Annotated in this window: 43 protein-coding genes and 3 pseudogenes; 21 read left to right on the top strand and 25 right to left on the bottom strand. The window is 65.5% G+C overall.

Features of this window, described 5'->3' with window-relative positions:
- Window positions 1-263: 263 nt before the first annotated feature.
- From AC0IYU_RS32920 to AC0IYU_RS32905, 4 genes are all read left to right on the top strand, one after another.
- Window positions 264-512, top strand: coding sequence for a hypothetical protein (locus tag AC0IYU_RS32920; RefSeq protein WP_472126035.1), 249 nt, complete (start codon window positions 264-266; stop codon window positions 510-512).
- A gap of 109 nt (window positions 513-621) precedes the next feature.
- A complete protein-coding gene (locus AC0IYU_RS32915; protein WP_472126032.1) occupies window positions 622-1041 on the top strand; it encodes an SMI1/KNR4 family protein in 420 nt (139 codons plus the stop codon).
- 858 nt (window positions 1042-1899) lie between these two features.
- Entirely contained in the window at window positions 1900-2163 is a 264-nt protein-coding gene (locus tag AC0IYU_RS32910; RefSeq protein WP_472126029.1) for a hypothetical protein, read from the top strand.
- A gap of 91 nt (window positions 2164-2254) precedes the next feature.
- On the top strand, window positions 2255-2626 hold the full coding sequence (locus AC0IYU_RS32905) for a hypothetical protein (RefSeq protein ID WP_472126027.1): 372 nt from the start codon (window positions 2255-2257) through the stop codon (window positions 2624-2626).
- Between the two features lie 481 nt (window positions 2627-3107).
- Here the strand turns inward: AC0IYU_RS32905 and AC0IYU_RS32900 are convergent, their stop codons facing one another.
- Window positions 3108-3548, bottom strand: a complete 441-nt coding sequence (locus tag AC0IYU_RS32900; RefSeq protein WP_472126024.1) for a VOC family protein — start codon at window positions 3546-3548, stop codon at window positions 3108-3110.
- Window positions 3549-5047: 1499 nt separating this feature from the next.
- Complete coding sequence (locus tag AC0IYU_RS32895) at window positions 5048-5365, bottom strand: ArsR/SmtB family transcription factor (protein WP_472126021.1); 318 nt, start codon at window positions 5363-5365, stop codon at window positions 5048-5050.
- 557 nt (window positions 5366-5922) lie between these two features.
- Here AC0IYU_RS32895 and AC0IYU_RS32890 point away from each other — a divergent pair.
- Complete coding sequence (locus AC0IYU_RS32890; protein ID WP_472126019.1) at window positions 5923-6894, top strand: zinc-dependent alcohol dehydrogenase family protein; 972 nt, start codon at window positions 5923-5925, stop codon at window positions 6892-6894.
- Window positions 6895-6957: 63 nt separating this feature from the next.
- Window positions 6958-7305: a nuclear transport factor 2 family protein gene (locus AC0IYU_RS32885; RefSeq protein WP_472126016.1), complete on the top strand. Its 348-nt coding sequence runs from the start codon at window positions 6958-6960 to the stop codon at window positions 7303-7305.
- Window positions 7306-7644: 339 nt separating this feature from the next.
- Here AC0IYU_RS32885 and AC0IYU_RS32880 read toward each other — a convergent pair whose 3' ends face one another.
- The gene (locus tag AC0IYU_RS32880) at window positions 7645-7971 is read right to left on the bottom strand and encodes a hypothetical protein (protein WP_472126013.1); all 327 of its coding nucleotides are present in this window, start codon (window positions 7969-7971) and stop codon (window positions 7645-7647) included.
- A 275-nt stretch (window positions 7972-8246) separates the two neighbouring features.
- Here AC0IYU_RS32880 and AC0IYU_RS32875 point away from each other — a divergent pair, with 275 nt between their 5' ends.
- From AC0IYU_RS32875 to AC0IYU_RS32855, 5 genes are all read left to right on the top strand, one after another.
- Window positions 8247-8921, top strand: a complete 675-nt coding sequence (locus tag AC0IYU_RS32875) for a response regulator (RefSeq protein ID WP_472126010.1) — start codon at window positions 8247-8249, stop codon at window positions 8919-8921.
- A complete protein-coding gene (locus tag AC0IYU_RS32870) occupies window positions 8918-10237 on the top strand; it encodes a sensor histidine kinase (protein WP_472126007.1) in 1320 nt (439 codons plus the stop codon). The genes AC0IYU_RS32875 and AC0IYU_RS32870 overlap by 4 nt, the downstream gene beginning before the upstream one ends.
- Window positions 10238-10353: 116 nt before the next feature.
- Complete coding sequence (locus AC0IYU_RS32865; protein ID WP_472126005.1) at window positions 10354-12186, top strand: alpha/beta fold hydrolase; 1833 nt, start codon at window positions 10354-10356, stop codon at window positions 12184-12186.
- On the top strand, window positions 12183-14231 hold the full coding sequence (locus AC0IYU_RS32860; protein ID WP_472126002.1) for a prolyl oligopeptidase family serine peptidase: 2049 nt from the start codon (window positions 12183-12185) through the stop codon (window positions 14229-14231). Before AC0IYU_RS32865 ends, AC0IYU_RS32860 begins: the two co-directional genes overlap by 4 nt.
- A gap of 23 nt (window positions 14232-14254) precedes the next feature.
- On the top strand, window positions 14255-15064 hold the full coding sequence (locus AC0IYU_RS32855; RefSeq protein WP_472125999.1) for an esterase/lipase family protein: 810 nt from the start codon (window positions 14255-14257) through the stop codon (window positions 15062-15064).
- A gap of 13 nt (window positions 15065-15077) precedes the next feature.
- Here AC0IYU_RS32855 and AC0IYU_RS32850 read toward each other — a convergent pair whose 3' ends face one another.
- The 12 genes and pseudogenes from AC0IYU_RS32850 to AC0IYU_RS32795 form a co-directional block, all read right to left on the bottom strand.
- Window positions 15078-15311, bottom strand: coding sequence for a hypothetical protein (locus tag AC0IYU_RS32850; RefSeq protein WP_472125996.1), 234 nt, complete (start codon window positions 15309-15311; stop codon window positions 15078-15080).
- A gap of 213 nt (window positions 15312-15524) precedes the next feature.
- On the bottom strand, window positions 15525-16553 hold the full coding sequence (locus tag AC0IYU_RS32845) for a zinc-dependent alcohol dehydrogenase family protein (protein WP_472125993.1): 1029 nt from the start codon (window positions 16551-16553) through the stop codon (window positions 15525-15527).
- Window positions 16543-16959: a tautomerase family protein gene (locus AC0IYU_RS32840; RefSeq protein ID WP_472125990.1), complete on the bottom strand. Its 417-nt coding sequence runs from the start codon at window positions 16957-16959 to the stop codon at window positions 16543-16545. The genes AC0IYU_RS32845 and AC0IYU_RS32840 overlap by 11 nt, the downstream gene beginning before the upstream one ends.
- 8 nt (window positions 16960-16967) lie before the next feature.
- On the bottom strand, window positions 16968-17834 hold the full coding sequence (locus tag AC0IYU_RS32835) for an oxidoreductase (RefSeq protein ID WP_472126041.1): 867 nt from the start codon (window positions 17832-17834) through the stop codon (window positions 16968-16970).
- A gap of 81 nt (window positions 17835-17915) precedes the next feature.
- Window positions 17916-18722: pseudogene (locus AC0IYU_RS32830) on the bottom strand (alpha/beta fold hydrolase); the annotation flags it as partial.
- A 43-nt stretch (window positions 18723-18765) separates the two neighbouring features.
- Window positions 18766-19767 (bottom strand): SLAC1 anion channel family protein, encoded by a 1002-nt coding sequence (locus AC0IYU_RS32825; protein WP_472125987.1) that lies wholly within the window; start codon window positions 19765-19767, stop codon window positions 18766-18768.
- Window positions 19768-19789: 22 nt separating this feature from the next.
- Window positions 19790-20230, bottom strand: a complete 441-nt coding sequence (locus AC0IYU_RS32820) for a tautomerase family protein (protein WP_472125984.1) — start codon at window positions 20228-20230, stop codon at window positions 19790-19792.
- 24 nt (window positions 20231-20254) lie between these two features.
- A complete protein-coding gene (locus AC0IYU_RS32815; RefSeq protein ID WP_472125981.1) occupies window positions 20255-21349 on the bottom strand; it encodes a threonine aldolase family protein in 1095 nt (364 codons plus the stop codon).
- 67 nt (window positions 21350-21416) lie between these two features.
- Window positions 21417-22229, bottom strand: a complete 813-nt coding sequence (locus tag AC0IYU_RS32810) for an AraC family ligand binding domain-containing protein (protein WP_472125978.1) — start codon at window positions 22227-22229, stop codon at window positions 21417-21419.
- A gap of 135 nt (window positions 22230-22364) precedes the next feature.
- Window positions 22365-22652 carry a hypothetical protein gene (locus AC0IYU_RS32805; RefSeq protein WP_472125975.1) on the bottom strand — a complete coding sequence of 96 codons (288 nt, stop codon included), beginning with the start codon at window positions 22650-22652 and terminating at the stop codon, window positions 22365-22367.
- Between the two features lie 114 nt (window positions 22653-22766).
- Window positions 22767-23180, bottom strand: coding sequence for a hypothetical protein (locus tag AC0IYU_RS32800; RefSeq protein ID WP_472125972.1), 414 nt, complete (start codon window positions 23178-23180; stop codon window positions 22767-22769).
- Between the two features lie 241 nt (window positions 23181-23421).
- Complete coding sequence (locus tag AC0IYU_RS32795) at window positions 23422-23601, bottom strand: hypothetical protein (protein WP_472125969.1); 180 nt, start codon at window positions 23599-23601, stop codon at window positions 23422-23424.
- 626 nt (window positions 23602-24227) lie between these two features.
- On the opposite strand from AC0IYU_RS32795, the pseudogene AC0IYU_RS32790 reads away from it, so the two are divergent.
- Window positions 24228-24526, top strand: a pseudogene (locus tag AC0IYU_RS32790) (transglutaminase-like domain-containing protein); the annotation flags it as partial.
- A 156-nt stretch (window positions 24527-24682) separates the two neighbouring features.
- On the opposite strand, the gene AC0IYU_RS32785 reads toward AC0IYU_RS32790, so the two are convergent.
- From AC0IYU_RS32785 to AC0IYU_RS32775, 3 genes are all read right to left on the bottom strand, one after another.
- Complete coding sequence (locus AC0IYU_RS32785) at window positions 24683-25081, bottom strand: hypothetical protein (protein ID WP_472125966.1); 399 nt, start codon at window positions 25079-25081, stop codon at window positions 24683-24685.
- Window positions 25082-25479: 398 nt separating this feature from the next.
- Window positions 25480-27060: a linalool dehydratase/isomerase domain-containing protein gene (locus AC0IYU_RS32780; protein ID WP_472125963.1), complete on the bottom strand. Its 1581-nt coding sequence runs from the start codon at window positions 27058-27060 to the stop codon at window positions 25480-25482.
- Window positions 27047-27568 (bottom strand): SCO family protein, encoded by a 522-nt coding sequence (locus tag AC0IYU_RS32775; protein WP_472125960.1) that lies wholly within the window; start codon window positions 27566-27568, stop codon window positions 27047-27049. The genes AC0IYU_RS32780 and AC0IYU_RS32775 overlap by 14 nt, the downstream gene beginning before the upstream one ends.
- 13 nt (window positions 27569-27581) lie before the next feature.
- Between AC0IYU_RS32775 and AC0IYU_RS32770 the strand changes: the two genes are divergently transcribed.
- Window positions 27582-28490, top strand: a complete 909-nt coding sequence (locus tag AC0IYU_RS32770; RefSeq protein ID WP_472125958.1) for a TetR/AcrR family transcriptional regulator — start codon at window positions 27582-27584, stop codon at window positions 28488-28490.
- Here AC0IYU_RS32770 and AC0IYU_RS32765 read toward each other — a convergent pair.
- From AC0IYU_RS32765 to AC0IYU_RS32750, 4 genes are read right to left on the bottom strand one after another with little or no spacing between them, the layout of a single operon-like run.
- Entirely contained in the window at window positions 28479-29453 is a 975-nt protein-coding gene (locus AC0IYU_RS32765; protein ID WP_472125955.1) for a PDR/VanB family oxidoreductase, read from the bottom strand. The two genes, AC0IYU_RS32770 and AC0IYU_RS32765, sit on opposite strands and share 12 nt — an antisense overlap.
- Window positions 29450-30985: an NAD-dependent succinate-semialdehyde dehydrogenase gene (locus tag AC0IYU_RS32760; protein WP_472125952.1), complete on the bottom strand. Its 1536-nt coding sequence runs from the start codon at window positions 30983-30985 to the stop codon at window positions 29450-29452. Before AC0IYU_RS32760 ends, AC0IYU_RS32765 begins: the two co-directional genes overlap by 4 nt.
- Before the next feature lie 7 nt (window positions 30986-30992).
- Window positions 30993-31985, bottom strand: coding sequence for a Bug family tripartite tricarboxylate transporter substrate binding protein (locus AC0IYU_RS32755; RefSeq protein WP_472125949.1), 993 nt, complete (start codon window positions 31983-31985; stop codon window positions 30993-30995).
- Between the two features lie 55 nt (window positions 31986-32040).
- Window positions 32041-33072 (bottom strand): Rieske 2Fe-2S domain-containing protein, encoded by a 1032-nt coding sequence (locus tag AC0IYU_RS32750; RefSeq protein WP_472125946.1) that lies wholly within the window; start codon window positions 33070-33072, stop codon window positions 32041-32043.
- A gap of 155 nt (window positions 33073-33227) precedes the next feature.
- On the opposite strand from AC0IYU_RS32750, the gene AC0IYU_RS32745 reads away from it, so the two are divergent.
- Window positions 33228-34031, top strand: a complete 804-nt coding sequence (locus AC0IYU_RS32745; RefSeq protein ID WP_472125943.1) for an IclR family transcriptional regulator — start codon at window positions 33228-33230, stop codon at window positions 34029-34031.
- A gap of 60 nt (window positions 34032-34091) precedes the next feature.
- On the opposite strand, the pseudogene AC0IYU_RS32740 reads toward AC0IYU_RS32745, so the two are convergent.
- Window positions 34092-35343, bottom strand: a pseudogene (locus AC0IYU_RS32740) (MFS transporter).
- Window positions 35344-35435: 92 nt separating this feature from the next.
- Here AC0IYU_RS32740 and AC0IYU_RS32735 point away from each other — a divergent pair.
- The gene (locus AC0IYU_RS32735) at window positions 35436-36428 is read left to right on the top strand and encodes a GlxA family transcriptional regulator (RefSeq protein WP_472125940.1); all 993 of its coding nucleotides are present in this window, start codon (window positions 35436-35438) and stop codon (window positions 36426-36428) included.
- Here the strand turns inward: AC0IYU_RS32735 and AC0IYU_RS32730 are convergent.
- Complete coding sequence (locus AC0IYU_RS32730; RefSeq protein ID WP_472125937.1) at window positions 36405-37307, bottom strand: LysR substrate-binding domain-containing protein; 903 nt, start codon at window positions 37305-37307, stop codon at window positions 36405-36407. The two genes, AC0IYU_RS32735 and AC0IYU_RS32730, sit on opposite strands and share 24 nt — an antisense overlap.
- Before the next feature lie 108 nt (window positions 37308-37415).
- Between AC0IYU_RS32730 and AC0IYU_RS32725 the strand changes: the two genes are divergently transcribed.
- Genes AC0IYU_RS32725 through AC0IYU_RS32705 form a run of 5 tightly spaced genes read left to right on the top strand, consistent with a single transcriptional unit; the run spans window position 37416 to window position 43602 of the window.
- A complete protein-coding gene (locus tag AC0IYU_RS32725) occupies window positions 37416-38387 on the top strand; it encodes a tripartite tricarboxylate transporter substrate binding protein (protein ID WP_472126038.1) in 972 nt (323 codons plus the stop codon).
- 14 nt (window positions 38388-38401) lie between these two features.
- Window positions 38402-40546, top strand: a complete 2145-nt coding sequence (locus AC0IYU_RS32720) for an acetate--CoA ligase family protein (RefSeq protein WP_472125933.1) — start codon at window positions 38402-38404, stop codon at window positions 40544-40546.
- Entirely contained in the window at window positions 40543-41331 is a 789-nt protein-coding gene (locus tag AC0IYU_RS32715; protein ID WP_472125930.1) for an enoyl-CoA hydratase/isomerase family protein, read from the top strand. The genes AC0IYU_RS32720 and AC0IYU_RS32715 overlap by 4 nt, the downstream gene beginning before the upstream one ends.
- A gap of 5 nt (window positions 41332-41336) precedes the next feature.
- On the top strand, window positions 41337-42776 hold the full coding sequence (locus tag AC0IYU_RS32710) for an aldehyde dehydrogenase family protein (RefSeq protein WP_472125927.1): 1440 nt from the start codon (window positions 41337-41339) through the stop codon (window positions 42774-42776).
- Between the two features lie 13 nt (window positions 42777-42789).
- Complete coding sequence (locus tag AC0IYU_RS32705) at window positions 42790-43602, top strand: enoyl-CoA hydratase (protein WP_472125924.1); 813 nt, start codon at window positions 42790-42792, stop codon at window positions 43600-43602.
- A 24-nt stretch (window positions 43603-43626) separates the two neighbouring features.
- Here AC0IYU_RS32705 and AC0IYU_RS32700 read toward each other — a convergent pair whose 3' ends face one another.
- Window positions 43627-45267 carry an alpha-amylase family glycosyl hydrolase gene (locus AC0IYU_RS32700; RefSeq protein WP_472125921.1) on the bottom strand — a complete coding sequence of 547 codons (1641 nt, stop codon included), beginning with the start codon at window positions 45265-45267 and terminating at the stop codon, window positions 43627-43629.
- A gap of 32 nt (window positions 45268-45299) precedes the next feature.
- Between AC0IYU_RS32700 and AC0IYU_RS32695 the strand changes: the two genes are divergently transcribed.
- The gene (locus tag AC0IYU_RS32695; protein WP_472125919.1) at window positions 45300-46964 is read left to right on the top strand and encodes an alpha-amylase family protein; all 1665 of its coding nucleotides are present in this window, start codon (window positions 45300-45302) and stop codon (window positions 46962-46964) included.
- The last annotated feature ends 689 nt before the right edge of the window (window positions 46965-47653 follow it).

Here is a 47653-nt window from a genome sequence, read left to right as displayed (position 1 = left end):
CAATACTGGGTGGACGCCCACGGCGTGTGGTTCACCATGGAAGAAGTGAGTGCCTTGGAGGAAGAGCTCGAGGTGCCTTGGGTTAACGGCGTGCCTCCCCACATTGCGCCCAAGTGATTCAACCCCGGGGCTGCTGAATTCATAGCAACCGGCGTCCGCTTTGGAGCAGGGTCACGGACGGCTATGGGCCCTGCAGCGCCGACCGACCTTCGGCTACAGTCGGCCACAACCGGCCGTTCGCGTCGTCGCCAGACATGTAAGTTATGGACAAAATTCTCAAGCCTTACGCTGTCGTGCGTGTTCTGAGGTTGATCGGCAAAGCTGATGAATATGACGGGTGGCAAGTGAACCAACGGGCTCCCGCCGTTGGAGACATTGGAACCTTGCTCGATGTCCTAGCTGCGCCTGGCATTGCTGACCGGTACGTCGTTGAGAGCAGCGACGGCAACGGCACGACAGTCTGGTTGGGTGACTTCCTTGCCGATGAACTGGAGCTTGTTCAAACCGCGTGACACCGACAACGAGCAGCATGCGGCCAGTAGCCGTCACTCGACGCAGGGGGCCAATTCGCTCCGAAGCAGACGCTCGACGCTCACACATCAATGTTGGAACATTAGAAGCATGCTGAGAGAACACTTCCCCGATTGGCGGTACGGCCCCCCCGCGTCCGCAGACGCGATTGCTGAAGCTGAGGCGGTACTTGGGGTTCGCTTGCCCGATGAGCTTCGGGCGCTCTATCTTGAAGCGGACGGAGTGAGGGAAAACCTTGGGAATGCCGCCTATTTGCTGCCGCTATCGGGCAAAGAGTCGCTGGTAGATCTCACGAAATCTTTATGGGCGGAATGGGAAGGCTTCAGGCCGGAGTTTGACCTCAAGCCTTTTGTTTTCTTTGGCAGTTCCATGAGCGACGATCTGTGGGGCATAAATTGGATGCAGCCGGGTCAAGTCATCGCTTTTCATCATCACATGGAGGGGGCGTATGAAGTCGCAGGAACAACTATCCTCGATGTCTATCGTGCCGACTTCACCCGATCTGGATAGCGAATCGCGGAGTCCTGAGAGCGCTTGTGAGCGCGATTCAATCTGGAAATGCAACCGCATCGGGCTCGCTGCCACCTCATGTGAACGGCTCAGTCCGGCCAGGACCGGCCGTTCGGCACGCCGGCACGCCGGCATAACGGGCCCGGTAGCGGTCACTGGCGCGTCGCAAGGTTGACCCGCGGCGCAGAAGCCGACCAATTTATGACTTGAGACCAAAGAATGCGTGAGCGCGAATTCGACAGTTCTGTGGAGCGCATCGTTGAGCCGGTCGTGGCACTATGGGGTTTCACTACCGGCGGAGGACGTGGCTGCACTTTCCATCGGAAAGTGCACGATGACCTGTTCCACTTCATCCACTTTTCGCAACGGTCGAGCGGTGTTGAGTTCGAGGTATGGGTCTTCCCCGGCACACCCTTGCTCGGGTCTGAGCAGTGGGCTGGTTTCCCAGACTTCGTGGGCGTTCCCACGGGTCGGGCTGCTGGCCTCAATGCGAAGCTTGGAGTGGGCGGCGATGCGTCTTGCTTTCCCTGTAGAGACCGCAAGGCCCTCGATGTCGCGCTTTCGCGGGCGGTTGTGCCTGCACTGCAGACCCATGCACGGCCCTACTTGGCCAACTTCCAGTCGGTGCAGGACCTAGTTCCGGTGTTGGAGCATCGCCAATGGGCGAGTGTACTCAGCGGCCGGCAAGAGGGTTGACATGCATTGGGGAACCGCGCTTTTGAACGATCACTTCGCGCCCCCTGACTCCCGCTCAGGGCCCTTTGCTCCGACCTGGCGCAAGGCTACAGTCGGCCAGAACCAGCCGTTCGCCATGCCGGCACAATGCGGCCACAACCAGACATACACGCTCTGAGTCCAATGAATACCGTCTTTATCGTTCAGCACGTCCACCTGCTTACGCAGCAGGAAGAGGAGGACGTAAAACTGATTGGAGCCTATCGGTCGCTCCAAAGCGCGCATGCGGCCGTTCGGCGGGTGGCGGGTGCCCCGGGATTTCGAGATCACCCCAACATCGTCGATTCATCCTATGCCGGTCGAGGCTCGGGCGAAGGTTTCCACATCAGCGAGTACCGCCTTGATGAGGACAACTGGACCTCTGGTTATGTGACCCAGATCAATTGAGCCACCAGACGCCAACAACCATCCGTGTTTCATGCCGGCACGACCCGGCCAGAAGCGGTCCTCCATATTCCCCGCAGAACATCGAAAGCCCATGGTGAAGGTCAAACGAATCGTTGCTGAATTTGAGGATTTGCTCGTCGGTGCTCAGGGGGGAATTGCCATGTACCGAAGAGGCATCAATGAGTTCTTCCTGTCACATGGCTTTCCGAGGTACTACGCAGGCTTAGAAGCCGCACGCAGCGAACTTGAGATTCTGGGTATGTATGACCGATGCCGTGACGCTCTGTTGAAGGCGGAGGAACTCGTCAAGAAGGGTCCCGAGCACGACTACGAAGCCGAGACGCTGATACTCGAAGCCAATCGTGCACTGATGCAGGTGTCAGGCAGACATGAAGCCATGAGTCGCCGGTATCGAGCCGCCAACGATGCTCCGAAATCCCAGGGTGGAGAAGGACCGCTTTAGAGCGGGCTGTACAGCCGCTTCGGGCCCACTGCAGTCTCTCGCCTTGCTCCAGAGCAGCCATTAGCCGCTGGCATCTACGGACGCCGTCCACGTGCGCCTGCGGCCTCCGAGAACACATTCCAATAGGCAGCAAGGTAGGAGTTCTTTTGAGAGAGCTACTCAATCCGCTCCACGACGCTCTGGTCCAATCTGACCCTATCCCAAAAAAGCGCGACTCGAATTCGCGCGTCTTCAAACACGCCCTCTTGGCGGAGCGGTTGAACCCACAGAAAAAGTAGATCCTGTCTAGCGCTGCGCCAACAACGTTGTCGTCCACATCCGAAAGGGCGTCGATCAGCATTTCGCTCTCGTCGACCTTAGATGGATGAAGGATGCTGACCAGGCATCCGCGCCAGCTAGCTGACGGTCCGCTCCAGCAAGGGGCTACACGTAAATTCCTCAGTTCTCAACGCTCATGTCCTAAGGAATTCTTTCGGGAGGTCTACTGCCCGAGTTGCTGGGCGAGCCCAATGAGAATGCCTTCGGGTCCCCGGATGTAGCAGAGCCGATACATGTTTCGATACTGAACAACTTCGCCGACGAGCTTCGCGCCACGGCCATTGAGCCGGGCGAGCGTATCGTCGATGTCCTCCACGGTGAACATGACGCGGAGGTAGCCGAGCGCGTTCACTGGGGCGCTGCGATGGTCTGCGGCCACAGGCGGTGCGCGGAAGCGGGACAACTCAAGCCGGCTATGACCGTCCGGCGTACGCATCATGGCAATCTCGACGCGCATGCCGCGCAATCCAGTTACACCATCTGCCCAGTCTCCTTCAACCGGGGCGCGTCCCTCGAGTTCAAGACCAAGTTCAATGAAGAACTCGACGGCTGCATTGATGTCGTCCACCACCATGCCGACGTTGTCCATACGCTTGACCGTCATTGATGTCTCCTTGGGGTCTAACTAGTTGTACGCGGCGCCGCGGTGCCCCGAGCGTTCATTTTGAATGGCCCTTAAGCCAAAGTATTGGGGCGGCGCAATGTACTTCCGCTTGTGGCCGAGGCTTTGCGGAAACGCCTTCGGCGCTCCAGTATTCCGAGCATTCGCGTCGCGAGGGCCACCGGCGGCTTCACAGGTTATCCAGCAGCCGCAGGCGGGCACGAACGGATTTGATGCCCCAGCGGCCCTCTTCGCAGCGTTGAAGCGCCATAAATTGTTGATCTCCAGGCGGACGTGACCTCACATTTCCGCTGACGCTTGACCCGCCTGTATTCCGGAGCTCACGCCTGTGCTCCGGGGCGCAGAAGCGATTCAGCATTCGATGGAATTTTGGGGCAGATAAACGTGAAAATCCACACAACTACGGATCAAAGTCCGCCTTTTCGCATTGTTGGCGAGCAACTTCAACCGCGGCCAACAAGGTAGCCATTGCCTTTGGGTCTGACTGCCCGCTTTTCGCAGTTCGGTTGATACCTTGAAGGACCGCCCCCACACTCAAGCGCCATGCTTCAAGTGCAACCTGAATTGCCGCCTTCGGGCCGTCGCAATCAGCGCTGGAGGTGGGCAGCCGAATGAATGACCGGGCCTCAGGCATGGCTTCTTCGGCGAGCCTCAAAGTTCGTGATCCATCCAGCTGCGCGATCTACAAGCGACGCGCTCGCCTCAAAGATAGTGGACGCAGGGCCAGCGTAGACCAACCGGCAGAGCATGACTCCGTGCAATGTCACATCCAGCGAGAAGCTAACCCCGCCGCGATAGGTCGGACCGGTGAATATCTCGGTATGCCAGTTGCGTTCGGGAACAGAAGGGTCACGATGGGGATGGGGCGCACTGGCACAGAGTTTCATAGACGCCCGACGGAAAGGAGTACCCACCGTACGATTCGTCAGGCCGTGTCGTCTGTGCGTTGTCGCACTTACCCGCGCCTTCCAGAAATGAGTGGCGAGAGCAGTTCGTCAGTATGACGTCGCACAGAAACGCCTGGACCGAAGCCCCGTAATGTTTGCGCCCTCCGACCGGCGCCGGTAAAGGTTGCTAACGCAGCCACCCGGTGCGAGGTGGGTCCTCAGTGCCGGCGGGTTGCTAGCTATGACCTTGCGCGCCAGGCGATTGACGCGCGCCGAGCTTACGCACTATGACCAACCAGCACCGAGACATTGAAGGTTTCACAACGACTCTGAGAGAGCGCGGGCCTCAACCCGCGCTCACGGCGCCGATCAAGAAGCTTAGGGTCGAGCTCAGCACCCAGCGCTTCGAGCGCTTGCACGTCGTGGCCACGCCCACGGTCGCAAGCCCACAGTTGTACCGGGACGCGCGCAAGCTGCTTTAGGCCGTACCCTCGCCATGACACGCCGCCGCTCTTGCGTTGCGTGAGGAACGGCCCGTCATGGGACACGAAATCGTGCTAGGAGATTTCGGCGGTTCTATGAATTGGGGGAGATTCACAGTTCCGCTTTCAGACGGGCAACCACTGCGCCGATCGCCTTCTCATTGCGCTTGTAGTAAGACCACTTACCGCTTCGTTTGACGGTGACCAAGCCAATGCGAGCAAGATCGGCCAAGTACTTGGAGGTTGTCGAGAATGCCAGGCCCTGGCCAGCCTGTATCGACGACACGCAGACGCCATCCAATACCGGATCACCTTCGTCTTGCGGCGGAAAACTGTTCCGGGGCGACTTGAGTTTGCGAAGAATCTCCATACGCTGCGCATTGGCCAAGACGTCAAGGATTTCGACGAGGGGAATCTGTTCTTCGTTCATCAGTAAGCATCGGTTCACGGCTTCACCCGCGGGTTCTGTCAGCTCGAAAGCCAAAGCGACTCTAGCAGTTTCACTCAACGGGAACGCCACGCGAATCCGGCTCTGCTTGGCTGCATCCCGTCACGCAGCAAGGGTGGCGCTGCCCCCCAATGTCTACCCTGCAACGGGCATGCATGGCTCGGTCCCCCTTTCTGCGAGACCGCGTTCGAACGGGACATACGACTTCGAGCCCACGAGGCGGCATGCAAATTCGATCACCAAAGAATCTCCAGAGAACGCCTGAGTGACGGCCGAAAAAGGAGCGGACAGTGGTCTCTGCTTGGACGTTTCTCTAAGAACCAGCGCTGCTAACTACACGCCAGCCAGACGCGTAGACCCTGCACGCTTAAGGGGCTAGACGGTCGAAACGTCATTTCGCGAAGTGTCGATACAATGAATTGATTGCAATGGCGATGTTCAACATCGTTGAAGTACATCCCGGCATGTCGCGGGCGTTCTCATCGGTCACTCGGCAAGTACATGTCCCTTATCGAGATATTTAAATGAAGGATACTGAAATGAAAGCGATCGTTCTGAAGAAGTTTGGTGGCCCTGACAGCTTTGAGTTGCAGGAAGTGGCAGTTCCCGAGGTAGGCGCTGGCGAGTTGCTGGTGCGTGTGCTCGCCACCGCCATCAACCCGCTCGACTACCAGATTCGCCGGGGGGACTATGCCGCATATGTTCGTCTCCCTGCCGTCATCGGCTACGACGTCTCCGGCGTCGTGGAAAAGGTGGGGTCTGACGTGGTCGACTTCGCTGTGGGAGACGAGGTGTTCTACACGCCGCAGATCTTTGATCCGAAAGGAGGCTCCTACGCCCAGTACCACGTCGTGTCGGAGGCGTTGGTGACCCGCAAGCCTGCCAACCTGACGCACGAAGAAGCGGCCTCCATGACACTCGTCGGAGGAACCGCCTGGGAGGCCCTTGTCACTCGGGCGAAGTTGCATGCGGCCGAGTCTGTGTTGATCCATGGCGGAGCGGGTGGCGTCGGCTCCATCGCGGTTCAACTGGCCAAGGCGATGGGCGCAACGGTGTACACGACGTGCAGGACCCGTGATCTCGCGTTCGTTCGCGAGCTGGGTGCAGACCACGCCATCGACTTCACGAGTCAGGACTACATCAGGGAGATCGCCGACCTGACCGGCAAGAAAGGCGTGAACGTGGTGTTCGACACGATCGGCGGGACCACTTTGAGCCAGTCGCCTCATGTGCTCAGCGACGCGGGCCGTGTCGTGTCGATCGTCGACATCGCCACGCCCCAGAACCTTGTCGCGGCATGGGGCGTTAACGCCGAATACCACTTTGTCTTCAGTCGCCAGAATCGTGGCAAATTGAACGCCCTCAAGACCCTGCTGGAAAGCGGCCGCATCCGCCCGATCATCGGCGCGAGGTTCTCACTCGACCAGATTCCGCAGGCGCACGCCGTCTTGGAACGCGGTGAAGTCGATGGCAAGCCTTTCCACGGCAAAGTGGTGATTTCCGTTGCTTGATCGACGCATGCGCTTGAGGGTCGAACACATTCGATCGGCAAATCATGGGCAAGGAGTCAACGGATGCTGACGACCGAAGAAGTTCTTGCGAGCCACGAGGCTGCGCTCGGCGAGCAGAACCCCGACAAGATTTCGAGCCACTACGCGAAGGACGCCGTGGTGATCGTCAATGGCGCCACGTACCGTGGCCCGAAGGAGATCGCGCATCTTTATGCGACGTTGATCCGCGATCTTCCCGACGCTGTGTGGCGAACCGATGTCGCAGTGATTCACGAAGACGTGGCGTATGTGGAATGGGCATGTGAATCTGCGGCTTCGCGCGTTGAGTTTGGAACCGACACCTTCGTGGTGGCGAATGGCCTCATCACACGACAGACGGCGAGCTTCTCGGTCATCCGGGCCGCCACATAGACCAAGCGCGGCACCGCCATGGCGGTGTTGTTTTGCCAGACGTGAGGTCTGGCCTGCAGCTTCAACGCCTCCTGCTTGAATTGGAGTGTGGAGCGCGCCCTCGTCGCCTTCGTCATTTGCGTTAAGTCGTCTAGAAAGGTCTCTCGCCACAAAGCGACGGCGACGCCTCCCGCGTCGGGCAGCAGACCCACGAGGTGCTGCGAGAGTTCGACTTCAGCGACGCGGAGCTTGCAGAGCTGGACGGCGCTGCTGCGGTCTGCCGGCCGCTACAGAACGAGCTCCAATCTGCCGCCTGAGTCGCGGGTCGCCATGGACAAGCGCAGCGCACCTTCAACGCAGTCAGTCGCGTTGACCGTTGCCCCATTTCTCGCGCTCTCTCCGCGCTCTCTTCTCTTCGAGCTTTTCGCGGGCTGGGCGTCCCAGTTCCTGGTGCATGCGTTGCTCTTCGAGAAAAAGGGCCATCTTGTTGTCGCGACGCTGCTGTTGCTGAAGCATGCAGCCCGTGAAGTTCGGCGAGCCGTACGTTGCGCCCATGCCGGCGCATGTCTCCCGGTCGTCATTCGCTTGTCCGGCTGTAGGGCTCGTGCTCAGCGTGATGGCAATCGCCATTGCGCTGCCCATGGAGAAGCCGCGCCAAGTGAAACGCGGCGTGAGGAGTTTCTTCATCTGATCTCTTTCGTGGTTGCTCCAGGGGGCGCGATGCCATCGCCTCCCACCGGTGGGCTGCCCAGTGCAGCCAGACAGAGATGGTCGTTGCTCAAGATTGCGTGAACATGGGCCCGGCTTGCCGATCGACGTACTGGCCGAATGCCCCTTCTTACGCAATGTTGCAGCAATGAAGGCGTGCAAGAGTTGAACTGAACGGTTCGGCTCCACGTGGGCCTGGCCATCCGGAGACCGATTCTCCCAACCACTTTCGTCAGAAACAGGGGAGCATTGCGATGAGAATTCTGCTGGTCGAGGATGAGAAGGAATTTGCCGATACTTTGCGCACGGCGCTGGAGCGAGAGCTTTTCGTGGTCGATCATGCCGATCGGTTGAAGATGGCACGAGAGGCGGTCCGGACGGAGTCGTATGACTTGATTTTGCTGGACAGGACGCTTCCCGACGGCGACGGCCTCTCGCTGATTCCAGCGTTCCGGGCCGAGAACCCGGGTCTTCCCATCATTGTGCTGAGCGCGCGCGGCGAAGTTCTCGACCGCGTTGCCGGGCTCGACGAGGGCGCAGACGACTACCTCATCAAGCCGTTCGCGCTCGAGGAAATGTTCGCGCGCATCCGTGCGGTGCGACGACGCCCCGCGGAACTCGGCGCCGAAGAGATCCGAGCCGGCGCGCTCGTCTTCGATGTGAAGAATGACGAAGCCATCGTCGCAGGGGTGCGGCTCGACCTGGCTCGCAGGGAGTTACGCGTTCTGGAGACGCTCATGAAGCGGCGTGGCAGAACTGTCTTGAGGGAGTTGCTCGAGCAGGCTGTCTACGGGTTCGACGACGAAGTGCAGTCGAATGCGCTCGACTCCCACATATCGCGCCTTCGCCGCAAGCTGACCGAAGCGGGGACGGGTGTGGAGATCCACGCAATCCGGGGTGTCGGCTACCTGCTGCGGGCGAATTCGTGAGTCGCAAGCCGCCGTCGCTCAAGCGGCCCCTCATTGTTCAGCCGCTGATTCTCCAGTTCGCGATACTTTTCATTTCGGTCCCGATCATCGTTGCCATGGCTGTTCGCATGGACAGCGGAGGGCCCTACACCAGCGAGACGATCACTCCCGTCATCGCCCGAGCGATCGCTCGCGGCGACGACGGCGGTCTCGTAGTCCGCATGACGCCGGAACTCGGCGAGCTTCGTTCGGAAACGCCCGATCTGTGGTTCGTGGCAGAGGACGATGCTGGCCGAAGCGTCGCGTTCGGGCAGGTCCCCTCGCACTATGCGTCGCTCGTTGGAAAGCTGAGCGATCTCTCGTACGCGCACTTCCGCGACCGGTCCCCGCCTTACCGGCTGTCGGCCGTGGTCCGCAGGGAGGTCGCGCCGGCCGGGACGATCACTGTCCTGGGCCACGGCAAGCTGAACACGCTGAGCCTTGTGGTCATCGTGGCATCCAACATTGCCGCCATTCCGATCTTCCTGCTGTTGTCGCTCATCTCGTTGTTCGTGACGCCGTGGATCGTCAGGCGGTCGTTGGCCGGTGTGTCCAGAATCTCGCGGGAGGCAGAGCAGATCGATGTCGGGCAGCGCGGCAAGCGCCTGAGTGAAGCGCAGGTGCCGAGCGAGATCGCGCCGCTGGTTCGAGCGGTGAACGAAGCGCTGGGACGGCTCGACGACGGCTACGAGCGGCAACGACGGTTCATCGCCTCGGCAGCGCACGAACTGCGCACGCCGATTGCCATCCTGCGTGTCAAAGTGGACGCTGCGGAAGATGCCGCGACGCGCAGGCTCGGCATCGACGTCGAACGGCTGGCCAACCTTGCCGAGCAACTGCTGGACCTGCAACGCATGGACTACGACAGGACCGACGAGCCCATCGATCTCGCATCGCTAGTTCGTCGCGTGGCCGGTGATCTGGCGCCGCTGCTGATCGCTGCGGATCGCACGATCGAGGTCGTGGTCGACGCGGCGCAACCGGTTCATGGCGACGCCGGTGCGATCGAGCGGGTGGTGACGAATCTTGTGCAGAACGCCATCGACCATGGCGGGCGCCATGTGACCATTCGGGTGATCGGATCGGCGTTCGAGGTGGAGGACGACGGCGCCGGCATACCGCCGGAGGAGCGTGAGCGCGTGTTCGAGCCCTTCCATCGACTGCGGCCGCGAGCGACCGGAACCGGGCTCGGTCTGCATCTGGTGCAGCAGGTCGTCGAGCGGCATGGCGGCCACGTGTCGATCCTCGGCGCGCCCGGTGGCGGCACGGTTGTTCGCATCGAATTTCCAGTTCGCTGAGCGCAAGGCGATGCGAGGTCGCGGGCGAGAGGCCATGTTCACGCAATCTTGAGCGGCTTCAATCACCGCTTGGCAGATCGCCGCAACCCTCACGCTCGTCGGAACACGCACCCCGAATGAAATCCAAGTTTGCACATTTTTTGATTTTGGGCGCCTTTGCCCTGACGCTCTCGGCCTGTGGCGGAGGAAGCGACGGGTGGGCCGCACCGGAAGCTCCGCCTGCACCCATCGTGCCGACGCCCCCGCCGGCAGACGCGCTCGATGCCTATCGGCAACAGGCAGTGAAATGGGAAGTCTGCGACGCCAGCATCCTGGGGACGGACGACGAGGCCACGCGGGCACGGTGGGAGGCGCTCGGCGATCGGGTGCGGTGTGCGGATGTGCGTGTCCCCATGGACTATCGCAATACCGCGCGAGGCGACGCCTCGGTGGCCGTGCTGCGCGTGAGCGCGGCCACGCCTTCCAAGCGGCGCGGCGCGCTGTTCTTCAATCCGGGCGGTCCGGGCCTGGACGGGCTGAGCATGACGTTCGGGCTGGTCGATGCCTTCGGCGGCAGCAATCCCGACAACGAGCAAGGCAAGCTGCAGCTGCGCCTGCTGGATGAGTTCGACATGGTGGGCTTTTCGCCGCGCGGGACCGGCGCCAGTTCGCGGCTGCAATGCGCCACCAACGAACTCATGAAGGACGTGGAGTTCGCGCCTTCATCGCGCAACGCGCAGAACGCAGAGAACATGCTCTACAACGCCCGCAAGATCGCCGAGGCGTGCCGGAAGAACCCGCTCACACCGTTCATCAACACCGAAGCCACCGCACAGGACATGGACCTGGTGCGCGGCCTGCTGGGCGACGAGAAGCTGAACTATGTGGGCTACTCCTACGGTACCTGGCTGGGTGCGTGGTATGCGAGCCGCTTCCCCGATCGTGTGGGCCGGATGGTGCTGGACAGCAGCATGGATTTCTCGGAGGCATTCGAAGTCAACGTGCTGATGCAGCCGGCTGGAAAACAGCGCGTGCTCGATCAGGTCATTGCACCCTATGCAGCGCGGCACCCCGATGTCTTCAAGCTCGGTACCACCCCCGACGAAGTGCGTGCCGTCTACCCCTCCCTGTCACCGCACGTCCAGGAGATTCTTCCGGAGTTCATGGATTTCGTGAGCACATCGAAATACGCCGACCTGCTGGTGCACTTTTTGACCGCGGCCCGTTTGCTGGACAAGGCCATCGCGGCCACCCCGCAGCTCACGCCCGCCAACCTCGCGCGGAGCCTGGATTCGCACGTATTCGTTCCCAGCGATCCGGTGCGAGACAAGCAGACGCTGTCGGTCGCGAAGCTCTTCTTGCTCCCCGCATACAACGAACGCTGGTTGAACCCGCTGCGTGAAGCCGAGCCGGTGGCACTCTATGACTGGCGCGCACCCTTCCAAAGCATTGTTTGCAACGACACACCGACCAACACCGATCCGAAGTTCTGGGTCGACGCAGGGGACAGCTTCAGCAAGCTCTACCCGGTTTTCGGCAGCAGGATGACGCAGAACCCCTGCATCTACTGGGGCGGGAACACAGAGACAAAGCCGCCGTTGTCGGCCATGAGCGGGCTGGAAGTGATGCTGGTGCAAGCCGAGAACGATGGCGTGACCACCATCGAAGGCGCGCGCAAGGCCTTCGCTCATTTGCCGCGCGCGAAAGAGGTGATCGTGCGACGTGAATACCAGCACGCTCTCTATCCCTACCTCGACAGCTGCGTCGACACGGCAGTGACGCGGTACCTGCTGGGTGAGTCGCCTGCCGAACGGGAGACGGTGTGCGAGGGCCATCCGTTGGCGCTCGACCGGCCGGCTCCGGAGCTGCGCGCAACGAACAAGTCGGCATCTGCCTTCCTCGATGCTGAGCGAGCACGGGAATCCATCGACCGTTTCAAGGACGGCATCGTCAACCGGAGCCCTCGATGATTTCAGTCGTCTATCCACAAACCCGCAGTGCCGACATCGTCGATGAGCTCTTCGGCCAGAAGGTCGCCGACCCTTTTCGTTGGCTCGAAGCAGATGCACGCAACGACAGCGAAGTGGCCGGCTGGATCGAGGCGCAGAACGAGGTGACCACGGGCTTTCTGGCGTCCTTGCCGGGGCGGGAGGTCTTCCGGGACCGGCTGACCGCGCTGTTCGACCATGAGCAGTTCACCGCGCCCCACGAGCGCGGGGGGCGCTATTTCTACACACGCCATGCCCGCCTGCAGAACCAGCCCACGCTCGTCGTGCGCGAGGGCGTCCACGGCGAGGACCGTGTGCTTCTTGAGCCGAACACCTGGTCCGACGATGGCACCGTGGCGCTGGCGGAATGGTCCGCCTCCAAGGACGGTGGCCATGTCGCCTATGCGGTGCAGGAGGCGGGTACCGACTGGCGGACCATCAAGGTCGTCGACGCATCGACCGGCGAGTTGCTCGAAGACAAGGTCGAGTGGGTTCGGTTCACGGCAATCGCCTGGGCGGCGGACGGCTCCGGCTTCTTCTATGCGCGCTATCCGGAGCCCGGCGACGGGGCGGCGTCCCGGGCAGGCCTTGCCGACCACACGGTCTACTTTCATGCGATCGGCACGCGGCAATCGCAAGACCGGCTGCTGTACGCAACGCCTGCGCAGCCCGAGCTGCTGCATTTTCCCGATGTCACCAGCAGCGGCCGCCATGCGGTCATCTACTCCACGCCCGGGTCCCAGACCAATTCGATGTCCATCGTGGACCTCACGAGCGACAGCTGGGAGGCTCGCACGGTGGTCGCCGATTTCGACAACGAATGGACGGTGATCGGCGATGCGGGAAGCACGCTCTACGTCTTGACCAGCCAGGGGGCGGAACGCCGGAAGATCGTCACCATCGACCTGGCGAGCTTGAATCCCATCGCGGTCGAATTGGTGGCCGAAGACTCTGCGGTGCTCAGCAATGCCTGGCTTGTCGGCGGGCGATTGATGGGCACCTATTTCGTCGACGTCAAGAGCGAGATCCGGCGCTACACGCTGGATGGCGAGCCCGACGGCAAGGTCGAGCTGCCGGGCATCGGCAGCGCGGGCGGCTTTCAGGGGCATCGGAAAGACAACGAGGCCTTCTTCATCTTCACCAGCTTCAATGCGCCCACCACGATCTATCGCTACGACGTGGCCGCCAACACGCAGGCCGTGTGGGCCGCGCCGAAGGTAGGAGTGGATCTCGGCCGCATCGTGGTCGCGCAGCATTTCTACAGCGCGAAGGACGGCACCCGCGTGCCGATGTTCATCGTTCGGCGCGACGACGTCTGCGGTGCGGCGCCGACCCTGCTTCACGGCTACGGCAGCTTCGGCATCAGCATGGTTCCCTTCTATGCGCCGGACCAACTGGCGTGGGTCGAGCAGGGCGGCGTCCTGGCCATCGCCAACATCCGTGGCGGCGGGGAGTACGGCAAGGCCTGGCACAACGGCGCTCGCCTGGACAACAAGCAGATCACCTTCGACGACTTCATCGCCGCCGCCGAGTACCTGCACGACCAGGGCATCGCGTCAGAAGACGGGCTGGCGGTCCACGGTGAATCCGCCGGCGGTCTGCTCGTGGGCGCGGTGGTCAATCAGCGCCCCGAGTTGTTCGCTGCCGCATTGCCGGGCGTCGGCGTGATGGACATGCTGCGCTTCAACCGGTTCACCGGCGGGCAGCTGTGGGTGGGCGAGTACGGGGACCCGGTCGACCCGGCGCAGGCGCGCAACCTGTTGGCTGATTCGCCATATCACAACGTGGTATCCAGCAGGCGCTACCCCGCCGTCCTTGCCACCACGGCAGACACCGACGATCGCGTGGTCCCCGCGCACACCTTCAAGTACATCGCGGCGCTCCAAGCCGCCGATGCCGGGCCGCGGCCGCACCTGGTGCGCATCGAGACCCGTGCAGGTCATGGCGCCGGCAAGCCGATGAAAAAGGTAATCGAGGAACTGGCCGACAAGTGGGCGTTCGCCGCGCACTGGACGGGGTTGACGTGAGTGCGGCCGCTGCTGCCCCAGCGATGTCCCGGCTGCGATGGCGTCTCTGGCTGCTGGCTGCCGCATGGAGTGCGGTCCTTGCGACCGCGCACGCGTCGCCGGTGGTGGACATCGAATCCGATGCGCGCTTCGATCCCGTCGTGGCCCAGGAGGCAATGAAATGCCCTGGCAATTTCAGGTTCGGTGGCATCTACATGTCGACGCCACCGGACGCCGCCAGGAAGGTCGTGCTCTTCGTGCATGGCGCCAACGGCTCGCCGCGGGATTTCCTGGAGGTTGCCAGGCATCTCGATGGGTCGAGGTATCAGGCATGGTTCGCGTACTACGCAACCGGCGACGCCGTCGCGCAGAGCGGCCATGCGATCGCCGCCGACGTGAAAGCCTTGATGGAACAGCACGGCATCTCGCGCCTGGCGGTATTCGCCCACAGCCTGGGTGGCCTCGTCGCGTGGGAGGCGCTGGACAAGCTCGGACCCAGCTTTGCCGTCTCGCGGCTGGTCAGCGTCAACACGCCCTGGGGCGGCAACTTCGCCGCCCAGCTCGGGGCATGGATTTCGCCCTCACCGCCGCCGATGTGGTCCGACCTTGCACCCGACAGCCAGGCCTTGTCGCAGATCAGGAACAGCCGCATCGACCGGCCGTTCACCCTGGTCTACACCGTCACACGGGACGACCCTCGCGCATTGGGCGACGGAACCATCAGCCTGCGCAGCCAACTGCACGCGGGAATGAGCCAACGCGCGTTCCTGATCGTCAAGGAAATCGGGACCCACGACTCCGTGCTGTGCGGCGCGGCAGCCAAGCGATTGAGCCTGCTGGTCGCATCGGATTAGCCATGGGTGGCCTTCAGGCGATGGTGGGGCCGTTCTTCAACCATCGCCCCTCTGGCCAGGTGCCGGATTCGACAGCATGCCGGGCTTGCTCGACCAACAGCGCCACGGCACAGCGCACATGCCGCCCCCAAGGTCGGCTGGCTGGCAGCGCGAGCACGATGGTGCGCGCAACCGGTGGGCCGGCCAGGGGCGCCCCCGAAAGCGTGCCGTCCTGCAGGTCTTGCGCCACGGCAATGGGAGGCAGCATGGTCAGCCCGCGTCCACCCAGCACGAGGCGTGCCTTGCACGCTCAATGCGTTGGTCTCCGCGGCGATGTCCAGTGTGACGTTGCTTATCGCGCAGGCGTGCTCCGCCAGTGCACGGATGCCGTGCGGCGCGCTGGGCAGCACAAGCTTGCCGCCAACCTGCCCGGTGATTCCAGTGATTGCGAACATTGATCCCCTTTTTGCGTTGTCGTGCATCACGTTTGGCAGCACGTCGCGCGGCTTGCCGCGATGTCGATCACGACTCGTCCGCTTGCACGGCCGTGCGCCACCTCCTCATGTGCGGCCAGCGCACCCCCGAAGTCGAAAGTGCGTGTGTCCATCCGTGGAGCGAGCTTGCCCGCTTCCACCAGCTGCGCGGCTTCCTTAAGGATCTGGCCATGCCGCGCGCGGCCTTTGCCTGTGAGCATGGGAAGCAACGTGAACACGCCGGAATAAGTCGCCGCGCGGAACGACAGGGGCGCCAGGGCGTGGGTGCCCCATCCGAGACAACTCACGACGTGTCCGCCATTGCGTCGTACGGCGTTGAAAGATGCATCGAGCGTCGCGCCGCCCACCGTGTCGTAGACCACGTCAAAGCCTTCCCCATCAGTGCAGTCGCGCACGTATTGATCGACCGTCGTGGCCGTGTAGTCGATGGACGTCGCACCCAAGCCGCGGATGTACGCCGCTTGTGGCGGCGAAACCGTCGCAAATACTTCTGCACCCAATGCCAACGCAATCTGAACAGCGACATGACCTACACCCCCTGCACCCCCATGCACCAGCACCGTCTGACCGGCACGGGTATGCGCGCGATCGATGAGGCCCTCCCACGCAGTGATGATCACCAGCGGCAATGCGGCTGCGTCGCGCATGGAGAGGTTCTTCGGCTTGCGAGCAAGCAGTCTGGCATCGACCGCTGCGAATTCGGCGAGCGAACCTTGTAAGCCCGCAACCCCCCCCGCCAAGCCATACACCTCATCGCCTGCTACGAAGTCTTCGACGCCGATGCCGATGGACTCCACGACTCCTGCCAGGTCCATGCCCAAGATGGCGGGAAACGGATGCTTCGCATGAGCTGCTTCGCCCGCACGAATCTTCGAGTCGAGTGGATTGACGCCGCTCGCGTGAATGCGCACGAGAACCTCCCCCGCGCTGGGAACCGGGCGCGCAAGCGGGGCTTCCGCGAAGGGTTCATTCGCAGCCGAAACGACGAGAACCTTCATCAGTTGCTCATCGGACATTTGAGGTTCCTTGCGTGTCCGCAGCCGCGGAGACGTACTGCGCTTCGCCATTGCCGTAAGACCAATTCGCTTTGAGCACCTCCACAAGGTTGATGCTGATGTCTTCGCGACGCATCTTCAAGCGGTCGTGCAAACCATCGGCGATCGATTGATAGAGGCTGCGTTTCTGGTCGTCCGTGCGACCCTCATTCAGCGTGATCTGGATGAACAGCGCATCCGCGGAGCGCTCGATCCCGAGGTATGTCGGGTCGAGGATCAGTCCCTCCAAAGTGTGCTCGGTGATGACCTGGAAGCGATCATCCTTCGGAACGCCAACAGTGAGCAGTGCGTCGTATACGACATCACCGATGGTGCGGCGGTGTTGGTCGGACTTGCCGGCGGGGAGATCAATGCGTACGAATGGCATGGTGGTCCTTAGGTGGAAGGTGTGAAATCAAAGTCGGTTGAAAGGCTGATGTGCCGCCATATCTCATCGGCCTGTATCCGCGCGCGGTCTGCCATCTCGACGATGTGCACTGCATCGCTGCCGAGCAACAAGCGCAATGGCGGCGAATCGAGGCCAGCGAGCGCGACGACGGCAGCGGCCGCCCTGACAGGATCGCCAGGTTGTCGCCCGTCGTAGTCGCGCTGGAAGCGCGCTGCATTGCCGACGGTGCCGTCGTACTCAGGCCGACCCGTCTCGAGCCTTGTCGATGCGCCTGCGAAGTCCGTGCGAAAGCCGCCCGGCTCGATCAGAGTGACCCGGATACCGAGCGGCCCAACCTCCTTGGCAAGCACTTCGGAAAAGCCCTCGACGCCCCACTTGGCGGCCGAGTAAGGGGCACGTCCGACCGAGCCCACGCGCCCGCCGACGGAAGAGAACTGGAAGATGTGCCCGCGTCCTTGCTCACGCATCGGCGGGATCACAGCCTTGGTCATGGAGATCAAGCCGAACAGGTTGGCCTCGATCTGCACGCGAAACTGCGCGAGCGACGTGTCTTCGATCGGCGCCATGTCGCCATAGCCCGCGTTGTTGACCAGTACGTCGATCCGTCCGAACGCGGTCAGGGCACTGGCCACAGCCGCATTGACCGCGCTCTCATCGGTCACGTCGAGCGCGACCGCGCGTATCCGGTCTCCGTATTTCGCAACAAGATCGGCGAGTCGATCGGGATCCCGTGCGGTTGCGACCAACCGGTCGCCGGCGTGAAGCACCGCTTCCGAAATGGCCCGACCGATGCCGCGCCCGCTGCCTGTGACGAGCCAGACTTTGCCGGCGGCGGGTGCCTCGGAACGGGGCACGCCGCGTCGTCCTGTCGATGCGGCGTGCGCCAGAGACACCCGGCCAAGAAAACCCCGCATCAGCGCGCCGATTTCCGCAGCGTGCGTCTCGAGCGCGAAGTGCCCGGTGTCGAGCAGGTGAACCTCTGCCGCCGGCAGGTCTTTGCGGTACACCTCGGCGCCAGCGGGAACGAACGCGAGATCATGGCGACCCCATGCGACCAGACATGGTGGCTGGTGCTTGCGAAAGTACGCCTGAAAGTCCGGGTACAGCGCCACGTTGGAGCGATAGTCCAGAACGAGGTCGAGATGGATCTCCTGCGCGTCCGGTCGACCCATGTAGGCTAGGTCAAGCGTGTAGCCATCTGGTGACACCAGCGACGAATCCGCCCCATGCAGGTATTGTCCGTCGCGAATGGCTTCGGCCGACAGCGACGCGCGACAGGCTTCGCGATGCGCAAGCGTCGGTTCGCGCCAGTAGCTTTGCCACGGACCCCACGCATCGCTCAGTCCCTCGAGGTAGGCGTTGCCGTTCTGGCTGACGATCGCGGAGATTTTTTCGGGATGTGCCATCGCGATTCGTAGGCCCACTGGCGCGCCGTAGTCGAACACATACAGCGCGAAGTGCGACAGCCCGAGCGCTGTGATGAAGCCGTCGATCACATTGGCAAGGCGGTCGAAGGTGTAGTCGAAATCGAGGCGCGAGGGCGCGATGGTCTGACCGAAGCCGGGCAGGTCCGGCGCAATGACGCGAAAGCTCCGATTCAGCTCCGGAATCAAGTCCCGGAACATGTGGCTGCTCGATGGAAAACCGTGCAGCAACAAAACGACGGGCGCGTCCGGCGGCCCGGATTCACGATAGAAGACCTCGACATCGTCGACGGTCTGAAATTTGCAGAGGGTCTTCATGCTGGTTGCCTTTCAATGCGAGTGTTGTGGTCTGCTGCTGCCATCAAAGGCTGAGCGTCTTGAGTTCGCCCCGTGCGACGCCTAGCAGCGTGCGGATCAGCAGCGCAGCGATCACCACGGTCGACAATGCAAGCAGTGCCACAGCGACAGCGTCGTAGACCGGTCCCTGCAGGACCAGGTCGATGCGCAGTGCGGCGATGGCCGCGGCCGCGAGCGGAAAGCTCACTGCCCACCAGGCGACCCTGAACGGACAGCATTTGGCGAGGTAGCGCAGCCGACCCAGCAGCACGCTGAGCATGAAGAGCATCAACCAGAACAGCGCTTGCGCGAAGAGGTCGACCTGACTGCTCGTCACGATGTACGTCGACGTACCGACTGCAAATGGCGCGAGCAGGATGAGCAGGCTCGGCTGCAGCGGATCGGGCATTGGGGCCTCGAACACCAGCCGCGAGAAGATCATCGTGAACATGGGGATGGTGAAGAACAACCCCACCGCCAGGCCGAACACCATGACGTGGAGCATCGACTGCAAGCCGAGCGCGGGCATGGCCAGCGGTATATCGAGCATCCCGACCACCGGGATGATCCAGGCCGGCGTGGCGTGCGCCGTTTGCTGGCGGTGGGTCATCCAGCGGTCGACGATGAACCATCCGAAGGCCGTCATGCCGATGGCACCCAGTGCCCAGACGATGCGCGCCAACAGCAGGCCGAGCGGTGCGAGCACGATCGGCAGCAGCAACAGACTGATGAGAAACGTACCGAACAGATTGCCGGCGATCGGGTGTGCGAATTCGGTACGCACGGCTTGCGGCGCCGTGAGCAGCTTTACGGCATAGCCGCCCGCGACGAGCAGACAGACGACGACGGCCAGCACGCCGATCGCATCGGAAATCAGCCGTGAGATGCCGAAGCGATCGTGCGCAAGGTGCCACGCCACGCTCAAGCCGGTCAGACCCATGACGGAGCCGAACAGGCCGACGGGCAAGTAAGCGAAGGTACCGCTCGGGCTGGGCGGCGCAGACGAGGTGTCGACGTTGTTTTCCATGGTGAAGCTTTAGATTCGCGGGCTACGAGCCCGTCGATTCCATGAGCGCGCGGTCCGTAGCCGGCAACGCGGCCAGCCATTGCGCTTCGTTACCAGGCTCCGGGAGCACGTGCCCGTATTCGGCCATGTGCGCGGCGGGCAATTCGACGAGATAGACCCACACGCTGGTCTTCGGCACGTTCGTTGCGCTCGCTACGGTGTCGAGCAGGCCGGTGAGCAATGCGAGCTTCATGTCCGCCGTGCGTCCGCCGCGTATCTGACCGTGGATGAAGACAGTGTTCGGTGCGGCAGGCGCACCGCCCATGAACCAGTCGCCTTCCGCGATGTCCGCGAAGATGACTTGCGCGAAAAAGCTCTGCGCCCCGGTCACTTCGTTGTGGGTCCGGGTAATGCGGCTGGCGATGCGTTGTTTAGCTTCGGCGTTCAAGGCGCCTGCGAGCGCTGACACGGTATAAGTGGGCATGTTCGTCTCCAGTGAAGGTCAGGCTCAATAGCTGGATGACTTCGCGGTCGGACCTGCGACAGGCGAAGTTTTTAGGATGGCGGCGATGGCTGCGACCGCAGTGTCGACATCGGCACGGCTCACGTCCAGATGGGTCACCGCGCGGATTTCGCCACTGACTTCGCCCATGCGCACACCACGCGTCGCAAGCTCAGCCAGAAAGCCGCCGTTGGACCAGCCGGTGCCAGTCGGGTCGAAAAACACCATGTTGGTTTCAGGTGCGGGTGTCCGGACCCGGATACCTTCGATCTCTCCAAGGCGGTCCGCGAGTCGACGTGCGTTGGCATGGTCGTCTGCCAGTCTCTCGACGTGATGGTCGAGTGCATGCAGGCAGCCCGCAGCGGCAATGCCGGCCTGCCGCATCGCGCCCGCGAAGATGTGCTTGTAGCGCCTCGCTTCAGCGATGAAGTCGCGGCTGCCCGCCAGCACCGCGCCGATGGGTGCGCCGAGGCCCTTGGTGAAATCCAGCCAGACGCTGTCGGCCGTCGTTGCAAACTCGACGGCCGAGGTGCCGCTGGCAACCACGGCGTTGAGAAGGCGCGCGCCGTCCATGTGCACCGCGAGTCCTTCTCTCCTTGCAAGACTCGAAACAGCCCGGAGCTCTTCGAGCGACCAAACGGCACCGCCACCGAAGTTGTGGGTCTGCTCAACGCAGACCAGCTTCGGCCTCGGCGCATAGGGGGTGGGCGTCGTTCGTAGCCGCCGGAGTGCCGAGCGCAGATCCTCCGCACTGAACACCCCACGCCCACTCGCAATCGGCTCTACATGCACGGCCGAGCTGAACGCCACGCCGGCCGACTCGGCGCGGATGATGTGGGCCATCCAGTCCGCAATCAATGCATCGGCCGGCTGTGTGTGGACCTTGATCGCAACGAAATTGCACATCGTGCCGCCCGGAAACCAAAGGGCTGCTTCTTTGCCAAGCAGTTCGGCAACACGCGTCTGCAACCGATTGACCGTGGGATCTTCGCCGCGTTGCTCGTCGCCGACTTCGGCGTTGGCAATGGCGATGCGCATCTTGGCGGTGGGCTGACTCTCTGTATCGCTGACGAGAGGAATAAGGCGCTGGGCTGACGACATGCTGTGACTCCGGTTGATGCCCCGAGAGTGACGCGACTTGTCGCTGGCGTCTTGAACGTTCCTTACCTCAATGCAACGCTTTGGCGAACTGGCCCGGCGTCAGGCTGGTGATGCGCTTGAAGTGACGTGACAGATGGCTCTGATCGCTGAAGCCGGTGCGGTCCGCGACTTCGGCCAGGCCTTGACCTCTGCGAATCAAGTCCTTTGCCCGCTCGATCCGCAGTGCGACCCAGTAGGCGTGCGGCGCCAAACCGATGGCGGCAGTGAACGAGCGAATGACCTGCGTTTCCGACACCCCCGCCTCGGCCGCCAGATCGTTGATGCTGAGCGGACCGGCATTGCAGTCATGGAGCATTTCGCGGACGAGCGAGACGGTGCGGGGCTGAAGCAAGCGGCCGTCCCCAACATGCACATGAGCGTGTCGGGCGAACAGCGCGCGCAGGAACATGAGGGTGCGCGACTCGCGCTCCAGCAGGTCGCCGAAGTGTTGCGATGTGCGATGCAACAACTCGAATTGACGATAGAGGGCATCGTCCTTGAACACGTGTCCGTCGAACGACGGCATTTCGTGGCGTGCTTCACCCAGCGCGCGTGCGACCAGCGCGGGCGATGGATAGAACATGCGGTAACGCCAGCCGCCGTCGCTGCCCGCCGATCCCGAGTGCACCATTCCCGGATTGATGACGCACAGCGTGCCTTCGGGCATCAGCAACGAGGATCGAGCACCGGGAGAAAATCGCTGCGCGCCACGCTCGATCACGCCGATGGCGTAGCTGTCGTGCAAGTGGGGCGGGAAGACGAAGTCCTGATAGTCGGCGCTGAGGTAGTCGACAGGCTCGAGTGCGTCGTCCGTCCACATCCGGATCTGGTTGGAAGGCATTTGGGGGTTCTGTTGGACCGGATCGACAGCCGGCTGCATTCATCATGAACCTTCCGATGGTGCTCAACAGGACCCTGTTGGCAGCTGGGTTACCGATCGTGCTGGGTCTGAGGGGCCGCTTCGCCGAAATGAGCGTTAGCCGGAGACAGGCTGGTCAGGGTACATCAGTACCCACAACTGCATCAGGTCAGTACTGACCTCATCAGCGGTCTCGAAGTCGAGGTCAATGAGGCTCTCGTAGTCTTCCGCGGAAAACCGGAGATTCTGGATGGCGTCGGCGAGTTGGGCCCTAGATTCGAGTTCGTTCATCGGGCTTGTAGGCGACGCGAGCACTTTTCGCAGGTCGTCGGCTACGGGCAGGTCCCGCATCGCAGCAAACCAGCGGGCGCTTAACAAGGAGCGGAAAGCATTGCTGGGTTCCATGGGCGAATGTCTGGTTGTGGCCGACTGCAGGCAAAGCATACGCAGCGTAGCGCCCATGGTGGCCGCATGCCTTCGCTACAAAGTGCATATCTGGCGAAAGCAGGACAGGACAATTTAGTCCGCTGATCTGCGGTGGAACAACGGTGCTACACCGCCGATAAATGGCAATAAAAAAATGATCGCCCAAGATGTTGTCTTCCCCATAGAAGTCACCCATAACAAGAAGACAAAGGTGGCTGCGCTGACGACCCCAAGCAAAAGCGAGCAAGCGCGGAGCGGGAATCGCTTAGACAACGCCGCCCCAAGTCCGAAACCGACGACAAGTAGGAAGGTCGCAACAACGGACAGAAAGCAAAGGATCTGGAACGCCCCGCTTTTGCTCCAAGCGTTCTCCACGTGCTCCACGGAAAAAACCAAGAGGATGCTTGTCAGCACGAACGTGACAAGACCGCCACTTCCAAACCAAAGCAATCCCATGCTTGATGCTCTGCCTGCCTTCATGTGGTGCTTATCGACGTCGAATTGCATGAGGTCGTCTCTTTGAAGGATAGGCGCGAGTGTCTGGTTGTGGCCGTGAGCAGCGATCTCAACGCAGATCTTAAAACGGCAGCAATCGCTGGCGGTACTTCCCGGACGCCTTCGACGAGGAAGTGACGGCCCTTCGCTGCCTGCAATCCAAAAAACGTCTTGTAGAGCGTCTTCAGACGCATCTGTTGGATGCTATCGAGATAAGAGCGCTTATCAATGCACGGTTGAATGCTCAGCAGACCTACTGGCGCAGCAGCCTGTCCAACGGACTGAAATGCCAAATGGCCATCTGTTGTTGACCAGCGCCGGCATACAACAGGACGGCATTTCTGTGCGCGTCCAGACCATCGGGCTGCAGTCGCAGCGCCCCTTCGTATTTGGCGAGCGCGCCTTCGATATTCCCTTTGCCTTCTTGCGACACCGCTCTATTGAAGTGAATCAGCGGGTGTCGGGACAGTGGCCGTCGCCGCGGTTGCGAACAAGCTGGCACGAACGATCTGGGCAGTGCTGGCACGCGGTCAAGCCTGGCGCTCTGAGGTGTGGAAGGCCGTGCGCTGACGACGAAGAGAACGAAACAACCACTTTGAAGGAGGGTAAGGGACCACGCATGTGATATGACAGACGGGTCGGACCGCGACGGGACACTCCGATAGAGAACAAGAGCAGCAAGCTCATTGATCAGATGCGAACGCCGTCAGGAAAACCATCAGGGACAGCGGGCATATCAGCTTGCACGACAGGCCAGATATGAGACTGCAGCCCTGCCTCCTGAATCTTCATGCAGCGAATTCTTGTAATCCGGGAGGCGCCCATGTAAAACCTTCCTTAGCGGTGGCCTCAAGGGTGCTGGCGTGCTACGGCCAATGCTGTTTAGCCTGGCTTCAGTCCCGCAGCCTTGATTAGGTGCGCCCATTTCTTCTTTTCAGTCTCGGCAGAGGCCTTTAGTTCCTCGCGCGATCGTGTCTGCGGCTCGATTCCCAGCTGCATGAGCCTGTTGCCTACATCCGTTCGGGCCAGCTGCAGAGCCGCTATTGCCCGTCCGACAAGATGGGTGAGCGCGCCGAGCAGATCGCCGGCGACGCGGTGCCCGGCTATGCGCAAGTCGAAGCCATCCAAAGCTGGATCCACACCAACCTCGAATACCGGTACGGCGTGGCCGGCGGCTCTACTGATGCCCTGGACATGCTTGACGATGGCACAGGGGTGTGCCGGAACTTTTCCATGTCGGCATTTCGCTGTGCCGCGCACTGCATCTCCCCGCCCGCCTCGTGGACGGCTTCCTGCACGAGCTTGACCGGATGGACATGCACGCATGGTTCGAGGCCTTCGTCGGCGGTCGCTGGTACACCTTCGACGCCACGCAGAATCAGCCTCGCGGGAGCCGCATCGTGGTGGCCTATGGCCGCAACGGGGCGGATGTGGCCTTTCTTTCCAACTACGGCCCGTTGGAGATGGGCGACATGAGGTCACGGTGGAAGAAATCGAATCGAGCGAGACGCGCGTCAGTTCCGCTTCACGGTGAGCGCCACGATCGCCACGCCGGCGGCCACGATCAGGGCGTCTTCGATCAACCCGCTGCGGGTCTGACCGATGTGCGCCATCGCGCGCTTGCGGCAGGCGAGCGTGAGGTAGGCCAGGGGCACGGCGGTCGCGACCGCGGTGGTTGCGCCTGCTTGCTCGCGCCCGCGCGGCGCCAAGGCGGCGCCCGCAATGCCGGCGCTCATGACCCGCGCCAGCAGCCCCAGGAACACCGTGCGGTCGGGCGCGGTCTTCATCTTGTCGCCGAACAACTCACCCGCGCCCATGGCCAAGGCGGCGTACTTGAACACCGGCTGGTCGAGCAGCAGCAGACGGCCCGGTGTGCGATTGCCCAGCAACCGCGCCGCGGCGAGGCTTGCCATCGGTGTCATGGAGCGGGCGCTGGCGACGGCACCGATGAGGGCGGAAGAGAGCAATTCTTGAAGCTTCATTTCCAGCTGGAGAAAGTTGACGACAAAAAATCGTTAGCGGCTGCTGTTCTTCCAAACTTCGGCAAAGTACGCGTCCATGGGTAGGACGGAGGCTGCGGGGTTCGCGTGCGGACAGGTCTGCGGCAGCCTCACGAAAAAGAACCCGCCAAGGCGGGTTCAAGAGACAGCAAAGGGTTGGACGGAGTTGGTCGAGGTGCTGCCTCGATGCCAATCTAGGCCATGCCAAAGAGCGCGATTTGTAGGCCAACTGCCTGATTCGCAAAGAACGCTGGTGGTGCCGCTGAGATCACCGGTTCACCGCGTCGGGCGCAGGCGTCTGAAGCGGTGCTTCAGGCTGCGCGCGGCGCGAACACCAGTTCGAAGTCGCGCGCCTCGCCCTCGGGGCAGGTGAGCCCGATGCCGCCTGCCACCGCGCGAATGTCGAATGCCTGCGACGCCGTCAGCTGCCCGCCAGTGCCTCGCGCAACAGTCTGCCCGCCTTGCATGAGCGTCCAGTCGCCGCAGTTCGCCAGCCGCCCGATCTCGATGTCGAAGCCGCCGCGGCCCGCGGTGCAACGGCGCACCGTGAAGTGCAGCCGGCGCTCGCTGCCTTGCGCCGCTTCCGCCACATGTGCCCGCAGCACATCCACGCCGTCGTCCACCTGCGTCAGGGCCGTGTCGTGGTGGTGCGACGCCGGCCATGGCTCGTTGTACAGCCGCCAGAGCCCATCGGCCACGTTCAGGCTCGCGTAGCCCAGCAGCACGTTGCCGGTCATGGCCTCCACGAGCGTGCGGTAGCCGTCCTTGTCCGCCAGCACATCGTTGCGTGGGTAGTGAAAGCCACCGTCGCGCCAGCTGGGCGACATGAAGCGCTCCGCGTGCTTCATGAGCCCGTCGAGCACGGCGGTGTCGCCCATTTCCGAGGCCCAGGTCGCGGCCCAGCCGAAGTCGGAGTCGTCGTTGACGATCTTCTGGCCCATCACCTCGGGCCGCTCGAAGGAGCGCACCGACAGCATGCCGTCAGGCTCGTGAATGAGCCAGCCGGCAATCTGCGCGGGGTAGTGGGTGTGCACGAACTCGCGGTTCCACATGTTCATGAGGGTGCCGCACCATGCGTCGACCCAGGGCGACGGGCCCGCGTTGTCGCGGATGGCGCGGGTGTCCTGCGACATCATGGTGTTGTAGTGGCCGTTGGCGCCCAGCCGGCCGAACTGCTCCCATGCTTTCTGGTAGCCCTGCGTCACTTCCTCGGCCATCGCTTCGCCGGTGACTAGGTCGTGCATGCGAAACCCGAGGATGGCGGGCTGGTTGCAGATCTGGAACACGCAGTTGGGCTCGCACGCCACGCCCACGTAGCCGCTCTCGACCATCTGCCAGTAGATGTGCTGGTTGAGGCTGGCCTGGTCGTACTCGAAGCGCCGTTCCTTGCCGCCCCAGAAGAAAGACCAGTAGCTGAAGGTCAGCGCGCCGGGGGCGGCGTAGCGGTCGTCGTCGAACAGGTAGTTGTACAGCAGCGCCATCGACTGCACGTAGGCGCTGTACATGATGTTGTCGCGCCCGACGGGGTTCCAGTCTTCGGCGTAGCCGCCGGACAGGTGGGCGTTGAGCACGCTGCCGCCGCGGCTCACGCGCGCCCAGTACATCCACACCTCGGGCAGCAGCATCTTCTGCATGAAGCGCTCGAACACCGGCTTGAACACGCCCGGCGCGGCGGGCAGGCGGTGGCGATGCGCCAGCGCCAGGGCGTAGGCCATGTACGCCATCTGGAAGCGGTAGCCGCCGAAGTCGTCCTGCCCGGTGCCGCGGCCCTGCATGAACGACCAGTCGTTCACCGGCTGGCGCGACAGGTTGGCGAAATGCCGCAGGTGGCCGGCCTGGCGGTCGCTCAGGCGAAGGATGCCTGCTTCCGTGTTCGAGTCAGTTGGCGGCATTGGCGGTGCGCTCCAGGTGGGTGCGAAGGCGCGCGGACACCGTGGCGGCGTCCAGCGTTTCCGCGAAGTGGGTGGCGTAGCTGCCACCCGGCGCCATGAGGTAGGCGAGCGCGGTGTGGGGCACGACATAGCCGCACGGCGCGTCGGCGTCGGGCACGGGCGCAGCGAACACGCGAAACGATTTCTTCGCGGCCTCGACCTGCTCGGGCGAACCGGTCAAGCCGAGGAAGCCGCCGGCAGCGTGCGTGGCTGGGTGGGTGTACCGCGACAGGTAGCGCTGCAGCACGGCGGGCGTGTCGCGCGCCGGGTCCACCGAGATGTACAGCGGCTGCACGCGTTCGGCCAGCGGGCCCAGCATTTCCAGCGCGGCGCTGAGCTTCGAAAGCTCTCGCGGGCACACCACCGCGCAGTGCGAGAAGCCGAAGAACACCAGCAGGTGCTTCGCGCCGAAGCTGCCTTGGTTCACGGCCTGGCCGAAGTGATCGACCAGCTCGAACCGGCCGCTCACCGGTGCCGGCGGCGTGAGCGTAGACGCAACCGGCTTCGTGGCGGCGGCTGCAGCGCAACAGCAGGACGGGGTGGCGCTGGCAAGTGTTTCGGGCATGGCCGGATTTTATTTGAACGTGTTCAATAAGTATCGGGGTTTTCCCCGCCGCACCTATACTTTTGCGTTCTGTCACCTGGTCGTACCGATGCCATTCCGCAAGCCGAGCAGCGAGGTTCTCAGCCGCGCCCGCACCCCCGAAGAAAAGGAGCGGGTCAAGGCCGCGTTCATCGCCGCCGGCCGCCGCCTGGTCAGCCAGGAAGGGCTGGCGGCGGTGTCCTTGCGCCGCGTGGCCACCGAGGCCGGCTACGCGCCGGGCGCGATCTACCAGTACTTTCGCGACCAGCAAGACCTGTTCTTCCACATTCGCGGCGAAGACATGCAGGCCGCCACGCAGAAGTTCAGGCGCGTGGTCGCGCGCACGCCCGACCCGGTCGAGCGGGTGAAGAAGTTGTTCATCGGCACGGCCGACTACTGGCTTTCGCACATGGAGGATTTCCTTGTCATCTTTCCTGCACCCGCGGCACGTTCGGCGACCGACGGGTTCGCGAAGTCGCAGGCGGTGCGCGACATCCTGGCGCTGTACTACGAAACGGTCGATGCGCTCTTCGAGACGATCGCGCGGCCCACGCTGTCGTCGCGCGCCGCCGCGGACGTGCTGCTGGCCGCGGTGCACGGCACGGTGCTGTTCCCGCACATGACGCCCGGCATGCCGTGGACGAAGACACGCACGATGGTGCGGGAGCTGGTGACGACGATGGTCGACCAGTGGGTGGCGAAGGGTGGAAAGAAAAAGCAGCCCGCAGCCACCAAGCGCAAGCCCCCAGTGCCTGGCCCGGCCTCAGCCCTCGCCCCCTCCCGCACGCCAGGCAAGTCACAGGTCTAGCACCAGCGTCGCGGTCTTCGCGCCCGAGCAGCAGATCATCATGCGGTCGTTCGCGCGCTGCTCCTCGCTCGACAGCACCAGGTCCCGGTGGTCGGGCGTGCCGGCAAGCACCCGCGTTTCGCATGAGCCGCACACACCCTCCATGCATGCGTAGGGCGCGTCCACGCCGGCGGCCAGCAGCGTGTCCAAGATGGTCTGGCCTGGCGCCACGCACACGGTTCGGCCGCTTCGCGCCAGCTCGACGCGGAACCCGCCTTCGCTCGCGGGCGCCTCCCTGGCGCTGAAGTACTCCATGTGCACCCGTTCGCGCGACAGGCCGGCCGTGGCGGCCTCGAAGGCCTCCAGCATCGGGCGCGGGCCGCAGCAGTACAGGTGCGCATCGCCGCGCGCTTCGGCCACGATGCGGCGCAGGTCCAGCCGCTGTTCGCCGTGTTCACCGTTTTTGTCGTGTTCGCCGTCGAAGCTGAAATGCACCCGCCCGGGTGCCTGCGCGTCCAGGGCCAGCAGCTCGTCGTGCCAGGCGGCGCAGGCGCGGCGGCGGCAGCCATAGAACAGCTCCCACGAGCGGCCCAGCGCCTCGAGCCGGCCGATCATCGAGCGCAGCGGCGTGATGCCGATGCCCCCCGCGATCAGCACGGTGTGCGGCGCGGCCTCGAACAAGGGGAAGTTGTTGCGCGGCATGCCCACGCGCAGCGTCTGGCCGACGTGCAGCTGCGCATGCACCAGCGCCGAGCCACCGCGGCTGGTCGGGCTGCGGTGCACGCCGAGCACGTAGCGCAGCGTTTCGGCGGGCGGGTTCGACAGCGAATAGCTGCGCACCATGCCGTTCGGCAGGTGCAGGTCGATGTGCGCCCCTGCCGTGAAGGGCGGCAGCGCCTGCCCCGGCAACGCCCGCAGCTCCAAGGAGTGCACGCCTTCTGCTTCGAGGCGAACCGCGTGCAGCCGAACGTCGAAGGTGCTCATGCGTGCAGGGCAGTGCGAGGTGAGCCGGGGGAGCCAGAAACGCCGAGCCCATCGAGCCCGCCCAGGCACACGTACTTCACGACCAGGTATTCCTCGATGCCGTGATACGAGCCTTCGCGCCCGATGCCCGACTGCTTCACGCCGCCGAAGGGCGCCACCGCGGTCGAGATCAGCCCGCTGTTCACGCCGACCATGCCGACTTCCAGCACGTCGATGGTCCGCCAGATGCGTGCGTGGTCGCGGCTGTACACGTACGCGCCCAGCCCGAACTCCAGGCTGTTGGCGTGCGCGATGGCCTCGGCGTCGTCGTCAAAACGAAAGAGCGGCGCCACGGGGCCGAAGGTTTCCTCCTGCGCCAGCAGCATAGATGCATCGGCACCAGCCAGCACGGTCGGCTCGTAGTAGCTGCCGCCGAGCGCATGCGGCTTGCCGCCCACCAGCACGCGCGCCCCGCGCGCCACCGCGTCCGCCACGTGGCGCTCGACCTTGGCCAGCGCGTCGGCGTCGATCAGCGGGCCGATCTGCGAGCCCGGCACCGTGCCTTCGGCCACGTTGAGCGCGGCGACGGCGCCTGCGAGCTTGTCGGCGAAGCGCTCGTAAACGCGCGCATGCACATAGACCCGGTTGGCCGCGATGCAGGCCTGGCCGGCATTGCGAAACTTGGCGACCATGAGGCCGTCGACGGCCGCGTCCAGGTCGGCGTCTTCGAACACGATGAAGGGCGCGTTGCCGCCCAGCTCCAGCGACAGCTTCTTCAGCGTGCCGGCGGACTGGCGCATCAGCAGGCGGCCGACCTCGGTCGAGCCCGTGAAGCTGAGCTTGCGCACCACCGGGCTCGCGGTGAGCGCGCCGCCGATGGCCACCGGGTCGCCGGTGACCAAGTTGAACACACCGGCCGGCACGCCGGCGCGCACGGCCAGCTCCATGAGCGCGAACGCGCACAGCGGTGTCTGCTCGGCCGGCTTCAGCACCATGGTGCAGCCGGCGGCCAGCGCGGCCGCCGCCTTGCGCGTGACCATCGCGTACGGAAAATTCCACGGCGTGATGGCCGCGCACACGCCCACGGGCTCCTTCAGCGCCACGATGCGCCGGTCGCCCGAGGGCCCGGGAATCACGTCGCCGTACACGCGGCGCGCCTCTTCGGCATACCACTCGATGAACGAGGCCGCGTAGCCCACCTCGGCGCGCGCGTCGTCCAGCGGCTTGCCCTGCTCGGCGGTGAGGATGCGCGCCAGGTCTTCGGCGTGCGCGAGCATCAGGTCGTTCCAGCGGCGCAGCACGCCGGCGCGGGCGGCGGCGGGCAGGCCCTTCCATGCGGGCAGGGCGGCCTGGGCGGCCTCGATGGCGCGTGCCGTTTCGCCGGCGCCCATGGCGGGCACGGCGGCCAGCAGCGCGCCGCTCGCGGGGTCGGTCACGTCGAAGGTCGCGCCGTCGTCGGCGTCGAGCCACTGGCCGCCGATGTGGGCCTGGGTCTTCAGCAGCAGCGGGTCTGCGAGTTGCAGGCGCGCAGGCAGGGTGGTGGAGCTCAGCATGTCGTGGTCATTCCAGTTCGATCTTGAATTGCTTGATGAGCCCGTCCCACTTCGCGTAGTCGCTGCGCAGCAGCTTCGCGAAGTTGGCGGGCGAGGTGCCGGTGGGTTCTATTTCGAGCTCGCGCATGCGCGCGACGATGTCGGGCTGCGCGAGCACGGTGCGCGTGTCGGCGGCAATGCGCTCCACCACCGCGGCAGGCGTGTTCTTCGGCAGGAAGAAGCCGTGCCAGCCCACCAGGTCGTAGCCCTTCATGCCGGCCTCGGACAGGGTGGGCACCTGCGGCATCGACGCCAGCCGGTGCGGCCCGGTCACGGCCAGGATGTGCAGCGACTTGTCCTTCTGCCGCGTCGCCGCCGTGGCCGACGAGACGAAGCCGACGGTCACTCGGCCCGACATCAGGTCGATCAGCATCGGCCCCTCGCCGCGGTAGGCCACGTGGGGCATGTCCACGCCGATGTTCTGCTTGAGCAGCTCGCCGAAGATGTGGCCGGTGGAGCCGATGCCGAACGAGCCGTAGCTGAAGTCGCTGGTGCCCGCTGCCTTCCCCTTGAGGCCGCCCGAGAGCGCCGCCACCGAGGTGTACGGGCTCGCCGACCCCACCGCCAGCCCCATCGGCTGCGTGCCCAGCTGCGTCACGGGCGCCAGGTCCTTGAACGGGTCGTAGGGCAGCTTGCGGTACAGGCTGGCGTTCTGGATGAAGCCCGTCAGGTGCAGCAGGATTGTGTGGCCGTCGGGCTCGGCGCGCATCACCGCCTGCGTCGCGATGATGCCGTTGGCGCCGGTGCGGTTGTCTACGATCACCGGCTGGCCCCACATGCGCGAGAGCTTCTCGGCCATGGGCCGTATCAACGCGTCGGACGCGCCGCCGGCCGGGTAGGGCACGACGATGGTCACGGGCTTGCGCGGGAAGGCGGCGGGCTCGGCGGCTCGCGCCGCGCCGCTCAAGCCGCAGAGTGTCGCCAGCATGGCGGCGAGTGCGATACGTCGTTGGGTGGTCATGGGGGTTGTCTCTGTGTTGTTGTTCAAGGGCTGCGTGCGCGCGCATGGCCGCGGCTCAGGGTTGGGCCTGGCCTTGGCCCTGGCTTTCAGCGAGCGCCATCTTCTGCAGCATGCGGCGCGTGGCCAGCGGCGCCTGGTCGACCGCGATGTCGACCATCGGCGCGCCGGCGCCGTCGGCGAGCACGTTGCGCCACTGGTTCTCCATCAGCACCTTGTCTTCGTGCAGGGTGACCAGGAAGGCATCGGCGAGCCGCTGGGTGATGTCCGTGTCGTCCAGCGCGAAGTCGCGGTACATGGTGGAGAACTTCAGGTGCGTGCCTTCGGTCTCGGGCGTGCAGGGCCCCACCACGCGAATGTTGCGCACCAGCGCCGGGTCGGTGTTGCCCACGGGCTGCGAGCTGATGTCCAGCTGGATGTTGGCGCCCGGCCAGAAGCGGATGGTCTGCGTGCGCCGGGTCTCGCTCCAGCCGAAGAGGCGCTTGAACACCGGCGCGGCCTCGGTGCGCTCCCACTCGCGGTGCACTTCCACGCCGTGCGCCGACACGGTCGTGCGCGGCCTGGTCTCGGCCACGTCCTGCGTGCCGACGGTCTGCTGGTGCGCATAGCTCACGTGCGACAGGTCCATCACGTTCTCCAGGTTGTAGGTGTAGGGCGCCTCCACGCGCAGCGCGTCGCCGCGCCGGCCCACGTAGGCGGGCGAGCTGCAGACGGTCGAGAAGTCGGGCACCGGTGTGTGCGCGGCCAGGGCCTTGTCGCCCATCCATATCCACAGGAAGCTGTCGCGCTCGACCAGCGGGTAGGCCTTGATGCAGGCCTTCGGCGGAATGCGCTGCTGGTTGGGAATGCGCACGCACTGGCCGCTGCCGTCGAACTCCATTCCGTGGTAGCCGCACTGCACGTGGTCGCCCACGCGCTTGCCCAGGTGCAGCGACACGCGCCGGTGGCTGCAGCGGTTTTCAATGGCCGCGGCGCTGCCGTCCTGGCGGCGGAACAGCAGCACCGGCTCGTTCAGCAGGGTGCGCGGGAACAGCGCGTCGCTCACTTCGTGCGCCATGGCGGCGACGTACCAGCAGTTGCGGGGAAACATCGTTCGATCTCCTTCGTGGGGGGCGGGACTGCGAACGAATGTAGGTTTGGCCACCCCGCAGGTGCATCACATATGTGATGAATCGATAGGGGTTAGCGCGAAGCTGCGGCGGGCCGGGGCGCGGCATAGTCGGCTGCCGCACACACCGTTGCCCCATGAAACCCAAAGCTACGCAGGCCCCGTCGAATGCGGCAAACGAAGCGAATGCGCACGCGTCGGAGCGCTCCGAGGTCAAGTCCGCGCGCAGGACGCTGGAAATGCTGGAGTTCTTCGCCGCGCGCCACGGCCCCGCCACCGTGTCCGAGGTGGCGGACGCGCTGGACTACCCGCAGTCCAGCACCTCGATGCTGCTGCGCACGCTGGAGTCGCTCGGCTACCTCATCCACGACACCGCCACCCGCAGCTACCGGCCCACCCTGCGCGTGATGCTGCTGGGCACCTGGATGCACGACGAGCTGTTCGGCCAGGCCAGCCTGTTCTCCAACATGGAGCAACTGCGCCTGCACACGGGCCAGGCCGTGCTGGTGGGCCTGCGCCAGGGCATCCACGTGCGATTCATTCTTTCGCTGCCGAGCCACAAGCCCAACGCGCTGCGGTACTCCGTCGGCGTGATGCGGCCGGTGTGCCTGTCCGCCGCCGGAAAGATGCTGCTGACGCGCGAGAGCGACCGCGAGGTTCAGCGCATCGCGCAGCGCGCCAACGCGCAGGCGACGTCTTCGGAGCAGCGCGTGAACGTGCCGGCGCTCGTGGCCGAGGTTCGGGCGTGCCGCGAGCGCGGGTGGGCGGAAAGCATCCACTACCCTCGCGCCGGCTACGCGAACCTGTCGATGCTGCTGCCGGCCATTGCCGGGCAGCCTCACATGGGCATCACGCTGGGCATGAGCGTCGACACGCTCAGTGCGCGCAAAGGCCCGCTGCTTCGGGCGCTGGAAAACGCGGTGCGGTCGCTGGTGCCCTGACGCGCTTCGTGCCCACCGAGCGCAACCGCTCCCGCGCTAACGAATGCCCTCGCTTCTGCCTCACGCTGCCTTCACCGCCGCCGCATGCCGCGCCGAGCGCACCCAGACGAAGGTCATGCCGGCCGCGAGCAGCACCACCGGCAGCATCGCGGCATTGAGCGGCGCCCAGCCGAAGTGGTCGAGGGCGGGGCCGGCGGCCAGCGTCGCGAAGGCGGTGCACACGTTGCGCAGCAGCTCGGCAGCGCCCTGCGCGCGGCCGCGCTCCTGTGGCCGGTACGACTGCGCCAGCAGCGTGGTGCCGGCAACGAACATGAAGTTCCAGCCCACGCCCAGGCAGAACAGCGCGGCGTAGAAGGCGGGCAGCGTGGTCGAGTTCATCGCGACCACCGAGCACACCACGTTGAGCACCATGCCCAGGCTCACCACCCGCGCCAGGCCCCACCGCTGGATGAGCGCGCCCGCGAACAGCGCCGGCGCATACATGCCCACCAGGTGCCACTGCATGATGCCCGCGCCGTCGTTGATGGAATGGTTGCAGGCCACGGCGGCCAGCGGCGCGGCCGTCATCACAAACATCATCGACACCGAGCCCACCAACGTTGTTGGCCAGCGCGGCAATGAAGATCGGCTGGCGCGCGACGTCGCGCAGCGGCCGCGGCGGGCGCGTGTCGACCGGCGCGCCCGGCGCGGCCTGCGCCTGCGTGTCGCGGTACAGCGCCAGTATCAGCACGACCGACACCGCGCCCAGCACCGCGACCATCAGGTACGCGCCCGCGAACAGCACCGGCGGAAAAAGGTCCTTGCTCCACGCCGCCAGCGCAGGCCCCGCCACGGCCGCGACGACCCCGCCTGCCAGCACCGTCGATACCGCGCGGCTCTTGTCCGCAGCGGCCACGCCGTCGGCCGCCGCCAACCGGTAGAACTGCGCGAAGGCCTGGTACACGCCCACCAGCGCCGTGCCGGCGCAGAACACCCAGAAGTCGTCGTGGAACACCGCCCACACCGACACCAGCCCGCCCGCCGTGCCCGCGAGCGCCCCCAGCGTGAAGCCGCCGCGCCGGCCGATGCGCTGCATGAGCAGCGAGGCGAACCACGTGGCCACCGCGCCCGCCACCGTGATGAGCGCGAACGGCAGCGTGGCCAGCGACTTGTCGGGCGCGAGCATGTGCCCCGTGAGCGCGGTGAGCGTGAGGTCGATGGACACGGCCGCCGTGTAGAGGCCCTGGCAGATCGCGAGCACGCGCGCGTCGCGGCGGCCTGTAGCGGACGTGGCGGACGCAGCGGACGTAGGGGTGGAGGGGGTGTCGGTCATGGAAGGACGTGAGCAAGGCAAGGGCGTTTGACACCATCGACTCTATGCACCGACACTGCGGCAAGAAAGACACATTTCCCTCATAAAGTGACATGACCCATTCCGTCGCCTTCCTGCTCGTTCCCGAGTTCCAGCTGCTGGACATGGCGGGCCCGCTGTCGGTGTTCCAGGTGGCGGCCGAGCTGGGGCGCAAGCGGCGCGGCCCGGCCTACGAGATCTCGGTGCTGTCGGAGCGCGGCGGGCGCGTAACGTGCTCGGCCGGGCTAGAGATACAAACGCGCAGCTGGCGTGGCACCCATACCGATACGCTGGCCGACACGCTCGTCGTGCCCGGCGGCTGGGGCGCGCGAAAGCCCGGCGCCGCCACGCCCGCGCTCATGCAGCACCTGCGCGCCGCGTTCGCGGCCAGGCGGCGCGTGGCCAGCGTGTGCACCGGCGCTTTCCTGCTGGCCGAAGCGGGCCTGCTCGACGGCCGCCGCGCCACCACGCACTGGCGGCAGGCCACGCGGCTGCAGCGGGAGCACCCGAGCGTCACCGTCGATGCCGACCGCTTCTTCGTGCGCGACGGCAACGTGTGGAGCTCGGCGGGCATCGCCGCCGGCATCGACCTGGCGCTTGCCATGGTGGAGGCCGACCTGGGCGCGGACGTCGCGGGCGCCGTGGCGCGCGAGATGGTGGTCTACCACCGGCGCGCGGGCGGGCAGTCGCAGTTCTCGGCGCTGCAAGACCTTGCGCCGCAAAGCGAGCGCATGCGCGCCGTGCTGGCACACATCGGCGAAAACCTGACGGCCGACCTCGGCATCGAGCGGCTGGCCGACGTGGCCTGCGTGAGCCCGCGCCAGTTCATGCGCGCCTTCAAGGCCGAGACCGGGCAGACCCCGGCCAAGGCCGTGGAGCGCATTCGCGCCGAAGTCGCGCGCGCGCACATCGAGGGCGGCGACAGCAGCATCGAAGCGGTGGCGCGGCTCACCGGCTTCGAAGACACCGAGCGCATGCGGCGCGCCTTCGTGCGCGTGTACGGCCAGCCGCCGCAGGCCCTGCGGCGCGTGGCGCGGGCCGGCTCACTGGTCGCGCAGCAGGGCTGACGCGAGCAGGTTCACTCGCGAGGCCACCAGCCGCGCGCCGTCCGACAGCGGCCTTTGCCGCGAGAGGCTCAGCGCAATGGTCCGCCGAATGCCGGGGCTCGCCACCCGGCACGCGCCAAGCAGGCCCGCCTCCACTTCCTGCGCCACCGCCGTCTTCGGCAGCAGGGTGAAGGCGTGGCCGCTGGCCGCTACGTCTTTCATCGACGTGGCGGTGTCCACCTCCATGACGATGTCGAGCTCGATGTTGTGCCGCCGCGAAAGCACGTCGAGCGTGGCGCGCAGGCCGTTGGGCACGGCCGGCAAGACCAGCGGCAGCCCGGCGAGGGCGCGAAACGGCATCGTCGGTCCCGCAAGCTCGGGGCCGCCCGCCTTGCCGACGAGAAACGTGTCGACCTTGCCGAGCACGTCTTCGCCGCGCAGCGCCGAAGAGCCGTAGCGGTTGACGACGATCATGTCGAGCCTGCCTGAGGCCAGCTGATCGTCCAGCGTGCCGCTGAAGCCTTCCAGTACATGCAGGCGCAAGGCCGGCGCCCGCTCGCGAATGTCGGCCAGCAGCCGGGGCAGAAGTTGCCGCGAGAGCGAAGGCAGCACGCCCACATGCACGGTGCCGGTCAGCACGCCGGCCGCCTCGCTCGCGGTGGTGTCGAGCTGGTGCACTTGGTCGAGCACGCGCTTGACCTCCGGGTACATGCGCTTGCCGAAGTCGGACAGCGTCATGCCGCGCCCGGTGCGCTCGAACAGCCGCCCGCCCCACGCGGCCTCGAGCATGGAAATTTGCCGGCTCACCAGCGACTGCGCGGTGTCCGACGCAATGGCCGCGCGCGACAGCGACTGCATGTCCGCCACGAGCAGGAAAGTGTCCAGCTGCTTGAGTTTCATGGTTTCACTTTAATGGAAACCTGAAATCCATTCATTCGCCTTTCTGGAAACGAGCGCGCGTCCTAACCTCGGCGTTGCAAACCATAAAAGGAGACAAGCTTGAAACTCATGCACTCGCTGTGCGCGGCGCTGGCCCTGCCGCTGCTGCTGGCCTCGCCCCTGTCGCACGCCCAGGACACGGCCTACCCCAGGCAACCCGTTACCCTGGTCGTGCCGTTCCCGCCCGGCGGCCCGACCGATTCGATGGCTCGGCTGCTGGCCCAGAAGCTCGGCGACAGGCTGGGGCAGCAGGTCATCATCGACAACCGGGGCGGCGCCGGCGGCGGCATTGCCGCCGAACTGGTGGCGCGCGCACCGGCCGACGGGCAGATGCTGTTCTTCGGCACCACCGGCACGATGGCCATCAACCCCAGCCTGTACAAGAAGCTGCGCTACGACCCGGTGAAAGACTTCGCGCCGGTCAGCCTCATGGCCACGACCATGAACGTGCTGGTCGTCAGCCCGCAGGTGCCGGCGAAGAACCTGGCCGAACTGGTGGCGCTGGCCAAGGCCAAGCCGGGCGAACTGACCTACGGCTCCGCCGGCAACGGCAGCTCCAACCACCTGTCGGGCGAGCTGTTTCGCAGCACCGCGGGCATCCAGATCAATCACATTCCGTACAAGGGCTCCGCGCCCGCGCTCATCGACCTGCTGGGCGGGCGGCTGTCGATGATGTTCGACACCATCGCCCAGCAAACGCAGAACCTCGCCGCCGGCAAGGTGCATGCGGTGGCCGTGACGGGGCCCAGGCGCTCGCCGCTGCTGCCCAACGTGCCGACGGCGCAGGAGGCCGGGCTCAAGGGCTTCGACGTGGCGATCTGGTACGGCGTGCTGGCGCCGAAGGCCACGCCCGCGCCGGTCATCGACCGGCTGCAGCGCGAGATCGCCGCCATCATGGCCGCCGACGACATGAAGAAGCGCATGGAGGCCGACGGCGCCGAGGCGCGCAGTACCACGCCGGGCGAGTTTGCCGCGCTCATCAAGAGCGACACCGCCAAGTGGGCGCCGGTGGTGAAGAACTCCGGCGCCAGCCTCGACTGAATCGCACGCTCCCCATGAATTCCATGCTCGATCCTCGCCTGAAGACGGCGTTCTCGCCGCAACGCATCGCCGTCGTCGGTGCCACCGAAGACCGCAACAAGGTCGGCGGCCGGCCCCTGCACTACCTGCAGCGCTTCGGCTTCCGCGGCGCCATCTACCCGATCAACCCGAAGCGCGAAACGGTGCAGGGCTTGCGCGCGTACCCCTCGCTCGACGCGCTGCCGGAGGCGCCCGACGTGGCGATCGTGGCGGTCGGCCAGGAGGCCGTGGCCGGCGTGATCGACCAGTGCGCCGCGCGCGGCGTGGCCGCGGCCATCGTCATGAGCTCGGGCTTCGGCGAGACCGGCGCCGCCGGCATGGCGCTGCAGCATGCGCTGGTTGCGCAGGCGCGCCGCCTCGGCGTGCGCCTGGTCGGGCCCAACGCGCAGGGCGTGGCCAACTTCCAGACCGGCGCGGTGATGAACTTCAGCACCATGTTCATGGAGGTCGCGCCGCAGGACGGGCCCGTGGCCATCGTCAGCCAGAGCGGCGCGGCCAGCGTGATGCCGTATGCGATGTTGCGCGAGCGCGGCGTGGGCGTGCGCTACCTGGTCGCCTCGGGCAACGACGCCGATGCCTCGGTGTGCGAACTGGCGCTGGCCGCCGCTGCCGACCCCGACATTCGCGTGGTGCTGATGTACATCGAGTCGTTGGGCGACCCGGCGATGCTGGCCGAGGTGGCGCGCGTGGCCGGCGCGCGCGGCGCGGCGGTAGTCGCGCTGAAGTCGGGCCGCAGCGCGCACGGCGCGAAGGCGGCCGCGTCGCACACAGGTGCCATCGTCAACGACGACGTGGTGGTCGACGCCTTTCTAGAGCGCCACGGCATCTGGCGCGCGAGGGACGTGCACGGCCTGGTCAACGCCGTCGAGCTGTACCTCGCGGCGCCGCCGCGGCCTGCCGAGCGGCTGGTGGTCATGAGCCATAGCGGGGCGGTCGGCGTGCTGTGCGCGGACGCGGCCGAGTCGCTGGGGCTGCCGCTGGCGGAACTGGGCGCGCCGGTGGTGAAGGCGCTGGCCGCGATCATGCCCAGCTTCGCGACGGCGCAGAACCCGGTCGACCTCACGGCGTCGCTGATGACCAAAGGGGGCATGTACGCCGACACGCTCGGCGCGCTGGCGGCCGACCCGCAGGCCGACATGTTCCTGGTCGGCGTGCCGGTGGCCGGCGAGGGTTACGACGTGCCGGGCATGGCCCGCGACACGGCGCGCTTCGCGGCATCGCGCGGCAAGCCGACGGCGGTATCGGCGCCGCAGGCGTCGGTACGCGAGGCCTTCCGTGCCGCCGGCGTGCCGGTGTTCGCGCACGAGACCGATGCCATCGACGCGCTGCACCAGTGGAGCCGGCACGGCGCGCTGCTGCGGCAGGCGGCGGCGCGCAGCGCCCTGGCTGGCGCCGTGGCAACGGTGCCTGCATTCCCCGCGATGCATCCAGCGGCCGGGGGCGACGAGCCGCTGCTGAGCGAGGCCGACAGCCTGGCGCTGATTGCCGAAGCCGGCATTCCCACCGTGCCCTACCGGCTGTGCCGCAACGCCGACGAGGCGGTGCAGGCATGGCGCGCCCTGGGGCCGGACGTGGTGGTCAAGGCCTGCTCGGCGCGCATTCCGCACAAGAGCGAGCACGGCCTGGTCTTCGTCGGCCTGCAGACGGCCGAAGCGGTCGTCGATGCCTGGACCCGCTGCACGCAAAAGGTCGCGGCCATGGGCGTGCCGCTGGACGGCGTGATCGTCGCGCAGCGCGTGCGCGGCCGCCGCGAGTTCGCGCTCGGCGTCCGGCAAGACCCGCTGTTCGGCACGGTGGTCATGGTGAGCGACGGCGGCAAGTACGTGGAGGCGCTGCGCGACTTCGTCGTGCTGCTCCACCCGTTCTGCGAGGCCGACGTGCTCGCCAAGCTTCGCAGCCTGCGCATCGCGCCCGTGCTGGCCGGTGTTCGCGGCGAGAACCCGGTCGACCTGCAAGTGGTGGCCCGCGCGGCGGTGGCGCTCGGCGCGCTGGCCGCCGCGCACCCGAAGGCGATCGCGTCGATCGACCTGAATCCGTTGATCGTCGGCGACGAAGGGCAGGGCGGCTGGGCCGTCGACGCGGTGATCGAGCGCGCCGGCACGCAAGGAGCATGGGCATGAATGACACGGTTCTTGTACAGCAGCGCGACGGCATCGCCGTCGTCACGCTCCACCGCCCCGCGGTGATGAACGCGGTCGACCCCGAGCTGCGCCAGGGCCTCACCGACGCGCTGCGAGCGCTCGACGCCGACCCCGCCGTGCGCGCGCTGGTGCTCACCGGCAGCGGCGAGCGCGCCTTCTGCGGCGGCCAGGACCTGGACGAGTCGGCCACCATCGACACCCACACGCTGGCCGGCTGGCTCAGCCGCCAGCATGCGATGTACCAGGCGGTGCGCGACGTGACCAAGCCGATCGTGGCCGCGCTGAACGGCACGGCGGTCGGCGCGGGCTTCCAGATGGCGCTGATGTGCGACCTGCGGGTGGCGCATGCCACGCTGCGCATGGGGCAGCCCGAGGTCAGGGCCGGCCTGGCGAGCGTGGTCGGCTCGTACCTGATGTCGCTGCAGATCGGCCATTCGCTCAACCAGCAGCTGTCGCTCACCGGCGAGCTCATCACCGGGCAGCGCGCCTTCGAGCTGGGGCTGGTCAACGACCTGGTCGAGCCCGCCCAGGTGCTGCCGCGCGCGCTGGAGCGCGCGAGCGCCTTGGCCGCATTGCCGGGCGCCGCGCTGCGCACGACCAAGCAGCGCTTTCGCGAACGCACGCAGCCGGGCTTCGAGGAAGCCTGCAGCGCGGGCATTCGCTACCAGCTCGAGTGCTACTCGACCGGCGAGCCGCAGCGCGTGATGCGCGAGTTCATCGCGCGGCGCGACGCGGCCCGCACCCCGAACCCCCCCAACGAATGACCCGCATGACAAGACACACCCACCTCTTCATCGGCGGGGCCCTGGTGCCCGCGCACGGCGAGCACGACCTGCCCGTGCTCGACAGTTTCACGGAGGCGAGCTTCGCCTCTTACCGCAGCGCGTCGGCGGCCGACGTCGACGCGGCAGTGGCCGCCGCGCGCGGCGCGTTCGAAAGCTGGGCCGCGACGCCCGTGGTCGAGCGCATCGCCGCCGTGCGCCGGGTGGCCGCGGCGCTGCGCGAGCAGGGCGAGGCCCTGGCCATCGCCATCTCGCGCGAGGTCGGCATGCCGCGCAAGCTCGCAGCCCGCATCCAGGTCGGCGCGCCCCTCGCGGCGTGGGACATGTACGCCGACCTCGCGGCCGAATTCGAATGGACATCGCGCATCGGCCACTCGCTGGTGCAGCAGGTGCCCACCGGCGTGGTGGCCTGCATCACGCCGTGGAACTATCCGCTGCACCAGATCACCGGCAAAGTCGCGCCCGCGTTGCTCGCGGGGTGTACCGTGGTGCTCAAGCCTTCGGAGCTCGCGCCCACGAGCGCCTTCCTGCTGGCCGAGGCCGTGCGGCAGGCCGGGCTTCCGCCCGGCGTGTTCAACCTGGTGCACGGCGTGGGCGCAGAGGTGGGAGACGCACTGGTGCGCCACCCCGGCGTCGACATGGTGTCGTTCACCGGCTCGACGCGCGCCGGGCGCCACATTGCATCGGTGGCCGGCAGCGACATCAAGCGCGTGGCGCTCGAGCTGGGCGGCAAGTCGGCCGCGCTCGTGCTGCCCGGGACCGACCTGGCGCTGGCCGTGAAGGCGACGCTGGCCGGCTGCATGCTGAACTCGGGCCAGACCTGCTCCGCGACCACGCGCCTGCTGGTGCCGCGCGCGTCGCTCGCCGAAGCCGAAGGCATCGCGCGGGAGCTGCTCGCCGGCTACCGCATGGGCGACCCGGCGGACGGTGCCACGCGGCTCGGCCCGCTGATCTCCAGGGCGCAGCAGCAGAAGGTGTCGGGCCTGATCGACGAGGCGCTCGCGGCCGGCGCGCGGCGCATCGAAGCCGACACCCCGGTGCCCGCGCATGGCTTCTTCGTGCCGCCCACCGTGCTCACCGACGTCGAGCCCGGCATGGCCGTGGCACGGGAAGAGGTCTTCGGCCCGGTGCTGGTGCTGATGGCTTACGACGGCATCGACGCCGGCATTGCCTTGGCCAACGGCACCGACTACGGCCTGGCCGGCGCCGTGTGGGGCCCTGTCGCCGCGCAGACGCTGGCGGTCGCGCGCCGCCTGCGCGCCGGGCAGGTCGACATCAACGGCGCGCCCTTCAACCCTGCGGCGCCCTTCGGCGGTTTCAAGAAATCCGGCATCGGGCGCGAGAACGGCCGCTTCGGCATCGAGGAGTTCCTCGAGCCGGTCTCCCTGCAGTTGCCGCCGGCCTTCATGGCGTTCACCCCCACCTGATTCGACACACCCCATGACTTTCCAACAGATCATTTACCAGGTCGACGGCCCCGTCGCCACCATCACGTTCAACCGGCCGGGGCAGATGAATGCCCTGACCAAGGTGCTGGAGGCAGAGCTGCGCACCGCCATCGAAACCGCGGGGCGGGACAAGGCCGTGCGCGCCATCGTGCTCACCGGCGCGGGCCGCGCCTTCTGCGCGGGCATGGACATGGAAGAGCTCGCCGTGCTGCCGCCCGAGGACATCCAGGCCGAGGAATGGATGCGGCCCTACGACATGAACCGGCGCGCCGACTACCAGACGCGGTACACCTACTTTCCCGCCGCGCCGAAGCCCATCATCAGCGCCATCAACGGCGCGGCCGCCGGCCTGGGTTTGATCATGGCGCTGTACAGCGACTTCCGCATCGCCTCGGACAAGGCGGTGTTCGCCACCGCCTTCGCCAAGCGCGGGCTGATCGCCGAGCACGGCATCGCCTGGATCCTGCCGCGCATCGTGGGGCATGCCAACGCCACCGACCTGCTGCTGACCTCGCGCAAGATCGACGCGGCCGAGGCCCTGGCCATGGGCCTCGTCAACCGCGTCGTGCCGGCGGACGAGCTGTTGGCGCAAGCGCAGGCGCTGGCCGCGACGCTGTCGAGCGAGGTGTCGCCCCGCTCGGTGCGCGTGATGAAGCAGCAGCTGTGGGAGGCGCCGTGGCAGACCCTGGGCGAGGCCGTGGCGCTCGCGAATGCCGAGATGGTGCAGAGCATTCGCAGCGAGGACTTCACCGAAGGCGTGCAGCACTTCGTGGAGCGGCGGCTTGCGCGGTTCACGGGGCGCTAGCCGCGTGGAGCTGCTCGCTCCCCACTATTCATTGGCACAGGCCAGCACCACGCCTTCAAGCGCCTGCAACGTCAGCAGCCCGCCCTGAAGGCCCGTTCGCTCGGGCCGGGTGCTCGCGAGCACGTCGGCTTTAGCACCGACCACCGACCCATCGACGTCCCGCGGCGCCTCCGCGAAGTTCAGCAGCACCACGAGCCGCCGCTGCGCGAAGGTGCGCGCATACGCCACGACGTCCGCACCCGCGTCCACCGGTTCCCATGCGCCGGCGTGCAACGCGGGCTCCGCGCGCCGCAGCGCGATCAACCGGCGGTACAGCGCGAGCATCGACGCCGCATCGGCCTGCTGCAGCTCGACGTTGTGCGTGGCCCAGTCGTCCGCCAGCCGCAGCCAGGGCCTGCCCTGGCTGAACCCAGCGTGCGCGCCGGTGCTCCACTGCATCGGCGTGCGCTGCGGGTCGCGGCCCAGGCCCTTGCCCGGCTCGTTCTTCTCGAACGGGTCTTGCACCTCATTGGGCGGAATGGGCACGTCGGTCATTCCTATTTCGTCGCCGTAGTAGAGCGTGGGCGTGCCGCGCAGGGTCAGCAGCAGCATGGCCGCGAGCCTGGCGCGCAACGGACCGACGCGACTGGCGATGCGGGGCTTGTCATGGTTGCCGAGCACCCAGTTGGGCGCCGCGCCCGGCGGCAGCGCGGCTTCGTAGTCGTGCACCAGCCGGCGGATGACATCGGCCTGCCACTGCGCGCCGATGAGCTGGAAGTTGAACGGCAGCTGCACGCCCTGCAGCACGCCGGTGCTGTCGAGCCCGTAGTACGCCATCAGGCGCGCCAGCGGCAGGTAGAGCTCGCCGATCAGCACGCGCTCGCCCTGTGCGTCGCTGAAGGCGTCGACCACGGCGCGCATCTCGCGCACGATGTCCTGCACCTCGGGTAGGTCGGCGGTGTACAGCGGCAGCAGGCTGTGCGACGGGTCGCCGCCCGGCACGAACGCCGGGTTGGCCGGGTTGTCGCGAAACAGCGCGTCCTTCACCAGGTGGTACAGCACGTCGATGCGAAAGCCGTCCACGCCGCGGCGCAGCCAGAAGCGCAGCGCCTCGTACATGGCCGCGCGCACGTCGGGGTTGCGCCAGTCGAGGTCGGGCTGCTCGCGCAGGAACGAGTGCAGGTAGTACTGGCCGGTGGCCTCGTCGAGCGTCCAGGCCGGGCCGCCGAAGTTGCTGAGCCAGTTGTTCGGCGGGCCGCCGTCCGGTGCAGGGTCGCGCCAGATATACCAGTCGCGCTTCGGGTCGTGCCGCGAAGACCGGCTCTGCGTGAACCACGGGTGCTGGTCGGAGGTGTGGTTGGGCACGAAGTCGAGAATGACCTTCAGCCCGCGCGCGTGCGCGCCGCGCACCAGTTCGTCGAAGTCCGCCAGCGTGCCGAAGCGGGCGTCGATGCCGCAGTAGTCGGATATGTCGTACCCGAAGTCGGCCATTGGTGAGGGGTAGATCGGCGAAATCCAGACGGCGTCCACGCCGAGCGACACCAAATAATCGAGCCGTTGCCGGATGCCGCGCAAGTCGCCGATGCCGTCGCCGTCACTGTCCTGGAACGAACGCGGGTAGATCTGATAGACGATGCCGTTCTTCCACCAGCTGTCGGGCGACGGGGGGTTTTGCCTGGGGTCCATGTGTGCGAGTCCTTCCCTGAAAGCAGGAATGCATGATCAAAGACCTTTGGTATAAGAACGCCGTCGTCTACTGTCTGTCGGTCGAGACCTTCATGGATGCGAACGGCGACGGATGCGGCGACTTCGAGGGCCTCACGCGCCGGCTCGACTACCTCAACGGGCTGGGCGTGTCCACCATCTGGCTCATGCCGTTCCAGACCTCGCCGGGCCGCGACGACGGCTACGACGTGGCGGACTACTACAACGTCGACCCCCGCTTCGGCACGCTGGGCGACTTCGTGGAGTTCACCCACGCGGCCGCGCAGCGCGGCATGCGCGTGCTGATCGACCTGGTGGTCAACCACACTTCCGACCAGCACCCCTGGTTCCAGGAAGCCCGGCGCGACCGCAACAGCAAGTACCACGACTGGTACGTGTGGGCCGAGCGCAAGCCGCCGCGCGCCGATGACGGCGTGGTGTTTCCCGGCGTGCAGAAATCGACCTGGACCTACGACAAGCTCGCCAGGCGCTGGTACTTTCACCGCTTCTACGACTTCCAGCCCGACCTGAACACCAGCCATCCGATGGTGCAGGCCGAGATACTGAAGATCATGGGTTTCTGGACGCAACTGGGCGTCTCGGGCTTTCGCATGGACGCCGTGCCGTTCGTCATCGCCAGGAAGGGCGCCGACGTGAAGGGCCCCAGCGAGCAGTACGACATGCTGCGCCAGTTCAGGGAGCTGATGCAGTGGCGCAAGGGCGACGCCGTCATCCTCGGGGAGGCCAATGTGCTGCCGAAGACCGACATGCAGTACTTCGGCGACGAAGGTGAGCGGCTGCACATGATGTTCAACTTTCAGGTCAACCAGAACCTGTTCTACGCGCTGGCCAGCGCCGACAGCCGCCCGCTCGCCAAGGCACTGGCCGCCACGCGGCCGCGCCCGGCCACGTCGCAGTGGGGCATGTTCCTGCGCAACCACGACGAGCTCGACCTCGGGCGCCTCACCAAGGCGCAGCGCGAACGGGTGTTCGCGGCCTTTGCGCCCGACAAGGACATGCAGCTTTACGACCGCGGCATCCGCCGGCGCCTGGCGCCCATGCTCGGCAGCGACCGGCGCCGGCTCGAGCTGGCGTACAGCCTGATGCTCACGCTGCCGGGCACGCCCGTGCTGCGCTACGGCGACGAGATCGGCATGGGCGACGACCTGGCGCTGCCCGAGCGCAATTGCGCGCGCACGCCCATGCAGTGGTCCACCGAGCCGCACGGCGGCTTCACCGCCGCGCGCAAGCCAGTGCGCCCGGTGATCAGCGGCGGCGCCTACGGCTTCGAGCACGTCAACGTGGCCGCGCAGCGGCGCGACCCCGAGTCGCTGCTGAACTGGATGGAGCGCGCCCTGCGCATGCGCAAGGAAATTCCGGAGGTGGGGTGGGGCGACTTCGAGGTGCTCGCGCACCCGTCCGCGCAAGTGCTGGTGTTGCGCTACGACTGGCGTAACAACTCGGTGCTGTTCGTGCACAACCTGTCGGAGCAGCCGATGGAGTTCGAGTTGCCGGCGCGCAAGATCGGGCCCGACGGGGCGCGGCTCACCAACCTGCTGACCGAGGCGCACAGCAACGCCGACAAGAAGGGGCGGCACTGCATGCTGCTGGAGCCCTATGGCTACCGATGGTTCAGGGTCGGCGGGCTGGGGTATCTGCTGCAGCGCAGTGAGATCTGAGCGGACCTGAATCAGCCTTTGTAGCGACCCGCCGCCCCTGTGTTGAGTTTCATCGAGTCGGCGCAGAGCGACCGACTCGATGGACTACAAGTGAGGGGATGCGCTGAGGCGACAGAGTGACCAGCGCGATGGGTTAATGGAGGATGTGCTGGGCTTCGCCAACTTTGGCGGCGGGACACTGGTCTATGGGGTGGCGACCTTTGCCGAGCGAGCTAGGAAGCATTGCCGGAGAGGCTGGCTCCCGTGACGGATCCGACGGTAACCGTCGATTGGATTCAGCAAATGATCAACAGCAACTCAGCGCTACGCATCAGTGACGTGCAAGATTGTATTTTTAACATAATTAATGATGATGCGTGGGCGCGTTGGAATGAGTGTGGCAATCTAGCTATGCAATAATGATTATGTTAAAAAATTGCGACAGAAGGGTGCGAGTGCGTTCGCGGCAGCAGCCCAAAGAGGTGGCGCGCGTGATGTTGAGAGTCAGTTGAAGGCGGCGGACCTCGGTCTGCATTGTCGCAAGCTAGGGTCGCGACGAACGTTCCTCGAAGATGGGTCCCGATTTTCCAGGTGTAGATTTAAGCTGCGCGTTGGCGAGATCTCCAAGACTCCTGATAGCCCCTTCCAAGCGCGGGTCGTCGAGATACCCATAGTTAATGCGCAGATGCCGGGTATATCGGCGGTCGGCT

The sequence above is a fragment of the Variovorax sp. AC103 genome, assembly GCF_979254005.1.
Note: the sequence above shows the minus strand (reverse complement) of the source record. Positions and strands in the feature narration are given on the sequence as shown.

What these genes read in the sequence shown, in the direction of transcription:
- AC0IYU_RS32895 (WP_472126021.1), bottom strand. Translation starts at nt 5,365, where the DNA reads ATGAACGAAGAACAGATTCCCCTCGTCGAAATCCTTGACGTCTTGGCC.
- AC0IYU_RS32845 (WP_472125993.1), bottom strand. Translation starts at nt 16,553, where the DNA reads ATGTCCGATGAGCAACTGATGAAGGTTCTCGTCGTTTCGGCTGCGAAT.
- AC0IYU_RS32705 (WP_472125924.1), top strand. Translation starts at nt 42,790, where the DNA reads ATGACTTTCCAACAGATCATTTACCAGGTCGACGGCCCCGTCGCCACC.
- AC0IYU_RS32815 (WP_472125981.1), bottom strand. Translation starts at nt 21,349, where the DNA reads ATGTCGTCAGCCCAGCGCCTTATTCCTCTCGTCAGCGATACAGAGAGT.
- AC0IYU_RS32920 (WP_472126035.1), top strand. Translation starts at nt 264, where the DNA reads ATGGACAAAATTCTCAAGCCTTACGCTGTCGTGCGTGTTCTGAGGTTG.
- AC0IYU_RS32865 (WP_472126005.1), top strand. Translation starts at nt 10,354, where the DNA reads ATGAAATCCAAGTTTGCACATTTTTTGATTTTGGGCGCCTTTGCCCTG.
- AC0IYU_RS32910 (WP_472126029.1), top strand. Translation starts at nt 1,900, where the DNA reads ATGAATACCGTCTTTATCGTTCAGCACGTCCACCTGCTTACGCAGCAG.
- AC0IYU_RS32785 (WP_472125966.1), bottom strand. Translation starts at nt 25,081, where the DNA reads ATGGCAAGCCTCGCCGCGGCGCGGTTGCTGGGCAATCGCACACCGGGC.
- AC0IYU_RS32860 (WP_472126002.1), top strand. Translation starts at nt 12,183, where the DNA reads ATGATTTCAGTCGTCTATCCACAAACCCGCAGTGCCGACATCGTCGAT.
- AC0IYU_RS32765 (WP_472125955.1), bottom strand. Translation starts at nt 29,453, where the DNA reads ATGAGCACCTTCGACGTTCGGCTGCACGCGGTTCGCCTCGAAGCAGAA.
- AC0IYU_RS32730 (WP_472125937.1), bottom strand. Translation starts at nt 37,307, where the DNA reads ATGAAACTCAAGCAGCTGGACACTTTCCTGCTCGTGGCGGACATGCAG.
- AC0IYU_RS32905 (WP_472126027.1), top strand. Translation starts at nt 2,255, where the DNA reads ATGGTGAAGGTCAAACGAATCGTTGCTGAATTTGAGGATTTGCTCGTC.
- AC0IYU_RS32710 (WP_472125927.1), top strand. Translation starts at nt 41,337, where the DNA reads ATGACAAGACACACCCACCTCTTCATCGGCGGGGCCCTGGTGCCCGCG.
- AC0IYU_RS32820 (WP_472125984.1), bottom strand. Translation starts at nt 20,230, where the DNA reads ATGCCCACTTATACCGTGTCAGCGCTCGCAGGCGCCTTGAACGCCGAA.
- AC0IYU_RS32700 (WP_472125921.1), bottom strand. Translation starts at nt 45,267, where the DNA reads ATGGACCCCAGGCAAAACCCCCCGTCGCCCGACAGCTGGTGGAAGAAC.
- AC0IYU_RS32855 (WP_472125999.1), top strand. Translation starts at nt 14,255, where the DNA reads ATGTCCCGGCTGCGATGGCGTCTCTGGCTGCTGGCTGCCGCATGGAGT.
- AC0IYU_RS32840 (WP_472125990.1), bottom strand. Translation starts at nt 16,959, where the DNA reads ATGCCATTCGTACGCATTGATCTCCCCGCCGGCAAGTCCGACCAACAC.
- AC0IYU_RS32900 (WP_472126024.1), bottom strand. Translation starts at nt 3,548, where the DNA reads ATGACGGTCAAGCGTATGGACAACGTCGGCATGGTGGTGGACGACATC.
- AC0IYU_RS32880 (WP_472126013.1), bottom strand. Translation starts at nt 7,971, where the DNA reads ATGAAGAAACTCCTCACGCCGCGTTTCACTTGGCGCGGCTTCTCCATG.
- AC0IYU_RS32890 (WP_472126019.1), top strand. Translation starts at nt 5,923, where the DNA reads ATGAAAGCGATCGTTCTGAAGAAGTTTGGTGGCCCTGACAGCTTTGAG.
- AC0IYU_RS32800 (WP_472125972.1), bottom strand. Translation starts at nt 23,180, where the DNA reads ATGCAATTCGACGTCGATAAGCACCACATGAAGGCAGGCAGAGCATCA.
- AC0IYU_RS32850 (WP_472125996.1), bottom strand. Translation starts at nt 15,311, where the DNA reads ATGCTGCCTCCCATTGCCGTGGCGCAAGACCTGCAGGACGGCACGCTT.
- AC0IYU_RS32715 (WP_472125930.1), top strand. Translation starts at nt 40,543, where the DNA reads ATGAATGACACGGTTCTTGTACAGCAGCGCGACGGCATCGCCGTCGTC.
- AC0IYU_RS32755 (WP_472125949.1), bottom strand. Translation starts at nt 31,985, where the DNA reads ATGACCACCCAACGACGTATCGCACTCGCCGCCATGCTGGCGACACTC.
- AC0IYU_RS32750 (WP_472125946.1), bottom strand. Translation starts at nt 33,072, where the DNA reads ATGTTTCCCCGCAACTGCTGGTACGTCGCCGCCATGGCGCACGAAGTG.
- AC0IYU_RS32805 (WP_472125975.1), bottom strand. Translation starts at nt 22,652, where the DNA reads ATGGAACCCAGCAATGCTTTCCGCTCCTTGTTAAGCGCCCGCTGGTTT.
- AC0IYU_RS32825 (WP_472125987.1), bottom strand. Translation starts at nt 19,767, where the DNA reads ATGGAAAACAACGTCGACACCTCGTCTGCGCCGCCCAGCCCGAGCGGT.
- AC0IYU_RS32760 (WP_472125952.1), bottom strand. Translation starts at nt 30,985, where the DNA reads ATGCTGAGCTCCACCACCCTGCCTGCGCGCCTGCAACTCGCAGACCCG.
- AC0IYU_RS32915 (WP_472126032.1), top strand. Translation starts at nt 622, where the DNA reads ATGCTGAGAGAACACTTCCCCGATTGGCGGTACGGCCCCCCCGCGTCC.
- AC0IYU_RS32735 (WP_472125940.1), top strand. Translation starts at nt 35,436, where the DNA reads ATGACCCATTCCGTCGCCTTCCTGCTCGTTCCCGAGTTCCAGCTGCTG.
- AC0IYU_RS32745 (WP_472125943.1), top strand. Translation starts at nt 33,228, where the DNA reads ATGAAACCCAAAGCTACGCAGGCCCCGTCGAATGCGGCAAACGAAGCG.
- AC0IYU_RS32780 (WP_472125963.1), bottom strand. Translation starts at nt 27,060, where the DNA reads ATGCCGCCAACTGACTCGAACACGGAAGCAGGCATCCTTCGCCTGAGC.
- AC0IYU_RS32875 (WP_472126010.1), top strand. Translation starts at nt 8,247, where the DNA reads ATGAGAATTCTGCTGGTCGAGGATGAGAAGGAATTTGCCGATACTTTG.
- AC0IYU_RS32695 (WP_472125919.1), top strand. Translation starts at nt 45,300, where the DNA reads ATGATCAAAGACCTTTGGTATAAGAACGCCGTCGTCTACTGTCTGTCG.
- AC0IYU_RS32810 (WP_472125978.1), bottom strand. Translation starts at nt 22,229, where the DNA reads ATGCCTTCCAACCAGATCCGGATGTGGACGGACGACGCACTCGAGCCT.
- AC0IYU_RS32725 (WP_472126038.1), top strand. Translation starts at nt 37,416, where the DNA reads ATGCACTCGCTGTGCGCGGCGCTGGCCCTGCCGCTGCTGCTGGCCTCG.
- AC0IYU_RS32720 (WP_472125933.1), top strand. Translation starts at nt 38,402, where the DNA reads ATGAATTCCATGCTCGATCCTCGCCTGAAGACGGCGTTCTCGCCGCAA.
- AC0IYU_RS32885 (WP_472126016.1), top strand. Translation starts at nt 6,958, where the DNA reads ATGCTGACGACCGAAGAAGTTCTTGCGAGCCACGAGGCTGCGCTCGGC.